The following is a 57,671-nucleotide window of genomic DNA, read 5'->3' on the forward strand; positions in this document are numbered from 1 at the left end:
TCATGACGGTCTGGTGCTCGCCTGCTTTGGCGCGCTTCAGATATTCGCCCCACTCGTAGGTGACGATTTTGGCTTTGACGCCAATCTTCGCCCAGTCGCTCTGGATCATCTCAGCCATGCGGCGCGCATTCGGGTTGTAAGGACGCTGAACCGGCATTGCCCACAGGTCGATTGAGAAGCCGTCTGCCATGCCCGCTTCTTTCAGCAACGCTTTGGCTTTCTCAGGATCGTAGGCGTAGTCTTTCACGTCGTCGTTATAGCCCCACATCGTTGGTGGGATCAGGTTTTTAGCAGGCTGACCTGCACCCTGATAAACGGCTTCGATAATCGCCTTTTTGTTGACCGCCATGGTCAGTGCCTGACGCACTTTCAGGTTATCCAGCGGTTTTTTCTCAACGTTGTACGACAGATAGCCGACGTTCAGGCCAGCCTGCTCATACAGATTGATGTTTTTGTCCTGCTTCATACGCGCGATGTCAGCCGGGTTTGGATAGGGCATGACCTGACATTCGCCCTTCTGCAGCTTGGCGTAACGCACTGAAGCATCCGGGGTAATGGAGAAGACTAAGCGATCGATTTTCGGCTTGGTGCCCCAGTAATCCGGGTTAGCTTTGTAAAGGATGCGCGAATCTTTCTGGTACTGCAGCAGCTGGAACGGACCGGTACCGACCGGATTCAGGTCGACATTTTGCGGGGTGCCCGCTTTCAGCATGTTGTCAGCGTACTCTTTCGACAGAATCGAGGCGAAGTCCATGCCAAGGTCAGCAAGGAACGGCGATTCAGGACGCGTCAGCACAAAGCGCACGGTGTTCTCGTCCACTTTTTCAATTTTGCTGATCAGCTTCGGCATGTCCATGCCTTCGAAATATTCGTAGCTGCCGCCGGAGACGCCGTGATAGGCGTTGTTTTTATCCAGCTGGCGCTCAAAGGTGAACACCACATCATCCGCATTGAAGTCGCGCGTCGGTTTGAAATCTTTGGTGGTCTGCCACTTCACGCCTTTGCGCAGGTGGAAGGTGTAAGTTTTACCGTCTTCACTGACATCCCACTTCTCTGCCAGCGCAGCGTGCAGTTCGGTGGTGCCGATAGTGAACTCAACCAGTCGGTTGTAGATCTGACGTGAGCTGGCATCGTAGGTGGTGCCCGAGGTGAACAACTGCGGGTTAAAGCCTTCCGGAGAACCTTCAGAACAGTAGACCAGGGTTTTTGCCTGAACACCGGCGGCGACAGTCATAGCAATCAGGCTCAGACCGACCTTCAGCATCCCGGATTTAGCCAGGGAGTTGATCATGCTTTTGCTCCATTGTGATGTGATGTTGTGTGTATTGCCCGACCTCTGATTTTTTTATGCGGTTCAGGCGTACCACCGAACAGGTGGTTAAAGCACGCTACGTTTTTTTTGTTTTTTCTTATGCAGATGGTGCATTCAGAAAATTCCGTAACTGTGCGTTTATTGACGCATCAATTTGTCAACAGTTGCAAAGAACGTCAATACAACGGTTACTTATTTACACAGAGTGTGAGGGATAGCATGCAACGGTAATAAAAACCCTTTCGGCCTAAAAGCCATACAATGCACAGCGCTGCTGGTCTGATTTCCGTGCATTGTGCTGGATGGCTGTTCTATCGCTAGTGATTCTCACCGCTAAAAAACTTAAAACTTTTACCGGCAAATGTTGAATAACTGAACGATTCACCGTGCGTTATGACGTTCATCCAGCGGAATATGCTGGTAAAGAAGCATAAGAAATCAGCATGTTGCCGCTTTCGGTCATAAGAAGAATGTGTCGCGAATTATGATCGCATCTCTTATATGGCAAGGCCTGCCAGCGGGTAAGTGATGATAACAACGGCTGGTAAACAGAATGCGCGGTGGATGGGGTTTACTGGAACTTTCTGGAAAATCATAGCCAGAGGCTGAAAGCGAGGGAAGGTTCAGGGAAGAGGATGTGGCATGAATGGCTGTCAGATCGAGACTGCTTCAGGAACACGGTCAGATCGGAAAGGCGCTTAAACCATCCATGGACGCTCGGCCCACGCCGTCCATGGCGTGGGACGCTTTCCTCCTCTGCCCCTGTTCCCTGCGCCTTGAGTTTATGCGCTGCGGTCAGATGTATCCGGGTTTAGATCTGTCAGCCGTCTGAGGCTCCCAGGTAAGTACCTGATGCGTCTGCCAGACGTGAAGCGAAGGGAGCATACGCCTGTAGCAAAGCATCGCGCCGCCCGGATAAAAACGCCGGGAGCGTTTTTGAACAACGCAAAGCGTTGGCCCGGCTACGGGCTCACCTCAGGGATGAGGTGCGTAATCGCCTGCGTTGAGCCTGCCAGGGATGGTGTTTTTGCGTCTTTGCGGAAGGCGTATGCTCCCTGAAGCCCACTCAGCGGTAATAATGTGAATGCTTAGCGGCCAGATCGAGACTGCTTCGGGAACACGGTCAGATCGGAAAGGCGCTTAAACCATCCATGGACGCTCGGCCCACGCCGTCCATGGCGTGGGACGCTTTCCTCCTCTGCCCCTGTTCCCTTCGCCTTGAGATTGTTCATTGCTGTCAGCGTCACTCGGGTTTGGATCTGTCAGTTGTCTGAGATGCTTCTGTAAGTACCTGATGCGTCTGCCAGACGTATGCTCCCTGAAGCCCGCTCAACGGTAAATCCGTACCTTTCATCCACTTTTATACAGACGAAAAAAAACCTGTCTTTTCAGACAGGTTTCTTAAATATGGTCGGCGAGAGAGGATGACTCTGCTCTGCGAGCAGCGCCCTTCGGGCCGTTGCTGAAGCAACGTTGTCTCGCTACGCTCGGCTCAAACCTCCTTCGGAGGTTCTCATCCTCTTTTCTTCAGACGAAAAAAAACCTGTCTTTTCAGACAGGTTTCTTAAATATGGTCGGCGAGAGAGGATTCGAACCTCCGACCCACTGGTCCCAAACCAGTTGCGCTACCAAGCTGCGCTACTCGCCGATGGGGGCGCATGTTACTGCTACCCCCGATCAGCGTCAACCGCTTTTTATGCTTTTGCCGCCAATCGCCTGGAAAGCACGCGGTTACCGGGAATCAGCCGCCTGCTTTACCCTTTTCGACCACTATTACAGCGGTTTAGCCTGACCATTACCCGGTGCCTGACACCAGTTGTTGGCCGGGTTAATGCCGCCATCTGGCGAGGTGTAACCCAGACAGCCCAGGATGGTATCGAACAACTCAACGTGGCGATGGGTCCGGCCCACACGCTGCTGCGCCTGCAGACGCTCAAAGTTGCTGCGGTTCTGACTGTCTTCCAGATACTTATCTGACGCCCAGACCATCATCGGCACCCGGAACTGCTCAGGCGGAGCCATCTCACGCGGCGTGCCGTGCAGATGCATATTCTCGCTAATCGACTCACCATGGTCGGCGGCATAGAAGACAATCGCCTTCTTATCACGCAGCTGATCCAGCACGCTATCCAGCATGCTATCGACATACAGCACCGAGTTGTCATAAGCGTTGATCAACTGCGCTTTGCTGCAGGTCTCATCCACGCCCATACACTCCGGCTGATATTTCGCGAAGCTGCGCGGATAACGCTGTGAATAGAGGTAGTGCGAACCTTTGGTGTGCAACACAATCAGATGCTTACCTTTCGGGAAACGATCCAGTGACGCTTTCATCTCCGGCACCAGCAGCATGTCATCCACCGCTTTGCCCTGATTACGCTTCTCTGAACCAATCTGCTCACGGAAGGCAAAATTGTTGGCATTGATGTTGTCGTAGAACCAGACTTCGCTCTGCATCGCAAACAGCTCAGAGGTGAAGCCCAGCTCTTTCATCACCGCAAACACATTCTGCTCTTTCAGCGTGCGGCCCGGATTATCCATAGTGCCGCCTTCGCGCACGAACATGCAGCGCAGTGACAGCTTGGTCGCGGTATCACAGGACTCGCCCCGGAATGCCACCAGGTTCTTCTCTTTCGACAGCTTCGGCGTAGTGTCACGCTCATAGCCCAGCATCCCCATGTGATCCCAGCGCGTGGTTTCGCCAATCACAAACACCACATAGGTATCATCAAGCCCGGCAGGCGCGACGTAGGTAAACTTCTTCGCCGGATCCAGCAGTTCCTGACTGTTCAGCGACTCATCCACGCGGGTCCAGGCAAACAGGCCCACAGCCGCCAGCCAGTTCGAAGGAAGATAAGAGTGCGCCACCACACCGCCGTAACTCGGCAGATCGATGTTAGTGATCTCTTCGTTATGCTTCTGCAGCTTGTCGAAAAAACGAATCGGCAGCCAGACCAGTGCCACGCAGAGCAGCATGATCAGGGTGGGTTTCAGGCGCTGTCCCGGCGTACGCAGCTGTTCATTCAGCGTCATGCTCAGCTTATTGCGCCAGATCATCAGCAGTGGCAGCGCGCTGACCAGCACCATCCACAGGATGAAATGGTAACCAATCACCTCTTTAGAGAGATCGGTGTCAGTCGTCATCACCGAAGCCACAATGCCGTAGCCGATCACCACGTTAAAAAACGCCATGTAATAGGCGGCGGCAACCGAAATCAGCACAATCAGCGTGGCCAGCACGCGATAAAACCACTTTCCTCCCAGCGACAGCAGACGCATCAGGAAGAAAGTCAGCACCACAATGGCCACTACCTCGGTGACGGCAGTCAGCCAGTTCGTAACCGTAGAGTGCCTGAGAAAACCGTCAAAACGACGATAGAAAATCGGCAAATTCAATAAGATACCGAGATAGAGCGCCAGCAAGAGCGATAACTTCTGCTGAGTCAGGGTTTTAATGTAATTCATGAAAAAAGGTGTTTCTCCGGTGTGAAGCGCTTGACCAAATCTTTTATGTGACTGCCGAAACGCGGCAGAGTTCGCTGAATAAGCGGACCGGACAAGATGAAGGAAAATTCTGAACGGATTTACAGGCTATAACGCGAGGTGGCTCAGTAAAACATGGTCGCGTTTGATAGACCAGAAAATAATCGTTGTCGACCTGATTAGCACATTTTTTGTACACATCGAACAGGAACGGCCGGGTGGGCTGTTGCAGACAGCAGCAGGAGAGTGAAAATGACAGAGGAAAAAAAGTGCGGGCCTGATAATTTCAGGCCCGCAGCACGCTTAGCGAATAATGTTCAGCGTGACATCGATGTTGTTGCGGGTGGCGTTTGAGTAAGGACAAACGATGTGTGCCGCATCAACCAGCTTCTGCGCTTCTGCTTCATCCATCTCTGGCAGATGAATGTTCAGGGTCGCTTCAATACCAAAACCATCAGGGATAGGGCCGATACCCACTTCACCTTCGATCCAGGCGTCTTTTGGCATGGTGATTTTGTCACGGCCTGCCACAAACTTCATCGCGCCCAGGAAGCAGGCAGAATAGCCCGCAGCAAACAGCTGCTCCGGGTTAGTCACTTCGCCGCCTGCACCGCCCATCTCTTTTGGCACACCCAGTTTCACGTCCAGTACACCGTCAGAAGAGGTTGCACGACCATCACGACCACCGGTTGCTTTGGCTTTGGCGCGGTAAACCACTTGTTCTAAAGACATGACATTTCTCCGTTACGCTATTTAATCGCCCACTACTTATACAGCCGTAATCAGGCGGTGAGGTTTAACGGGTGCCGCGCACCCGTCAGCAATATTTATCGTGACTTATTCAGGTTATCTCGCAACCCATCCAGCTGTAATTTCAGCGCCAGCAAAGCGTCATCATCACAGGCTGTGGCACACTTGACCGCTTCAGGAATGGCTTCAGCCCTGGCCCGTAACGCCTGCCCGGCTTCGGTCAGCGTCACCGCAACCTGGCGTTCATCCTGACGGGTTCGCTGCCGGTTAATCAGGCCTGCACTTTCCAGTCGCTTCAGAAGTGGCGTTAATGTTGCCGAGTCTAAAAAAAGCTGCTCGCCAATCTCTGACACCGTGACATCATCTTTCTGCCACAACACCAGCATGACCAGATATTGAGGATAGGTGATGTCGAGCTGGCTCAGCAACTGACGATAGACTTTATTCATCGCCAGGTTGGCAGAATAAAGCGCAAAGCAGAGGTGCTGATCGACCAACAGTGGCATCGTTTTCACTTTTTTGTCATCTTGATCACAGTTCATGGTTAATAATATAGATAGCGCGCTAGATAATTGCAAGCAAACTTTTTGTCAGGGGGAAAGGCATGCAGGATTCACTGGAAGAACAGGCGCGTCGCTTCGCCACCGAGGCACATGCCAGTGCCGGACAGCGCCGCAAATATACCGATGAGCCTTATATTGTTCATCCGGCAGCGGTGGTGGAACTGGTGCGCAGCGTCAGCCATGACGACGCGTTGTTAGCGGCAGCCTGGCTGCACGATACCGTGGAAGATACCGCAACCACACAGAGCGATATCGAAACCCACTTTGGTACGCGCGTGGCAAGCCTGGTAGAGATGCTGACCAACAGCGCACCCGCTGGGGCAAAAAATCGCACGGCCCGTAAACTGGCGCACTTCCGCCATACAGCCAGCGCCAGTCCTGAGGCACAAACCATCAAACTGGCTGACATCATCGATAACACCCGCGCGATTGTGCGTTTTGATCCCGACTTTGCGCGGGTCTACCTGGTTGAAAAGCAGATACAGATTGAGTTGCTGAAGCAGGGAGATGCGCAGTTATGGCAGCAGGCTTCAATGATTATTGAAAGCGGACTCGCACAGTTGCGGGAGCCGCCCTATAGCGTGCCGGAGAGCTGGTTTGCCAGACAGGCGGCTAAATACAGCGAATTGCGCTAATAAAAAACCCGCCAGCGGCGGGTTCTTTTCGTGATATCAGTTTATTCAAGCAACTGCCGTCCCAGATAGGGATTGGCATGTAATAACTTCATCAATTTCTGCGCCGTCGCGGAAGGACGGGTACGCCGGGCTTCCCAGCTTTTCACGGAAGAAACGCTCACGCCCATTACTTTTGCAAACTCATCAACCTGCATGCCGGTCATTTCACGCAGACGCTGCGGCTCTGGCTGGGCGGGTTGCTGACGCTGAATAAGTAACTCGGCGGCGCGATCATCACGTGTCAAAACAATCTGCTCAAGGCTGCTGAGCAATTCAAACATCGGGTCTTTTAATTCCATAGAGAACTCCTTAAAAACTCGCTATGAAGCACGTGAAAGTAGAGAGGTACGAGCCTGAAGTCAGGACTCTGAAACCGGGCCTGTTTCAGGCTGGATCCCGCAAGGGTTTATTTTTGTTATGAGAGAAACCATTACGGGACACAGCCTGCGGTGCACTGCTTTAAAGATGTCAGGTCAATGCAACAAATGCCGGGAGACTAAGTATGGATAGAGACCTGACTATTTGCCGCGCAATTTATAATTATTTTTTTAACTATGGTTTGCCGGAAAAGTTCCAGCACCTCTAACCTGCTGAGGCAGTTGAGTTTTGTGCCTTCGGTGTGGGCAGAAAAATCAAATGGTGTTTGCTATTTATGTGGATGCCATCAAGCTTTTTGCTGGCATATTCTCATTTCTGTGAGGCAATACACCTCTTCAGGTAGTGATTGCAAAATATACGCCAATGGTTTACTTCCTGAACACATATATTCACTGATCTTATTAAATTAAGAATAGTCCTGGTTGGGGTCTGAGGCCTGGCGCGCGGCGGCTCACAGTGCAGAGCGGGTAGATCTTTTATTCTTAACGGCGCTCTGTCGCCAGATTAATCAACAGTCATCTTAACGAAACGGCTGGCGCCTCATGCCGGTGCAGTTACCCGGCAACTATCGACCTGATGCGCGGTAAAAGTGCAGCCCCGTGATAACGCACTGACGACGGGCAAAACCCATACCTGACCTCTGTAAGGAAAAGCGATGCGAGAAACAGATTTTAACGTCGGATACCCTTCTCATCGTGTACCGATGATGGGTCGTAATGCCGTCGCAACCTCTCAACCGCTGGCGGCGCAGGCGGGTTTACGGATGCTGCAACAGGGTGGAAACGCCGTGGATGCGGCTATCGCCACCGCCATCGCCTTAACCGTGCTGGAGCCAACCGGAAACGGCATCGGCAGCGATGCGTTTGCCATTGTCTGGGATGGCAGCGAGCTGCATGGGTTAAATGCCTCAGGCCGATCGCCAGCCGCGTGGCATCCCGAACGCTTTGCCGATTTTAGTGCGATGCCTGAAACCGGCTGGGAATCCGTCACCGTGCCAGGGGCCGTCTCGGCATGGGTCACACTGGCACAGCGCTTTGGTACCTTACCGCTGACCACCCTCGCACAACCGGCAATTGACTATGCGCGCGACGGCTTTCCGGTTTCACCGCTGATTGGTCAGCTGTGGCAGCGCGGCTATGACAAGCTGCGGGATCAACCTGGCTTTAGCGACTGCTTTGCGCCGCAGGGTCGTCCGCCGCGTGCTGGCGAGCTGTTCCGCAATCCGGCTCAGGCCCGCACCTTGCAGGAAATCGCTGAGACTCAGGGCGAAAGCTTTTACCGCGGCGCACTGGCGCAAAAGATGACAGCCTTCGCCCGTGAGCATGGCGCAGCCCTGACGCTGGAGGATTTGAAAAACCATCGTGCCGACTGGGTTACCCTGCTGTCGCGTCCGTTTGCCGGAGGATCGGTGCAGGAGCTGCCGCCGAATGGTCAGGGCATTGCGACCTTAATTGCACTTGGCATTCTGGAAGAGTGGGAAATCAACCGCTATGCACCGGATTCGCCGCAGTGGCTGCATCTCTCCATCGAGGCGATGAAACTGGCGCTGGTTGATCTGGACCGTTATGTCACCGATGAAGATCACCTCGAATTTCCGGCGGAACACCTGCTCAGCAACGACTATATCCGCCAGCGGGCAGCGTTAATTGATCCTGACAAGGCGGGAGATTTCCGCTTTGGATCACCGCAGCAAAGCGGCACAGTGTATGTCGCCGCCGGTGATGCCAGCGGCATGATGGTCTCATTCATTCAGTCTAACTACATGGGATTTGGCTCCGGCGTGGTGGTACCCGATACCGGCATCAGCCTGCAGAACCGGGGCGCGGGCTTTTCACTCGATCCAGACCATCCCAACGTCGTGGCGGGCGGTAAGCGGCCGTTTCATACCATTATCCCGGCCTTTGCGCGGGATCAGCAGGGCCAGCCGCTGATGGCGTTTGGCGTGATGGGCGGCCCGATGCAGGCGCAGGGACACCTCCAGCTGGCGCTGCGCATTATGCTGCACCAGCAGAATCCGCAGGCCGCGATTGATGCGCCGCGCTGGCGCGTGGTGCAGGGACGCGAGGTGGTATTTGAATCAACCCTCGATCGCAATACCCTGAGCACACTGCGCCGCATGGGTCACAACGTGGTACTGGAAGATCCCCTGAGTAATTACAATTTTGGTGGCGCGCAGGCGATAGTGCGCGATCCGCAGGGCTTCTACATTGCGGCCAGTGAAAGTCGCAAAGATGGTCAGGCGGTGGTGTTTTAAGGTCGCGGCAGTGAGCGTCAGACTGCTCAGCCCCTCCTTCATCTCTGCGCGCTGAAGCCTGCGATGGCAGGGAATGCAGCACGCCCTGAGGCGCAGGCGGTCCAATTCTGTAACCGGCGTTTCAGAAAGCATCTGTTTCACAGGTGGTTTCACGTTGTGCCGTGGCTCGGGTTTGTTCTATTCTTTAGGCCATTCCTACCTGGACATCTGACAGTATCACCGACAGGAGTTGACCCTATGGCTTCAGGACTTACACGCCTTATGGCACGTGGCGGCATTATGCTCGCTGGCGCGCTGATCGTGCTGCAACTCACCGCATGCGGTGATAAAGAAGGCGAGCAGCGCAAAGCATTTATCGATTTTCTCCAGAACACTGTGATGCGCAGCGGCGAGCATCTGCCCAGCCTCAGCGAAAACCAGAAGCAGAGCTTTGGCAACTTCGCCAGTGATTACGCCATTATGTATGGCTTCTCGCAGCAGGCGAACAAAGCGGTTGAACAGGGTATGCGTCCGGTGGTGGATGAGCTTTCTGCTATTCGCGTTCCGCAGGATTATCTCAGCCGTCGTGATTCCCTGCGTCAGGCAACCAGCGCACTGGTGATCGTCACCCAGCAGATTGAAAGCGCCAAAATGCAGGCGGACAGCAGCAAGGCGACCCTGAAGCAGCCGGATGACCTGAAAAAAGTCTACGACACCGCCTATAACAAAGTGGTGACGGTGCCTGCCAATCAGCTGATTCCTCTGCTGCCAAAACTCCAGGCGCTGAGCCAGGGTGCAGTGCAGACCGGCGATTTCCTGCAAACGCAGGGAACCCGTGTCAGCTTCAATGATGGCGGCGTGCAGTTCCCGACTCAGGATCAGGCTTCGCAATATAACGCGCTGATGAGCACTTTATCCGCCAATTCGCAGGCGCTTCCTCAGGCACAGGCTGCCGTCCAGGGTGGTCTGCAGTAAACCCTCCTTACGGGCAGACGCTAATTGTCTGCCCGTTACACTTCCTTTTCTCTTCCCACCCAATCACCCGCTGAATGAAGTGTGATCTGGCGCGTTTTCGACCAAAAATAGTTTGTGATCTAAGTCACAGATATATAACAAATCAACGTCAAGCAAGTGTGATTCACCTCACAGATAACCGGCCACCCCGTCTAAAAATCAGCCAACTGAGCCTGAGTCACGCCTTAAAGTGTGATCAAAATCACGCTAATCACCCCTGCCCCCACCCTTAATCAGTGATGTAGATCACACTTACCCCGCATGCTACGCAGCGTCAAATTCGCGTGATAGAGTCCGCGTGCATACAGTAATACCACCGGCTTTGGGTCGGGGTGGCTAAACAAAAACAAGCGCGCTCTCCTATTGCAGCGCGTCTCAATAAGGGGTGGGTTTATGTCCTCATCAGTGAAGGTCAAAGTACAAAGCTTTGGTCGCTTTCTGAGTAATATGGTGATGCCAAACATCGGGGCGTTTATCGCCTGGGGTATCATCACCGCACTGTTTATTCCAACTGGCTGGATCCCTAACGAAACGCTGGCCAAACTGGTTGGCCCGATGATCACCTACCTGCTGCCACTGCTGATCGGTTTCACCGGTGGGCGTCTGGTGGGCGGCGATCGCGGCGGCGTGGTCGGTGCCATTACCACCATGGGTGTGATTGTCGGTGCTGATATGCCGATGTTCCTCGGTGCGATGATTGCCGGTCCGCTGGGCGGCTGGGCAATCAAGTCGTTTGACCGGGCGATTGACGGCAAAATCAAAAGCGGCTTCGAGATGCTGGTCAACAACTTCTCGGCCGGTATTATCGGGATGATACTGGCACTGCTGGCGTTCCTGGCGATCGGTCCGCTGGTAGAAGGTCTGTCACACATTCTCGCCGCGGGCGTGAATCTGATGGTGCAGAACAACCTGCTGCCACTGACCTCGATCTTCGTCGAACCCGCGAAAATCCTGTTCCTGAACAACGCCATTAACCACGGTATCTTCTCGCCGCTCGGTATCCAGCAGGCTAGTGAAGCCGGCAAATCCATTTTCTTCCTGATCGAAGCCAACCCGGGTCCGGGTATGGGCGTGCTGATGGCCTATATGTTCTTTGGTCGTGGCAGTGCTAAACAGTCTGCGGGCGGTGCGGCAATCATCCACTTCCTTGGCGGCATCCATGAGATCTACTTCCCGTATGTGCTGATGGCTCCTCGCCTGCTGCTGGCGGTTATCCTTGGCGGTATGACCGGCGTCTTCACGCTGACGGTGCTGAACGGTGGCCTGGTCTCTCCTGCCTCACCGGGTTCAATCCTGGCGGTGCTGGCAATGACGCCAAAAGGTGCCTACTTCGCGAACATCGCCGCTATCGCTGCCGCCTTCGCCGTCTCCTTCGTGGTGTCCGCTATCCTGCTGAAAACCAGCAAAGTCAAAGAAGATGACGATATCGAAGCCGCGACCCAGCGCATGCATGAGATGAAAGCGCAGTCTAAAGGCCAGAGCGGCGCGGGTGCGCCAGTCGCCAGCGATGCCATGAGCGTTGAACTGCATCACGTGCGTAAAATCATCGTCGCCTGTGATGCCGGTATGGGTTCCAGCGCGATGGGTGCAGGCGTACTGCGTAAGAAAGTGCAGGACGCCGGGCTGAGCAATGTATCGGTGACCAATACCGCGATCAATGCCCTGCCGGGTGATGTCGATCTGGTGATTACCCACCGTGACCTGACTGAACGCGCCATCCGTCAGGCTCCGCATGCGCAGCATATCTCGCTGAACAACTTCCTTGACAGCGCGCTCTACAGCACCCTGACCGAGCGTCTGGTGGCGGCTAACCGTAGCGACGTGCATCGTCAAACGGTGAATACCGCGCTCTCTGACAGCTACGATGAAGGCAACGCACACCTGTTTAAACTGGGTGCGGATAACGTCTTCCTCGGCCTGACCGCCAGTAACAAAGAGCAGGCGATCCGCTTTGCTGGCGAACAGCTGGTGAAAGGCGGTTACGTTGAGCCTGAATACGTTGAGGCGATGCTGGCGCGTGAAAAACTGACACCGACCTATCTCGGTGAGTCGATTGCCGTGCCGCACGGTACGGTCGAAGCGAAAGATCGCGTGCTGAAAACCGGCGTGGTGTTCTGTCAGTATCCGGCAGGCGTCCTGTTCGGTGAAGAGCCGGAGGATGTGGCGCGCCTGGTGATTGGTATTGCTGCCCGTAACAACGAGCACATCCAGGTGATCACCAGCCTGACCAATGCGCTGGATGATGACAGCGTGATTGAGAAGCTGGCGAACACCACCAGCGTGCAGGAAGTGCTGGATCTGCTGTCAGGTAAGCCTGCAATCGCGTAATTTATAGCAATTATTTTCCCTGGGGCGGTCATGCCCGTCCCGATTTCCTGGGGCGGGTTTGCCCGCCCCATCGTCATTTGATATGGGTCAAAAATTATGAAAGCGTTACATTTCGGAGCAGGAAACATTGGTCGCGGCTTTATCGGCAAGTTACTGGCTGATGCAGGTATCGAACTGGTTTTTGCTGATGTGAATCAGACGGTGCTGGATGCACTGAACGCGCGTCATGAGTATCCCGTTCATGTGGTTGGCGAGCAGGCCAAAACAGAAACCGTTAAAGGCGTCAGTGCGGTAAACAGCACCAGCGATGAGATCATCACCCTGGTTTCTGAAGTCGATCTCGTTACCACCGCCGTGGGCCCGCAGATTCTGGAGCGTATTGCCAGCAGTGTGGCTAAAGGGCTGGCAAAACGCAGTGACAACGGCAATACCCGCCCGCTAAATATTATCGCCTGTGAGAATATGGTGCGCGGCACCAGCCAGCTGAAACAGCATGTGCTGAAGGCGCTGCCGGAGCAGTATCACGCCTGGCTGGAGCAGCATGTCGGCTTTGTGGATTCCGCTGTCGATCGCATCGTTCCACCGTCAGAAGCGGGCAGCACCGATCCGCTGGAAGTGACCGTTGAAACCTTCAGCGAATGGATCGTCGATAAAACTCAGTTTAAAGGCGACCTGCCTGCGATTCCGGGTATGGAACTGACCGATAACCTGATGGCATTTGTTGAGCGTAAACTCTTTACCCTGAACACCGGTCACGCGATTACCGCCTATCTTGGCCAGCTGGCCGGTCACCAGACCATTCGTGACGCCATCCTCGATGAAAAAATCCGGGCCGTGGTGAAAGGGGCGATGGAAGAGAGCGGCGCGGTGCTGATTAAGCGCTACGGTTTTGAGGCGGATAAACATGCGGCCTACATCCAGAAAATACTGGGCCGTTTTGAAAACCCTTATCTGAAAGATGATGTTGAGCGTGTGGGTCGTCAGCCGCTGCGTAAACTCAGCGCGGGCGATCGCCTGATCAAGCCGACGCTGGGCACGCTGGAGTATGGTTTACCGCACGCCAGCCTGGTGCAGGGCATTGCCGCCGCGATGCACTATCGCAGCGACCAGGACCCACAGGCGCAGGAGCTGGCCACGCTGCTGGCAGAAAAAGGCCCACAGGCGACGCTGGCTGAGGTTTCAGGGCTGGATGCTGACAGCGAAGTGGTGGCTTCGGTGGTGAGCGCCTGGCACGCTATGGCATAATGCGCGCGTGTTAGTGACGCAAGCCGGGCGCAGTTCGCCTGCGCCCAACGGCGGTATTGAACCCATGCAGGCAATAATGGAAGAGAAGCAGGCTTTTGAAAACCGGGTGCTTGAGCGCCTGAACGCCGGTCGTTCGGTGAGAAGCTTTCTGATCGCCGCCGTTGAGCTATTGGCTGAAGCCGTCAATCTGCTGGTGCTGCAGGTGTTCCGTAAAGATGACTACGCGGTGAAATATGCCGTAGAACCGCTGCTACTGGGTGATGGTCCTTTGGGCGAACTCTCGGTTCGTCTGAAGCTGATTTACGGTCTTGGCGTTATCAGCCGGCACGAATATGAAGATGGTGAACTGCTGCTGGCGCTGCGCGAAGAGCTGAATCACGACAGCGGTGATTATCGTTTTACCGACGATGAGATCCTTGGCCCGTTTGGTGAACTGCACTGCGTCACCGCCTGGCCGCCCGCACCGGTGTTTCACACCGAAGATGCAGAGCTGCGCAGCATGCAGCAGCAGCGCTATCTGCAGATGGTGCGATCCACCATGGTCCTGTCGCTAACCGAGCTGATCGCCCGCATCAGTATGAAGCAGGCGTTTAAAAAGTCCGGCAGCTAATCCTGTCAGGCGCCATCACGGCGCCTTTTTCGTCTTAACCTGAGCGGGAATATGCGCCAGATTTGGTGTATCCTTGGCCTGTTTTCCTCAACGAGTTGTTGTCATGAAAGAGCAAGAAAAGAACGAAATCAAACTTCTCAGCGATAAGCTGGACGCATTGAACCGCAAAGAGCCGCAGTTACTGGAATCGGGTGATGTCGAGAAACTGGGCGCGTTGCTGAAAGAGAAAGAAGCGCTGGTCATTGAGATTGAGCGTCTGCGCGGTCAGCGGGTTGAAAAACTCAGTGCCGAGGCGCAGAAGCTGCAAAAAATGGGCTTCAGCCGCGAAATTACCAAGAAAGAGCAGGCAAATCTGGGCGCGCTGAAGAAAAGCGTGCGCGGCCTGGTCGTGGTGCATCCAATGACCGCGCTGGGACGTGAGATGGGGCTGACAGCAATGACCGGCTTCGCCAAAACCGCATTCTGACGGGTCGATCAGGCAGCAGCCTGATCGACATCGGCTTTGCGTTCGCCGGCGGCGGCATAGACCTGCTCCGCCAGCGCATCCAGCAGTTCATAGCGGCGACGATATTCAGCCCGCTTCTTACTGGCAATCTCCTCCAGCGTTTTGCGCGGCAGACTCAGCGGCAGGATAAACATCCCATCCCTGCGCGCCTCGCCACTCAGCGACAGCCAGAATTCACTGTAGCTGGCAAAGAACTTATCCCCTTTGCTGTGGCGATAGCGCAGGCTGCGGAAGACATGAGTCTCATCGCCTACCGCCAGAATATTCTCCACGCCGCACTGCTTCGCCACAATAAATACCGATTCCATTAACAGGCGTTTCGGAAAGAGACCCTGCGCCGCTTTGGTCGCCTCGCGGATCACCTCATTATTGATATGTTTTCGCGGACCCTGTAATCCGCCAATTAATAATGTGCGCTGGTTATTTTCATTGAGAATTGAAAATGAAAGTGAAGCAATAATTTCGTCGTTATAGCGTAATACCAGCGTCACTTCCCCTTCCCGATCGAAATAACCGGAACTGCAGGAAAGTAAAAAGGATTCGCCATTTTTACCGGTCAGCGTAGCCAGCGGATTATCCGTGGCGCTTTGCAGCAGCTGACGCAGCGCAGGGTTTTCCAGATTATTCATCAGACTGTAGTGATCAAGTATCGCCTGCGCGCGCGCAGCAATGCTCAACCCTGAGCGCAGATAGGGCCGGTGCAGCTTGGCTGGCAGCAATCCCTGAGTACTCATCAACAGAGGGAGTTGCGGTAAATGCGACAGCTCATCCAGATAACGCAGCGTAGTCAGCGGCGATATTAAGGTTCTTAACACAAATTTCAGCCGGAAACGTTTACTTATCCAGAGTTTATTCGGAACGTATTTTCCGCTAATTAACTGAAAAAAAAGCGATGCAGAAGAATCGGTCGTAGTTTCGTGAGTAGTTATAATTGACATAGTCATCGACACACAGTGAGCAGGAATGTCACTGAGCATAAGACAACGAGTATCAACGGCGTGTTAATGTGGCAGAAGGTTAAAAGCGCGGCGGTTAAAAAGCGAGATCCGTTTATTTTTGGTTTAATCTGGGACGACAGAATTTAAAGATAAAAAAAACCGGCGAAATAAATTCCACCGGTTTATCGTTATCACGTTAACACTGAGTTAACTTACTGGGCAGCTGCGAAGCGGGCTGCTGCTTCGTCCCAGTTGACCACGTTCCAGAATGCTTTGATGTAGTCAGGACGTTTGTTCTGATACTTCAGGTAGTAGGCGTGTTCCCACACGTCCAGACCGATGATTGGGAAGCCAGAAACGCCAGCAACCGCTTCACCCATCAGCGGGTTGTCCTGGTTTGCGGTCGATACCACAGCCAGTTTGTCGCCTTTTTTAACCAGCCACGCCCAGCCTGAGCCGAAACGGGTCGCAGCCGCTTTCTCGAACTCTTCCTGGAATTTTTCCACGCTACCGAAATCTTTCTCGATAGCCGCTTTCAGGTCGCCCTGCAGCGTGGTGCCGGTTTTCAGGCCTTTCCAGAACAGGCTGTGGTTAGCGTGGCCGCCTGCGTTGTTACGCAGTGGGCCTTTTTTGTCTGCTGGCAGCTGATCCAGTTTGGTGATCAGCTCTTCTACCGGCAGATTGGCAAATTCAGTGCCTTCCAGCGCCGCGTTAGCGTTGTTCACGTAGGTCTGGTGATGTTTGGTGTGATGGATTTCCATCGTCTGCTTGTCGAAATGCGGTTCCAGTGCGTCGTATGCGTAAGGCAGGGATGGCAGTGAATAACTCATGTTCTTCCTCTCCATTTAGTTTGAGCAGCACGACGAATTCGGGACGTGCCGCGTAAGCAGTCGAATCATTATAGTTAAATTCATGTAGCGTAAAAGGGTAATCAATGCCCTATTAACCATAAGGATTTGAGAAATCTGGCAAAAGCAACCCGTTGTTTTTACAGCATGCTGCTGCTGACTCCGCCTTTTCAGCTTTATCAGACAGGGAGAGCGAAGCACTCTGCCAGCATCACCAGCAGGCACTCATCCCGCCCGAACGCCGCATCTGCCCTGCCCTGCGCGTTACCTGCCCAGTTCGCGCAGCCCGCTGTCGAGCGCGCCGACCAGCCAGTCGATATCCCCTTCCTGGAACGCCAGTGGCGGACGCAGTTTCAGCACATTCCCATACGGGCCGGCGACCGAGGTCAGCACGCGATGTTCACGCAGCTTCTCGATTAAATCCAGCGCCAGCGTTTTGTCCGGCGTTTTGCTGTGACGATCGGTGACCAGCTCAAAACCGATAAACAGTCCGGCACCGCGCACATCCCCCACGCACCCATAGCGATCCATCAGGGTTCGCAGCTCCGCCAGCAGCTTCGCGCCGACCACGCGGCTGTGTTCCTGTAACCCCTCTTCGGTGATCACTTTCAGTACCGCCTGCGCCGCCGCCATCGCGACCGGATTACCACCAAAGGTATTGAAGTAGGGGATTGAGTCGCTGAAGGCGGCCAGCACTTCACTTTTTGCCAGCAGGCCGGAAACCGGAATGCCATTGCCCATTGGCTTACCGGTGGTAATGATGTCAGGCACCACATCGTGGCGGCCAAAGCCCCAGAACGCGTCGCCGGTACGGCCAAAACCAGGCTGCACTTCATCGGCAATAAAGATGCCGCCGTTGGCATGCACCACCTCGACCGCTTTTTTCAGGAAGCCGCGCGGATCGGGCAACACGCCGTCCGAGGAGAAGATTGAGTCCGCCAGGAATCCGGCAAATTTAATGCCGTGCGCCGCCATATCATCAATCTGCTGCTGAATCTGGTCAGCGAACCAGTCGCCCAGGTCAGGCGCGTCCACACGATACGCATCCGGTGGCATCACCAGCCGCGTGGTGGGCGCCAGCGGCTGTCCACTGCCCAGCGCCGGAGAAGCGCCGGATGTCAGTTCACTGGTGCCGTGATAGGCCTCTTTACTGACAATAATCCCGCTGCCGCCGCTAAAGGCGCGCGCCACGCGAATCGCCAGGTCGTTAGCTTCCGATCCGGTGCACATATACATCGCGCGATCGATCGCCGGGGGCGTGGTCGCCAGCAGCGCTTCGCTGTAGTCCAGAATATTTTCATGCAGGTAACGGGTGTGGGTATTCAGCATTTTCATCTGCTGCGTCACCGCCTCAGTCACGGCCGGATGGCAATGACCGATGCTCGCCACGTTGTTGTAGACGTCGAGATATTTATCGCCCGCCGCATCCCACAGATATTGCCCCTCACCCCGCACCAGATGCACTGGTTTGCGATAGAACAGGCGATAAGATTCGCCAAGCACTTTGCTGCGTTTATCGGTCAGTTTGCGCGTATCGCTGTCGAGCGCATCGGCATGTTCGGCACGGAAACTGTTGGTATCCATAATGGTGGAACGCGTGGCCATAATGACTCCCGTTACAAGGATGAAGGAGGAAGAGCTGACGCCTTTATCATGCCTGCCTGAATCTAAAATGCAACCAAATACACAAATGCAATAAAATACACATGACGCGGGCAGATCGCCACGCTAAGCTTGCTCCCTGATTCAGACGGAATCTTTCGCTTCACTGGCGTATCATCCGTGATCTTCGCGCTTTAAAAGGAAACCTCTATGCTGCAGGAAACGCGCCTTCATCGCATCCGTGCCTTACTGACCCGGCTTAACCAGGTGAGTACCGAGCGCATTATCAGGGAGCTGGGGGTCTCACGCGAAACCGCGCGCCGCGATATCATTGAGCTGGAAGCGCTGGGTCTGGCGCGCCGCGTTCACGGCGGGCTGGTGGCGATTGAAACGCGGGCTGAACCGCCGCTGACGGAACGCCGCAGTACCCAGACCCGGGAGAAGCGCGCCATCGCCCGTGCCGCTGCGCAGTTGCTGCAGCCCGGACAAACGCTGTTTCTGGATGCGGGCAGCACCACCACGCTGCTGGCAGAGGAGTTGCACGCCCTTTCCGGCCTGACGATTGTGACCAACAGCCTGCAGGCCGCGCTGGCGCTGAGCGCCGGAGAAGAAGATCAGCCGCTGAATAATCAGATTATTTTGCTGGGCGGGACCATGTCGGCGGGTGCGCAACAGACGCGTGGCGAAATCACTGTAGGTGAGATTATCCGCTATCGCGCCGATGTGGCGCTGCTGTCACCGGTCGGCATTGAGGCGGGTTGCGGTGCCAGCAGTTTTCATCCGCACGAAGCGGCCATCGCCAGGGCGATGGTGCAGCAATCCACTTCCTGCTATCTGCTGGCCGATCACACTAAACTGGGCGTAGTCAGCCGCACGGTTTACGCGCCGTCACCGGCGATTAACCTGCTGATTACGGATAGTGGCGGCGACAACAGTGCCGCCCTTGAGGCGTTGCAGCAGACGCTGCCAGAGGTGATGGTGGTTTAACGCAGCCGCTGAGGATGGCTGTAAACCGTAGCGCGTCCAGGTTTACTGAACCCGACCAGCGTCAGATTGCAGCGCTCAGCCACCTCAACCGCCAGGCGGGTCGCTGCCGAGACTGCGAACAGGATCTCAACCCCGCACATGGCGGACTTCTGCACCATTTCATAGCTGGCGCGGCTGGAGACCAGCACCGCGCCTGGCCCCCACTCAGCCTGGCTGCGATAGCCCAGCAGCTTATCCAGTGCCACATGGCGACCCACATCTTCACAGCCACCGGCCAGCTGACCATCGGGCTGGATCCACGCGGCAGCATGGGTGCAGCCGGTTTTCTGTCCGACCGGCTGATACGCTTTCAGCTGGCCCAGCGCCCGATCCAGCTGATCCAGCGCAAAGGTCTGGGTAAACGGCAGCGGAGAGAGCGGCTTGCCAATCTGGTCCAGCTGTTCAACGCCACACACGCCGCAGCCGGTACGGCCTGCCAGCGCACGACGCTGCTCTTTCAGCGCCATAAAACGACGGCTGGAAAGCTCAATCTGAACCTCAATGCCGTGACAGCCCGGCACGATGTCCATGCCGAAAATGTCGCCTGGCGCGTCGATAATGCCCTCTGACAGAGAAAAACCCAGCGCAAACGCCTCCAGATCTTTGGGCGTGGTCATCATCACCACGTGAGAGATGCCGTTGTAAACCAGCGCCACCGGCACCTCGTCCGCCAGCCAGTCAGACTCTGCTGCGGTCAAATCGGCACGCTGCCATACCTGCGTTCTGCTGACGCCGGCCTGAATTGTTAAATCTTCGCCTGAGTCAGGCTGGATAGCTTTCAAAAAGTACGACCTGTTGTTAATAAATAATGAAATGCGACAGTCAGTACGGCTGCACAGCGGTGATCAGACGCAGACTAATTTTGCCTTCTGGCCCGGTGCGGCGCAAATAAACAGCGGGGCAATTCATGCGGTTTTCTCATCGGGAAAGGCGCAGCCACGCCTGCTGGCGGGCAGAATGAGAATGGGTATCTTTCAGGCTTTAACATCGGTAAGCATAAAACAACAGTAATTATCTGCCGCTACGGGAAATCTGCTTGCGCCGGGGATTGGTTGCCGAGGATTTTTAACAAAATTTAGAAAAAGAATTACTAATGACTAACCTGTTGACCCTGGTCAACTTACAGGCAGATAGGGCTGCTATTTTGCAAGGCTTCGCAATGGAGCCAATAAAGAAGAACGATAAAATGCAAATTAACAGACGGAGTTTTTTCAAAATCTGTGCTGGCGGGTTGGCGGGCACCAGCGCGGCGTTACTCGGTTTTGCCCCCACCACAGCCTTAGCCAGCGTCAGAGAGTTCAAACTCATTCGCGCCAGAGAGACGCGTAATAACTGCACCTACTGCTCAGTCGGCTGCGGCATGCTGATTTACAGCCTGGGTGATGGCGCTAAAAATGCCCGCGCCTCGATTTACCATATTGAAGGCGATCCTGACCATCCGGTCAGTCGTGGATCGCTCTGCCCCAAAGGCGCGGGCGTGCTCGACTTTATTCACAGTGAACAGCGCCTGAAATACCCGGAATACCGCGCGCCAGGCTCGGATAAATGGCAGCGCATCAGATGGGATGAGGCATTTGACCGCATAGCCCGCCTGATGAAGCAGGATCGCGATGCCAATTTCCAGGCCACCAACGCCGCTGGCGTCACGGTAAACCGCTGGCCGACTACCGCCATGCTCTGCTCTTCCGCCGCCAGTAATGAAACCGGCCTGCTCGATCAGAAATTTGCCCGCTCGCTGGGTATTCTGGCGCTGGAAAATCAGGCGCGCCTGTGTCACGGCCCGACCGTGGCCGCGCTGGCCCCCAGCTTTGGTCGTGGTGCAATGACCAATAACTGGAACGACATCAAAAACGCCAATGTGGTGATGATCATGGGCGGCAACCCCGCCGAGGCGCATCCGGTTGGCTTTAAATGGGTGATTGAAGCCAAAACTCATAACAATGCGCAGGTCATCGTGGTCGATCCACGCTTTAACCGCTCTGCGGCGGTCGCCGATCTCTACGCGCCACTGCGTGCCGGCAGCGATGTGGTTTTCCTGATGGGGGTGATCAACTATCTGCTGCAACACAATCAGATTCAGCAGGAGTATGTTCGCGCCTTCACCAATGCCGCACTGATTGTCAGCGAAGGCTTCAGCTTCAGCGACGGGTTGTTCAGCGGTTACAATGCTGAAACCCGTCAGTACGATCGTCAGAGCTGGCACTATGAGCTGGATGAAAACGGCCATGCGAAACGCGATGAGAGCTTCACTCACCCACGCTGCGTGCTGAATCTGCTGAAAACCCATGCCAGCCGTTACACCCCGGAAATGGTGACGCGCCTGTGCGGGACCTCGCAGGAATCCTTTATTGCGGTGTGCAGGCAGCTGGCCTCCACCTGTGTGCCGAATCGCACCGCGACTATTCTCTATGCGCTGGGCTGGACTCACCACACCAACGGTTCGCAGATTATCCGCACGGCGGCGATGATTCAGCTGCTGCTGGGTAATATCGGGATGCCAGGCGGCGGTATTAACGCGCTGCGCGGCCACTCCAACGTGCAGGGCTACACCGATCTCGGCCTGCTGGCGCAGAGTCTGCCGGGCTATCTGCCATTGCCCTCAGAGAAAATGACCACCCTGGCAACCTACCTGCAGCAGGCCACGCCGGTTGCGACACTGCCGGATCAGGTCAACTACTGGCAGAACACCGACAAATTTTTCGTCAGCCTGATGAAGAGTTTCTATGGCGATAAAGCCACCGCAGAAAACCAGTGGGGCTACGACTGGCTGCCGAAGTGGGATAAGAGCTACGACTGCATGGCGCAGGCGGAGATGATGGAACAGGGCGCGCTCAATGGTTGCCTGATTCAGGGCTTCAACCTGCTGGCCGCCTTCCCGGACAAAAATAAAGCGGTCCGGGCGCTGTCCCGCCTCAAATATATGGTGGTGATCGATCCGCTTCGCACCGAAACCGCCAGCTTCTGGCAGCATCACGACGAGTTCAACGATGTCGATCCGTCGAAAATCCAGACCGAAGTATTCCGTCTGCCCTCTTCCTGCTTCGCTGAAGAGTCGGGATCGGTGGCGAACTCGTCGCGCTGGCTGCAGTGGCACTGGGCGGCCGCGGAGCCGCCCGCTGAAGCGCTGCACGACGGTAAAATCCTCGGCAATCTGTTCATGCGTCTGCGCGCGCTCTATCGCCTGGAAGGCGGAGCAAACCCTGAACCGCTGATGGCAATGCGCTGGGACTACCGCGATCCGTCTAATCCTGAGCCGGAAGAGGTGGCGCAGGAGAACAACGGTCAGGCGCTTGCCGACATTTACGACGCCAGCGGCAAGCTGTTGCTGAAAAAAGGCCAGCAGCTCAACGGCTTCTCAGAGCTGCGTAACGACGGCACCACCGCCAGCGCCTGCTGGATCTACAGCGGCAGCTGGACGCCGGAAGGCAACCAGATGGCACGACGCGACAACGCCGACCCATCGGGGCTGGGCGCGGTCTCCGGTTGGGCCTGGGCGTGGCCGGCTAACCGCCGCATTCTCTACAACCGCGCCTCCGCGGATGCGCAGGGTAAAGCCTGGGATCCGAATCGCCGCCTGATTGAGTGGGATGGCACTCGCTGGCACGGCATCGACGTGCCGGATTATCCGGTAACGCTGTCGCCGCAGCAGCAGGCCGGTCCGTTTATCATGCAGCCCGATGGTCTTGGCCATCTGTTTGCGCTCGATAAGATGGCCGACGGCCCCTTCCCGGAACATTACGAACCGATGGAAAGCCCGCTCGCCAACAATCCTATGAATCCGCAGCAGCGTCATAGTCCGGTCGTTCGACTGTTCAGCAGCGACGCCGCGCAACTGGGCGAGGCCGCTGACTATCCCTGCGTCGCCACCACCTATTCCATCACCGAACTGTTCCGGCACTGGACCAAACATGCCCTGCTGAACGCGATTGCGCAGCCGGAGCAGTTTGTTGAAATCGGCACCGAACTGGCAGAGGAGAAAGGCATCAAGGCCGGAGACAGCGTCAAAGTCTCGTCGCGCCGTGGCTATATCAAAGCCAAAGCGGTGGTAACACGTCGTCTGCAGCGTCTGATGATTGACGGCAAGCCGGTTGATACCGTGGGTATTCCCTGTCACTGGGGCTTTGAAGGCACCACGCGCAAAGGCTTCCTCGCCAATACGCTGACGCCGTCGGTTGGCGATGCCAACTCGCAGACCCCGGAATACAAGGGATTTTTAGTAAAAGTGGAAAAAGCGTAACGGTAGATGACAATGGCTTATCAATCACAAGATATTATCCGTCGCTCAGCGACCAACGGCTTCACCCCACCGCCACAGGCGCGCGATCACCAGCGTGAAGTCGCGAAGCTCATTGACGTCACCACCTGTATTGGCTGCAAAGGCTGTCAGGTCGCCTGCTCCGAATGGAACGACATCCGCGATGAAGTCGGTCATAACATCGGGGTCTATGACAACCCTACCGATTTGACCGCCAAATCCTGGACGGTGATGCGCTTCTCGGAAGTTGAAGAGAACGGCAAGCTGGCCTGGCTGATTCGCAAAGATGGTTGCATGCACTGCGCCGATCCCGGCTGCCTGAAAGCCTGTCCGTCGGCAGGTGCCATTATTCAGTACGCCAACGGCATCGTCGATTTCCAGTCTGAGCAGTGTATCGGCTGCGGCTACTGCATTGCGGGTTGCCCGTTCAACGTGCCGCGGCTCAACAAAGAGGATAACCGCGCCTACAAATGCACCCTGTGCGTGGATCGCGTCAGCGTCGGCCAGGAGCCTGCCTGTGTGAAGACCTGTCCGACCGGCGCCATTCATTTCGGCAGCAAAAGCGACATGCTGACGCTGGCGGAGGAACGCGTGGCGGAGCTGAAGTCGCGCGGGTTTGCGCAGGCTGGCCTCTACAACCCGGAAGGCGTGGGCGGCACCCACGTGATGTATGTGCTGCATCATGCCGACAAGCCTCAGCTCTATCACGGACTGCCTGCTAACCCGGGCATCAGCCCGACGGTGACCTTCTGGAAGGGGATCTGGAAACCGCTGGCGGCGGTGGGTTTTGCCGCTACGTTCGCCGCCTCTATTTTTCACTATGTTGGCGTTGGCCCGAATCGCGTCACTGAAGAGCACGACGACAACGACGATCACCCTGAGGAGCGCAAATAATGAAAAAGCCCGATCATCTGGTGCGTTACCGCGCACCCGAACGCATCAATCACTGGATTGTCGCGATTTGCTTTGTCATGGCCGCGTTAAGCGGATTAGGGTTTTTCTTTCCGTCGTTCAACTGGCTGATGCAGATATTTGGCACACCACAGCTGGCGCGTATTCTGCATCCTTTTGTCGGCGTGGTGATGTTCGTTGCTTTTATGCTGATGTTTTTGCGTTACTGGAAACACAACCTGATTAATCGCGATGACCTTTACTGGGCCAGAAACATTCACCGGATTGCGCTGAATGAAGAGGTGGGTGATACCGGTAAATATAACTTTGGTCAGAAGTGTGTGTTCTGGGCTGCTATTATCAGCTTAGTGTTGCTGCTTGCCAGTGGCATCGTGATCTGGCGACCTTACTTTGCCGATGCCTTCGCCATTCCGCTGATTCGTCTGGCGTTGGTGGTACATTCGGTGTCAGCGGTGGCGCTGATCATCGTCATTATGGTGCACATTTATGCTGCGTTGTGGGTCAAAGGCACACTGACCGCGATGGTGGAAGGCTGGGTCAGCGCCGAATGGGCCAGGCAGCACCATCCTCGCTGGTATCGCGAGCAGCGTAATCCGCCAATAAAACAGGAAAAAAGCCCCTGATGAGTATTCGCATAATCCCGCAAGATCAGCTGGAGAAAGGCGAAAAGACAACGGCGGAGATGATTCCGCCGTTACTTTTTCCACGGCTGAAAAATTTATACAGCCGTCGTGCTGCGCGACTGCGTGACCTGGCGGCGAAAAACCCACTCGGCGACTACCTGCGCTTTGCGGCGGTGATCGCTGAAGCGCAGGAGATTGTGCTGTATGACCATCCGCTGCACATCGACCTGCATGCCCGCCTGACGCAGAGCGCCAGCGAGGGCAAGCCGCCGCTGAATATTCATACCCTGCCGCGCGATCCCCACTGGCAGCGACTGCTGCATTCACTGATTGCCGAGCTGAAACCAGAGATGAGCGGTCAGGCACTGGCGGTGCTGGAGAATCTGGAGAAGGCGTCCGCCACCGAGCTGGAAACGCTGGCCAGCGCGCTCTTTACCGGCGAGTATGCGCTGGTCAGCAGCGACAAAGCACCCTTTATCTGGGCGGCGCTTTCGCTCTACTGGGCGCAGATGGCGGCCCTGATCCCAGGCAAAGCACGCGCTGAGATGGGTGATCAGCGTCAGTTCTGTCCGGTCTGCGCCAGTATGCCGGTCGCCAGCGTGGTGCATATGGGCAGTCATGAAGGCGCGCGCTATCTGCACTGTAATCTGTGCGAAAGTGAATGGCATGTGGTGCGCAGCAAATGTACCCAGTGCGAACAGTCCCGTGATCTGCACTACTGGTCGATCGACAGCGAACGGGCGGCGGTGAAAGCAGAGAGCTGTGGCGACTGCGGCACTTACCTGAAGATGCTCTATCAGGAGAAAGATCCGGCCATTGAACCGGTGGCAGATGACCTGGCATCGCTGATACTGGATGCCAGAATGGAGCAGGAAGGCTTCGCACGCAGCAGTCTCAATCCCTTTATGTTTCCTGGCGAATAGTCACTGACTCTGGAGAACCCGATGAAACTGATTGGCAGCTATACCAGCCCGTTTGTGCGTAAGATTTCGATTATCATGCTGGAAAAAGGCATTACTTTTGAATTCGTTAACGCATCGCCTTACAGCGATGACAGCCACGTGCCGCACTACAATCCGCTGGGCAAAGTTCCGGCGCTGGTCGCTGACGATAAGCAAATCTGGTTCGATTCCAGCATCATTGCGGAGTTTCTGGAACTGCGTGGTGTGGAGCCTGCTCTGCTGCCTGCCGATCCGCTTGAATCGCTTAACATCCGTCAGCTGGAGAAGCTGGCGGATGGCGTCAGCGATGCCGCGCTGGTAATCGTGCGCGAGCAGATGCGACCGGGTGATCAACAGTCGGAAGAGGTGCTGCTGCGCAATCGTGAAAAGATTCAGCGCAGCCTCGACATGCTGGAAGCGAAGGCGGCAGAGGGGAAATGGCTTAACAACGGACAGCTCAATCTGGCGGATATCGCCACCGGTTGCATGATCGGCTACCTCAATTTCCGTCGCGTAGTGCCGAACTGGTGTGTCGAACGACCGGCGCTGGTGAAACTGGCGGAAACACTGTTTCAGCGTGAGAGCTTTGCGCGGACGACGCCGCCTGCGGCGTGATGGGTGCTGAGCCAGAACCATTAAGAAGGACAATGGTGTCTGGCTCCATATCAAGGTAATGACTTCATTAAGAGCAGCAGAAATCTGGAGCCAGGCTATAGATCAGTAAAAGCCCACGAATATTAATTTTACTAGATTATCTTCATTCCTGCCTCTGGACTTTCCGCTCGGAAATTTTAACTATCACTCAGTTAACCCGGATTTATAAAAATAATAATTAATGCGTATAGTTGTTTTAAAACTAATCATAAATGAACTTATAATTTATAATGTAAGACCCTATTTTATTAGTATGAGCCGTCACCCATACTTTAGTCATACCTTGCTTCCTGTCATTGTATAAATTCGTACGATTTGTACAAAGTTGAAGCCATCTTTTTGTGTGAGCATCTTTAATCCACAAGCCAGCTTCACAATGGCTATATTTCCCAACTGCCGGACCTGGAAACGTAACCTCATATTCAGACTCATACTGAACAATGTTACCAGGAGCGATATAAACATAGACACTGTAACAATTTAGAATGCATATAAGACCAATAGAAAAGCCACATCCAAAAGCTTTCAGTACATAGATAGCTGATTCACCAACTGGTCTAAAATAAAAAACTCGCCCCGAAAAAACAAGACCTACTATTGATGCAACAGTAATGTATGTTGTCCACTCGGGAACACTCTTCATTAATACAACACGACTTGCGACGCCAGTTGACCACATCAGATACCATAGCCATGCTGCGAATATGATGAAAAAAACGGAGAGTAATAAATAGCGTTTAACATTGCCTTTTTCATAGCCAGAAACAAAACGGCTTCCATGCATTTTAATCTTTCCTTATATAACACTAAAACTTATTTTAACTTCTGGTTGTTAGTGAGCTATCTTCTCATAAATATACTTTCAAACAATTTAATTTGCTAATGGAATTAGCGAAAACTCACTTTCACTTTGCTAGTTGACTATAGGTTTTAGAGCGTATTTTTATTATACTTCGTCACTGACACCGTCCGGTACGCCTGTCAGCGCCGAGTTGCAAGAAGCATAAGAGGTTACCGTACCCAGCAACGCGCCCCTATCGCCTGTACTTCCGAATAGTCTTCCGTCAGCTTATTTATCTGTGTTGCCAAGCAAACTGCATCCGTATCGCTTACCACCTGCGCCAGGTTCTTACCCGTCAGCCCCTTCACCGACACCGTCTGGCGGAAACACTGTTTCAGCGTGAAAGCTTTGCAAGGACGACGCCGCCTGCGGCGTGATGGTGTGCTGTAGATGGCAGGTGAAAAATTAAAAGGTGCGGTTTGGGGGCTAATTGTCTAATTCAGCTCTGAAGCATGCCGTTCTGTCTGACGACGTCCTTATGCCTGACAATCTGATGCTGGATGAACAGGCTAACTATCTTTGATAGCGGCCTGATATTTTCCGGGATGTATGAAGTACCCGCAGGATGCGAACGCCATCTGTTTCGGCAACATAGACGATGATGAACGGAAAGCGTGGCACCACCAGTTTATATTGTTTTTCTGTGCCGACTTTTGTTCCGGCCCGCGGGTTTTCGCTAAGCAGACTGGCCATACGGGTAAACTTATCGTCTGTTGCACTGGCTACCAGCAGGCCAGCCTCACGATACAGATAACGAAATATCGTCTCCCTGTCTGCCTGCGCCTGTTTTTCCCATTGAACGGCTGATATCACAACGTTCCCCGCGCGGCCTGCGCTTTCAGTTCTTCCATGCGGGCATTCATTTCATCGTTACTGATGAACTCGCTATCACCGGCATCATAACGACTGAATGCCGTCACTATCTGCTCTTCCAGCCATGCATCATGTTGGCCATCCTGATATTGCCGCTCTTCAGCAGCCAGCTCTTCCGCTCGCTGACGCATAACCTCTGTCAGCGTCATCTTCTGGCGCTCTGCTGCCCGCATCGCCAGTCGTTTAACGTCGTCATCAATTCTGAAGTGGATAGTACTCATAACCTGCCTCTCGCGTGGTGTCATTTGTGGTGTCATGATGCCTGTCATCCTTTTCTCTGTCATCTTCATTTCACTCTTATGCGATGCCGGAAATCGCCACACCCATAGGAAAAAATGGCCGGCTGCAGATGCTGAAGAGAGTATTGGGAAGAGGATGTAAACGAAATAATAAACGGAAAAAACAATGGGTTTTTCAGAGGCGCCTCTCAGTTTATTACCTGGCTTTTTGGGATTAAAGGTTATTGTTTTCAGGCAAATTTTTACCTACGAGCATACCCACCACCGCATGCACAATCAGGTTTGCTTCAGTATTTCACCACATCTTTTCTGTCAGCCCCTTTCGTGATAGTCAGCGTATGTATCTGCTCTGCAGGATAGGGTGCCGCTGCGGCGTGAGAGCTTTCTAAGCCAGCCCACTTAAGAAGGACAATGGTGTCTGGCACGGCAGGACGCTTTATCTGCTGGTCAGCAGCAGAGCTGATCAGAGGAGGCGATACAGCAGTCGGGAGCATGATAACCGTGCGTACGAACAGGTTCTTTCAACTCGATCACCGATACGGATTCCTGAAATTTCATCTCACGCTTGCCCAATAAATTCCTTCGGATTATCTCTTTAAAAATACGCTCAGGGATATTCTGAGCATCGGATGTTTTATCATCATGAACAATGATGTGGCTTGCGTTTTCATAGCCTGGCGCCCACATATTATTATTAGGCGCATTTTTGTAAACGGCGATAAGAGGTTTTTTCCACGCAGCAGAGATATGTACAATTGATGTATCTGGCGTTATCACCATATCTGATTCTTTAATTAATGCCATCACATGATGCAAAGTATAAAAGGGATTTTTCACAACATTTCCAGGAAGCGGCACCGCTATTTCATTACGATGATCCAGGGTGATGATTTTCACCTCTCTGCTGTTATTATTAATCATATTAATAATTTCCAGCAATTGCTGTTGTGAGAAGTTCCTTTCCAGCGTGCCAGCAAAAGCATTAATAACAATTTTTTTCTTACTTTTCCAGGGACTAAGAAAGTGCCTCACCTCATTAAGCACAACATCAGGAAAATGAAGACTGTAAGTGAAATTGCCTGTCGCTTTAACGCCAATGCTTTTACTTATCAAAGAAAGTAACTCTGTAACATGCTGCTTTTCATTTTTATAGGGAACCGAAACTGTGTAATGGCTGATGTCAGATTGCTTATTTAGGCCAATAACGAATCTGGCATTGATATCCCGAAATAACTTCATTCGATGCACCGGCGTTTCGGATAAGCAAGGATCGATAATCAGATCATACTTATTTCTATTTAGCATTTTCATCGTTGCTTGTGAAACGGTATGATAAAAAGACTTCAGGTAATGGTTATAACTGCAATTTCCTGCCTTATAAATATGCCTGATAAAAGGGCTGTATTTTATTATGTCGTAACAGGCTTCAGTTACCAGCAAATCTACTGCATAGCCAGCCTGATGAAGTGACCTGATGAGTGGCATCGAAACGATGATATCACCCACTTTTCCTTCATTGCGAACAAGCAGTACAGTTTTCACGGAGTCAGGTTCAAAGGAGACTTTTTTCCGTTTATCCCACAGAAGCTTTGCAATAGAGATTCTTGCCTCGAGTTTCACCTCTTTAAGATAGTAGTTTTTTCTTCGATTCCATTCGCGAATTTTTTTGAATGGTCCCTTTGATACGGTGATCCTCACATCCTTATTCATTTCACCCTTCCTGCTTCCTGAGCAGATCATTCATTTGATACAAAAAAATCACTTGAACCAATCGTCTTTTATTTATATTAACCTTTTAATAAGCGTGTAATTCTACAACATCCTGAAACGCTTACGCTATACAATAATATTTAATCGTTCTGCAGGATCATCATTCAATTAACATCACTGATTGGATTTTTGCTAAAAACACCCAGCCATTATCGTTCCCATTAACTTTACTGCATCATACGCCGTGATATGACAACTCAGGTTGCTAAATATAAGTTATTCACTGAAATTTCACTAATGGTAAGCTCTGATAAATAATCCAGTCAAAGGTAATCATTGAATAGAATCAGCTATTTTTAACATTACTTCCCGAATACTTATTACGGACATAGCGCCAGGGTAAACGCTTTCAGGGATAATTTTGAAAGACCGAAAAAACAATCCATTTTTCAGAGATGCTTCGCAATTTATTACTTAGCTTTCAGCGAGTTTGAAGGGCAGAAGGTGTATATTTGAACAGGAGAAAACAGAAAAGGAAGAACGTAACGAGAGATTTTTAGCGCGAGCTGAAGGTGGTGGAACACCAACAGCCCGCTGACCACAACTAACTGAACTGGAGTTAATTATGGCTAGAGCTGATTCTACGTCAGAACCCGCTGTACCCCAAGCACAGAAAAGCATCGTTGGCTACCGCCCCAACGGTGGCAGACCGAATCCATTACCCCAACTGACCATCAAAGGACGATGGCTGGAACAGTGGGGATTTATTAAAGGCCAGCCCATCAGCATCATCGCCGAACAGGGTCAGCTGATTATCCGCATCGCGTCCGTCAGGGAGGATGATTTATGAATATCGCTCTTATGCAAGGGTTAGTCCCGTAGCAGAACATCGCGGGCACTCAGCTTGACGCGCTCGGATTTACCGGTGACGCGCCAGTCCGGCTGATCCACGCCTGCACCTGCGCCATAAGCTCCGGTGCGATCATCCGGCTGGCTAATAAAGAGTAAATGTCTGACTTATAATGTAAAATCCCGGCAATAAGGTCGGGATTCATTTAACTTTGATTATTTTTATTTTCTTTGTAATCTTGTAAATACTTTTCAATAGGATACGCCGTTCCGAGCTCATGTATTTCACCTGTATCCTTATCAACCAGAAATGGCGAATTACCTGCGAGTTGAGCAGAAAACTCTCCCGTTTCAAGATATTCTCGAGATTGAAAACAAAAAACCATCCTTTAGAAAAACGCCCCTGAAGGGTTATAACAACCGGAATATCAGTATCTTTTAGATATTCTGCCGATTTTTCTACAGCCTCTCCAAAAATTAATCATTAATTGTTCCTCAATAATTGAAATGGTCTAAACTGGCTGAGATCAGCAGGCTTACCTTTTTGCCCATCAAGGATTTGCGGCCCGGATCGCAATGTTCTCACCCTGCGTCCGGGCGATATCTCCCGCCTGGCTGCCGATTTCCCCGATGAGCTGCGCCGCCTTCAGCCGGTTTTGCTCCTTCTCCTTGTCGGAGATGATGTCCAGCCCCGCCAGCATGCCGTTGTTCGCCATGTTCACGGCTGGCTGAGGTGTGATTGGTGGGTAAAAGGATCCCGGCTTGGTGGCCGGGATTTATGATTAACGCCTGGCTAGTTTGTTGCTAATAAAAACACCAAAGCTGAGCATTATTCCAAGTATTGAGCCAGTTGTCGCTGACCTCTTAACATCTTCTAATGAGAAGAGTAGATTACCACCAACAAATAAATAAGCACTCAGGCGGAGAATGAATGTCGCCGAGATGCAAAATAAAATCATAACAACAACACTAATTAATAAACTTATCAGTAATTTCATTAGTTGGCGTCTCCATTCGATTTTATTTGATCCTGTAGGATATTCCCTGACTTCTCAGAAACGTAAGAAGCCCCAACGTTACCTGCTGCACTTGGATATTTGCTCGGAAGCATTTCCTTCGATATCCCCAGTTGTCCTTTGACTTCGGTATATTTCAGCAGGTCAGGATTGAACTTTGGATCCCAGCCACCAGTGATCCATTTACCAGCGGCATTTGTCCCTGAAGAGATCAATTTACCGGCTCCATAACCTAATGCCGATCCTGCACCATTAGTTATCGCACCAGTTAGCGGATCATCGCCATTGATTTGATTCGTTAAGGCTCCTCCAACAGCGTTCCAGATCACTGTACCGGTCAGGCCATTTCCGATGGTGATAACGTTTGTCCAGCCAGCGACAACAGAGTTAACCGGGTTCACCGTGCCATCTTCAGCGTACTGAGCGCCTGCATTAACCCCTGCACCCAGTGCCCACATTGCCTGCGCTGGAGCTGTTAAAGATGCCACGCCGCCAGTTGCCAGCGCTCCCGCAATCGCTTTATTTACCGCCTCGCCGCGCTGGCAGCTAACTGAAGAAGGATCGTCTGCACAGGACATCACGTCTTTACCCTGCTTCTGCACGAACTTTTTCTGTCCCGCTTCGGTTCCACCAAATAAGTTGTTATTAACCGCGTTCTGTCCCGCCTGCGCACCCGCCACCGCACCCGCGGCGCTGTCACCTACAACGCCGCCCGCAAGACCCGCCGCCAGCGTCCCCAGCGCGCTGATGGTCTGCTTCTCCGTTTCTGTCAGGCCGCTGACCGCATTACCCGGATACAGCTTATTCATCACCAGCTTCGCCATCACCTCACCGCTGACCGCTCCGGCTGCACCAGCCAGCGCTGAGTTGCCGGATGCGTAAGACGCTACCGCCCCAACAACCGCGTGGGCCATCGCCTGCGCTTCCGGGTTGCCTTCCGTCAGCTTATGTATCTGCTCAGCAAGATACGGACTTGCCGCGCCGCTCAACGCCTGAGCCATGTTCCCACCCGACAGGCCCTGCACCGCAGCTGTCACCGCGCTGATGGCCTGCTGCACCTTACCGCCGGTGCCGAACCCGCTCTCCGCGAACGCCTGATTATAGTAGTTGCTGTAAACCTGTTTATTGACGTCGCTTGCGCTGTACTGCTTCGTCGGATCCTTTGCTTTCAGCTCAGCCAGCGCTCTGTCGCGGTCGGTCTGCGTGGCGCCGGACATTTTCTCGTTTGCGGCCCGCGTCGCAATGATATCGCCCTGCGTCCGTGCGATATCCCCCGCCTGAGCCCCGATTTCCCCGATAAGCTGCGCCGCCTTCAGCCGGTTCTGCTCCTTCTCCTTGTCGAAGATGACGTCCAGCCCCGGATTCGCGTTCGCCACGTCGCGGCTGAGGTCCGCCACGTCCTGCGTCTGCTGTTCCTTATCGCGGATAACGATGGTGCCCTCACTCACCGCCGCCTTCGTGGTGGAGTCCGCGCTGCCGCTGTCGTTCAGCCCCGCCAGCATGCCGTTCGCCATGTTCCCGGCGAACTGACCGCCCACGCTGCCGCCCGTGCTCATGCCCGCACTCTGATGCTCCACCTCATATTCCGCGTGGTTCTCAATATTGCCGAAGCCCAGCGTGCCGGTGTCGAGCCGGTTCTTATCGGCGGAGGCCGTCGAGCTGATGACCGCCCCGTTCAGCTGCGTGTGCTCATCCACCGTGACGTCAAAGCCGCCCTTCCCGGCAAATATCCCGGTCTGCTCCGCCACGCTCTGCCAGGTGCTGTGCATCTTATCCCGGCTCACGTTCACGTTCGCCGACCCGGTCATTGAGCCGAACGTGAAGCTGCCGCCCGCGCTGGCGCTCTGCTGTTTGCTGTCGTAGCGGTCGCTGTCCTGCTCCGAGGTCAGCGTCAGGTTGCGGCCCGCGTCCACCTTCACGCTCTCACCGCTGGCCTGCGCGCCCGTGAGCGTCGTGTCGCGCCCGCTGGTCAGGCTGAGCCGGTTGCCCGCGTCCAGCGTGGTCTCGCTGTGCGTCAGCCCGTTGCCTTTTTCGCTGCCCTTCGCCGCGTTGACGCTCGCCGACACGCTGATGCCGTAGCCGCCTGACCCGACGCCGATGCCTACGCCGACGCTGCCGCCCTTGCTGCTGTTTTTCCCATCGGTGCTCTGCGTGTTCTGCGCCGACTGCAGCAGGATGTCCCGCGACGCATCCAGGCTCAGGTCGCCGCCCGCCTTCAGCTGGCTGCCGGTGATGCTGATGTCGCCGCTCTGCGCCGTACCGTTTTTGCCGGTTGCCGTGACGGTCAGATTCCGGCCCGCCGTCAGCGTGCTGCCCTTCGACTGACTGCTCTCAGTACGCGCTTCGCTTTTCGACGACTGACTGCCGTACGAGGCGCTGACGCCGATGGTGTTGGTCGAGCCCGCCTGATAGCCGTCCTGCCCCGGCTTCAGGTCGCCGGCGGCATTGTGTGCGTCCGCGGCGGCGGTGTTAAGCCCGTCCATCTGAGCTGCCTGCGCCGCCTGCACCCCGTTCAGCGCCGCCTGGGTGTTCTGCAGTGCGCTGACACGCCCGCCACCCGACTTCCTCGCCTGCTGCGCGCTGCTCACTGCCGTGTTGAGCGCGCTGCCTGCCGTGCCTGACAGGGCGATGCGCAGACCGCTCTGTTTCTGCTCGAAGGTTTCCTTACGGCTGCGTGAATCAAAGCCCGGGTCGATAGTTACGCTGTCGCCCGTCAGGTTCATGTCCTGACCTGCCACCAGGTCTGCGCCGCCGACGTGCAGCCGGTTGCCCGCCGTGATATCCACGCTGCCCTGGCTGCTGCCGATGGTGCTGACGCTCTGACTCTGGGTGGTGCCTTTCTCATCAATTTCGTGCCGCGTGGACTGCTTGCCGACGGTGAAGCCGATGCCGCCGCTGCTCATCAGCCCGCTTTTTTTCTTTTCTTTCAGCTGGTAGTGGCTGTCGGTCTCGGTTGCCGCGCCAATCTCCACGTCGCGCCCGGCCCGCAGACTGACGTCCTGGTCGGCAGCCACCGCCGAGCCGGTCACCGTCAGGTCGCGTCCGGCGATGACCGCGACGCTTTCGCCGCTCAGCAGGCTGCCGTTCTCACGGGTGGTAACGTCCCGCGTCACGCTGTGACTGCTACTTTTGTTCAGCAGGCCTTTATTCTCTGAGCGTTCTTCACTATAGAGTGACTCACGTTCGGTGGCGGTGTTGAGCACCACGTCCTGTTTCGCCTGAAGCCCGACCGCGCCCTGTTCGCTGTGAAGCGTACTGCCGGTCACGGTGACGTCGCCCTCGCGCCCAATCACTGTTACGCCCTGCTGCCCGCTGAAGGTGCTACCGGTGCTGCTCTCGCGCACGCTTTCTTCTTCACGATGGGTGCGGGTATTACCCTCACGCTTGTTTTCGCTGTCCTGATCGAGCAGGCTGGCGCGCGCATCTTTAATGGTGACGTTCTGCGCGCTGACGCCGATGCGGCCCTGGGTACTGTCAACCTGCGCGCCTTCGGCCAGCAGGTTATTACCCGCCACCAGCGTCACACCCTGAGCGCCGCTCAGGGTGCTGAGCAAAAGACGATCTTCCGGGCGACTGTTGCTGACCGACGAGGTCCGGCTGTCGGCCTCAAGATGGGTGGTATTGGTGGTGGTTTCAGCGCCGATGCGGATGTCGCCGCCAGCCTGAACCCGGGCGGAGCCGGAGGCGCTGGCCTGGCTACCGGTCAGCGTCAGGTCACGACCGGCCGAGAGCAGAAGATTGCCACCGGCGTTAAGCTCGCTGCCCTTTGCCTGCTGCCACTCGCCGCTGACCTGCGCCATGCGCCTGCCCGCTTCTTCTATGCCGCTGCTGGTGCGGTTACCCATCGCCCCGGAGATCACGTTCAGGCTGCCGCTGTGACTGCTTTTCGCGGCACCGATCTCAAGGTTGTTGTGCGCGCTCAGACTGAGGTTATTGGTGGCATTGAGTTTCGCGCCCTGCAGCCGGATATCGGTGCCGCTGAGGCTGATATCCTCAGCACTCATCGTCGCCTGACGCAGGGCATTCTGCAGATCGGTGCTGATCGTCAGCGTCTCCGCCTTCACATCAATGCTGCCCGCCGTGATGTCGCCACCCAGGTGCTGAAACTGCCCGCTGTCGATGGAGAGCGCCTGGTCCGCAAAGAGGTTACCGGCATTAGTCACGCTGTCTGCCGAGAGCTGCAGATTACCGCCGCCAATCACCGCGCCCGCGCCAGTCAGGCGCAGCGTGGTCTGTGCCAGATAAACTTTCGGCACCCACACCGTCTGAGGGCCGTCTGCCGTATCAACCGTTTCGCTGACCAGCCAGACGATATCCTGTTGCAGCGCCGCAATCTGCTGCGGCGTCAACGCCACGCCCGGCACCAGATGGAAATCCTGCGCCACTTTAGAGCCGTTGTTCATTAGCTCCTGATACTGCGCCATCGCATCCCAGCCGTTAACGGAAGGCCTGCCGGTCAGTTTCAGGACCTGCTCGCGAACCAGACGCTGCTCATAAAAACCGTCGCCCAGGCGTTTATGCACCTGTGACGGGTCGTAACCCACCCGTTCAAGCAGATAGTCGCTGCTGATAAATTTGCTCTTGCTGGTAAAACGCTCGTCAGTCACGATCAGATACGGGCTGCCCGCCGCGGTATGCTGGCTGAACAGACCATTATTGGGGATGGTTGTGGCGACTTTCTCCAGCTGTTGTAGCGCCGTCAGGGCCAGTTCAGCCGGTAACAGTGGGCGACCCGTTGTGTTATTACCCGTCGTAAGTTCTGTGTCGCCGTCATGGCGGGCGACCCCGTCCACGGCAAATGCCAGTGGGTTACGTTCATACTCAGCGCGCTCAGCGTCCACTGCTTGCAGCGCCGCTTCAAGCTGGCTGATCTGCGCCTGATTAACGGTGGTATTACTGATGCTGGCCCCGTTAATGCTGACGTTGCCGTTGCCGGTAATGATGCCGTCAACGGTTGCCAGGGCGGTGGTCTCATCGGAATTGAAGGTCGGATACCAGTGATGGGTATCCTTGTCATAGTGGTCGACAATCACTTCCTGCCGTCGCTCATTAACCGAGTAGCCCCGGTTATCAATGCTGCCACCGCCATCCAGTGTCAGATTGCCGTTAGCCGTGATCACGCTGGCATCGTTGAGTAACGCTCCGGTGATGCGTAGGATCATGTTGCCGTCCGCCAGAATACGGGCACCCATGCCTTCGCTGACCAGCCGATCACGCGTTATGGTGCCAGTTGCAGTTCGTTCACGGAAATTGTTGTAATCAGTAACGAACGGCGCATTGTCGATGTCGATATGTTTTTCGGGATCCCATTGCTCCAGACGTCCACGATCATGTTCACGCCACACCGTATTTTGATAGGGAGTCGGTACGTTATTTTGCCGGAATCCGCGGGTTTCATAGAACGTCATGGCATACGTGCCATCGGCGCTGGGGTTCAGCGCCAGATAGTTAACCCAAAGATCGGTCAATACGCCCTGATTGTTCATGACACGAACCTGGGCGCGTTTGCCCGCAGCGTCAATTGCCAGCAGGGTGCCGTAAGGATTGCTCTGCGCCGCTGACTCATCCTGGAAAGTCAGTTGCTGGGTCGTTGACGCCATGGTGCTGAGATCGGTGCTCACTGCTGAGCCATAAGATCGCCAGTAGTAGTTATAACGATGCCACTTGTAGTCGCTGGTCTCAGCCTCACGCTCTATCACCAGCCCTTCGCGCAGGTTATTGAGCCGCCGCGCCTCCAGCGTCATATAACCATCCGCTTCAACAAAGCTCGCCCGGTTCTCGATCAGGTCATCGCTCTGCAATGACAGGCGATTGCCGCTATAGAGCAGCGCGCCATCTGTGTTGCTCAGCCGCTCACGGGCCTGCAGGGTCAGGTTTTGAGTTGCCGCGATAACCGCAGGCTGTCCATGGTTGTCGATTACCCGACCACGCACGGTGACTTCATCACCCATCAACGCGGCACGGTTATCCAGCGAGTCGACACTCAGCGTCAGGTCGTCGGCTTCAAGACGTCCGCTGTTCAGCAGCGCACCGGTCGTGAGCTGAACTGTTTTGCCCACCAGCATCGCCGGGTTGGTTATGCCTGCCGCATTCAGCACCAGATTACCCGGCAGCAGCCAGTCCACCAGGTTAGTAAACGCCCCGCTCAGAGAGACAGTCACCGTGCCGTTACTGCTGATGGTTTCGTCCGCCTGGCGGGTGTAGTCCTGTTGCGCGCTCAGCGTCAGAGCTTGCAGGCCCAGCAGCGTGCCGCCCTGATTATCGAAAGAGTGTGCATGGATGTTTAATGCGCCAGCACTCTCCAGCCGTCCGCTCTGATTGAGCAGCACCAGCGGTGAATCAGTCGGTGAGAGATCACCATTGAGGGTGAGATCGCCATTCGCCAGCACCCGTCCCTGACGGTTGTCCAGCTGTGCAACACCGCGCAGCCTGAGCGTTCCGGCGCTCTGCAGCCGTCCGGCGCTGTTATCGATATCTCGGGCAGAAATGTCGGTATGGGTGGTGCCGAGTAACAGGCCGCCGTCGCGGTTGATAAGGCGATCGGCCTGCAGTGAGAGCCCCGCCTGACTGCTGATCACACCCTGTGTACTGTTATCGATCGCCGTGGCGTTCAGCACTAAATCCTGCGTGGCGACAAACTGGCCGCCCTGATTGTTCAGTTGTGCGGCTTCAAGGGTCAGCGCCGCGCCGCTGTGGACTTTGCCCTGCTGATTATTGAGCGTGCCGACGTGATAACTTCCCGCGCCCTGGCTGATTAGTGTGCCGCTGGCATTCTCCAGCTGCCCGGTGGCCAGATTAATCGCTTCACGGCTGCTGAACACGCCCTGACGGTTGTTGATCGTTGCGGCATTGATCTGCTGTCCGCCATTGCTGCGTACCGCGCCGCCATTGTTATCAAACTGCCCTGACAGCTGAAGTGTCAGCTGTTGCTGGCTGTCGATGTTGCCGCCTGCGTTGTTCAGCGTCTGCGCATCCAGTTGGAACGCTTCGCCGCTCTGCATCTTACCGGCCTGGTTATGCAGATCCCCGGCCAGATTCAGCTTCAACTGCCGCTGACTGAAGAGCAGACCGCCCTGGGTGTTATCGAGTCGCGCAGCGGTAATAGTCAGCCCCTCACCAGCCAGCCATTGGCCACCCGCATTGTTAATGTTACCGGTGCGGCTGCCTTCGGTCTGACCCTGAACGGTAAGCTGCTGCTGAGCAGAGACTTTACCGGCCAGGTTGTTGATATCCTGCTCAATGCGTAACGCCATGCCAGCAGCCGATTGCAACACGCCGCTGGCGTTACTAAGCCAGTTCGCCGAGAGTTCAGCCTGCTGCTGACTTTGTACGCTGCCCGCCGTGTTATCGAAACCGGCAGTCGTGGCAGTCCAGCTTCCCTGGCTGCCCATCCAGCCCTGCGCATTGCGCATCTCCTGCGCCTGAAGCGCCTGGTTTAACCGGCTGAAGATGCGGCCATTGCTGTTATCCAGATGACCAGCAACCTGCATATCCAGCGTATCCAGCGCATTGATCGCGCCCTGAGCATTGAACAGATTTGCGGCGCTGGCCTGCGTGCGGCCATTACCGGTCAGGGTGCCACCCTGATTGTCCCAGTCGCCCGCCAGGTTCAGCGTCAGCGCCTGCTGGCTGAGAATCTGCCCTGACTGGCGATTGTTCAGTGCGCCGCCCTGCAGCAGCAGATCGCCGCCGCTTTGCAGCGATCCGCCATCGTTATCAAATAGCGTCGCTGCGGTGCCATGGACCGCGAGGGCATTTTTCGCCGTGAGTTTGCCGCTCTGGTTGAGGATATCGCCACGGCTGGTCAGCTCCAGATCACCGCCAGACTGCAACCGGCCGCTGGCGTTATTGAGCTGATCTGTCGTCGCCGTGACTCGCTCACCGCCCTGTGCCGTTCCGTCGCGGTTCTGCCAGAGTCCGCCGCTGTTGAGTGAGAGATGATGACCCGCTTCGATCCAGCCATCGCTGTTATCCAGGCCCTGTAGTGTCGTCAGATCGAGATCGCGCTGGCTGACGATCTCGCCCTGCACATTATTCAGATGCTGCGCGGTCAGCGACAGCTGACCGCCGTTCAGGGTGCCAGCGTGATTATCGAGATCACCGCCCGCGCTGAGCGTCAGCGCATCACCGGCCAGCAGCTTACCCTGACTGTTGTTAACTGCGTCGCGGGCATTAATAGCCAGCGCGGCCTGGGTTTTAACGGTGCCACCCTGGTTAGTCAGGCTGCCTGTCTCAAGCGTCAGATCGCCGTTGTTACCCAGCTCACCCGCGGTATTGTCGAGCAGACCGTCAATCCGCCATTTTTGGGCGGCGTTGTCGAGTGCGACTATACGTCCACGCTGGTTATTCAGCGAGGCGGCCCGGAAGCTGAGCTGCCTGCTCTCAATCGCTCCGTCGCTGTTATCCAGCCCACCACTCAACGTGAAGCGGCTTTCGCCACTTCCGGTCTGCGACCATCCGGCCTGCTGGCTGAACAGGCTGCGTCCATCGACCTGCCAGCGCCCGGCGCTAATCTGCGCCTGCTGCGCCTCGATATCACCTGCCGTGTTAATCACCAGCTCCGTGCCATTAATCACCGCCTGCCGCACGGCAACACCACCCTCCTGAGCCGTCAGCGTTGCGCGGCTGGCCGCGATCTGAGCGCCACTGAGATCGACCCGGCGTCCGCGCGCGCTGACATCTTTTTGGCTCAGCAGGCTGCCGCTGGCGCGAATGGTATCCTGGCTCTCCAGCTGCAGATTAGCTTCCTGCACAACCTGGCTACTGGCATCGCTGCCTGCCAGCAGGTGTCCGCTGCTCTGGATGCTGCGGGCCGCCGTCAGCCGCACATCACCTGCCGCCGCCAGGGTGCCGGACTGAGTGATTCCGCCTTCGCGGCTCCGGACCGTCAGCTGACCACCACTGTGAAGTTTGCCCTGGTAGTCAATATCCTCTCTGGCCGCCAGACTGATGTCGCCTCCGGCCTGCGTCACGCCATCCTGCGCCGCCGACTGCCAGACAAGCTTACCTTCGCTGCTCACCACCAGCGTTTTGCCCGCCTGCACCTGAGCGTTCTGATTTCGCACGCCGACGCCCGCTTCGGTGCCTATCATGCGGATCTGGCCGCTGTACATGCCGCCCATCTGCCCCATGTCGATCGCCAGTTCAGGTCTGGCGCTGCCGTCATCAGCCAGCGGTGTGACCGTCTGTGCGTCTGCGCTTACGCGATTGCGACCGGCCACCACCGCCAGCTCTTTTTTGGCCCAGACGCCCGCATTGATCTCCACCGCGCGGGCCAGTACGTCAACATACTCATTATCATGACGTGCATCGCCGTTGAGTCCGCCGCCTTCAATGCGCACCACGCCGCGTTCGACCTGATAACCCGCCAGACTACCGTCAGCGTTGAGCTGTGGTTTGCCGGTGGTCAGCGTCATGCGCCCGGCGTTGATAGTGCCGCATCCGTTACAGACAATCCCGGCCGGGTTGGCAACGATCACCTGCGCCCGTCCGCCCGCCACTTCCATATAACCGCGCAGCTGGCTGGGATTATTGCTGTTTACTTCGTTGATGATCACCCGCGCCGCTGGGGTCTTTGGGTTGAGATTCGGGTTGCCCTGAATCATTCCGGCCAGTTGTGTTGAGGTCATCACTGCGGAGTTATTCAGGATGGCGCCGTTCTGCGCGACATCGAATTGCTGATACTGGTTATGCGAGATACCCGCCTGATTGGGGGCGGTGATATTAACCTGCGGAAGCCCATTCTGGGTGGCGATGACGTCCGGCCGCTGTCCTGGCGTAGCATTGCTATCCGCCACAATGCCGTTCGCCATTGCAGGCCCGGCAAACAGGGCCATTCCCAGCAGCCACGCCGCGCGGCGTAAAGTGACCCAGAGACGCGGCGTGCCGTTGCCACGGCTCTGACCGGGCTCCGTGCTGCAACTGCGGGCAAGTTCTGACACCACCCGGAGTTCCCCATGGGTGCGGCTGAAGATAATGCGATAGCAATGTTTATTCATGGGTCACATCCATGTGAAAGTCACTCAGTTCAGATAGCGGGATCGCCCGCTTTGGTGGTCAGATTTCCAGGTTAACGCTGAAACCCGCCGTCGCGCCTGATGTATGAAATCCCGCGGGTTTATAGAGCGGAATGCCCGCAAACAGGTCGTAGCTGAAGCGCCCCCAGAGCGCGCCGCGTACGCCTATTGCACTGCCTGCCAGCTGATGCCCGACAAGATCGCGAGTCGCAGGTCCGCTTACCCGGCCATAATCGGCAGCCAGATAGAGCTCATGTCCGCGCGAGAAAAGATTCCAGCCAATTTCGTTGCGCCACAGCAGTCCTTTTTCCCCCGACAACATCTGTTCACCGTCGAAGCCGCGTACCGTATAACGGCCGGCAATCGCCATGCGCTCCTGTGGCGTCAGGGCATTCGGACTCCATTGGCCCCGCACACTGCTGTAGACCCGCCAGGGCTGCTCGCCCACGGCGAAAGGATGGTTGATGCCGAGGTCGCCCAGCAATATGCCGGTACGCGCGCTGCCCTGATGACGCGACTCTTCTGGTGCAGGAAGCGCATTAAACGCACCAGTACCGCGCCGCCAGGCGATACTGGCGTCCAGCGTGCTGCTGCCCAGATAGCTATGCTGATTCAGGCCCAGTTCCCAGCCCGCGGTGCGCCGCTTTTGCTGCACAATGTCGATATCGTTGACGGCGTTGGTGGAATGTTTGCGGTAGCCACGCAGATTAAGCGTGGTTTTGTTCGACTGATCGCGGTAGAGCACCCGGGAGACCGTGAGCTGGAAATTATCGCTCTTGCCGCTGTAGCGCAGCACCTCATTGGCATTGGGGATGTTCTGGTGATAGGTGTAGTCGTTGTAGTTGGCGGAAACGGCCCAGTAGCCTATCGGGAAAAAGTAATTCAGGGTGTGCGAGCGGTTACCGAACGGCCCATGCTCAAACAGATTTTTGCCAATATTGGCGTAAAACAGATCGTTCTGCGCAAAGGGCGCATCCACTGCGAGGGTGGCGGAACCGAGGTAGCGCCCGGTACTTCTGGAGCCGCTGTCATCCAGTCCCAGACTGAGCCGCACCGGTCTGCCTTCGCGCCAGTTGACCTGCAGATCGCTGGTGGCTTCCTGCTCGCCCGGCACGATTTTAATGTCGGCACTGGCACTGGGCACCCGCTTGAAGTTTTCCAGCCCCTGCTCAATATCCCGCAGATTTAATATCTCGCCCGATGACGCCGGAATCGCATTCCACAGCCGTCCACGCCAGGAAACCGGTTCATCAAAACGGATCCTGCTGATACGGCCCGGCTGTAACGTCAGCGTTAACACGCCTTTGGTCAGATCCTGCTCCTGTGCCATGACGCGGGTGGTGACATAGCCTTTGGCGAGAATTGCATTCTGCACTTTGTTAATGACCAGCACGATGCCCTGTCCGCCCATGCAGCGGCCGGTGGCGTCCGCGGCGGCGTGGAGCGCCCACTGAAAACGGCTGGCTTCGTCGCCAGTCAGGGCGATCTGATTGATGGTAAAGCAGGGTTGCTCACCGGCAGGATAACCGGGCAGACGACTATCAGGACGGGGAAGATGTTCATTCGCCTGCGGCGCATTCTGCTGTTGCAGCACGCGCTCGCGCGTCTGCTGACGCAGTTGCTCGCGGGCATCAATTGCCTGGCCTTCTTCGCGGGGATTATCGGCTGGCGGGGCTGCCATCACCGGGAAAGCAGAGCAGAGCAGCGCGCCTGCCACCATGGCGAGCAGACGCACTGGCGGATGACAGAGCGATAAACAAATCCTTTTCATGAAAATTCCATTTCACTAAATGTAACCGGGTGTAAATTCTGGCGAATTATCCATCAGGAAAGGGGAAAAACAAGAGGGCTGGCTATTTTTAGGGCGGTTTCTTAACCACCGGATTGATGAAAAACTTTAGAGTATTACAGGAGAAAAATTAACAAGTAACCATTTGATATATATGAAACATTTATAATCTTGCGCATCACAACAGCCGATTCCTGATGACCGGCAATGGCAGTTTAAGCACTTTAGCGTATTCATTTGCACCCTAAAAAATGGCCGCTATAGCAGTCACACTCAGGTATGAGTCGAAGACATCAGGCCAAAAAATCCCATAAAAAAAGGGACGATTGCTCGTCCCTTTTTCGCACAACAAATAGCATTACTGCAGCAGCGAGATATCCGCGACCTGCAGGAACAGCTCACGCAGTTTTGACAGCAGCGTCAGGCGATTAACCCGCACCGCCTGATCGTCGGCGTTAACCATCACTTTATCGAAGAAGTTGTCTACCGCAGTACGCAGCTGTGCCAGTTCGACCAGCGCATCCTGATAACGACCTTCAGCGAAGTAAGGCTGCAGCTTGCTGCTCAGCGCAGTGACAAAGGTCGCCAGCTGGATCTCTTCGTTCTCTTTCAGCAGCGACGCCTGCACGCTCTCATTCAGCGTTTCAGTCGATTTTGCCAGAATGTTAGAGACGCGCTTGTTCGCCGCCGCCAGTGCTGCGGCTGCTTCCAGCGTACGGAAGTGCGACACCGCTTTCATGCGTGCATCAAAGTCAGCCGGACGGGTCGGACGACGCGCCAGAACCGCCTGCAGCGTGTCGATGCTGTGACCCTCTTCCTGATACCAGGCGCGGAAGCGACCCAGCATAAAGTCGATCACATCATCCACCACGCGGGCGTTGCTCAGCTTGCTGCCATACAGGCGCACCGCTTCTTCGGTCAGAGTCTGCAGGTCAAGCGGCAGGTTTTTCTCGACTATGATACGCAGCACGCCCAGCGCCGCACGACGCAGTGCGAACGGGTCTTTGTCGCCTTTTGGATGCTGACCAATGCCGAAAATACCGGCCAGCGTATCCATTTTATCGGCAATCGCCAGTGCACAGGCGACAGGGCTGGACGGCAGATCGTCACCGGCAAAGCGCGGCTGATACTGCTCATTCAGCGCCACCGCCACATCTTCGGCTTCGCCGTCGTGACGCGCGTAGTGCATGCCCATCACGCCCTGGGTGTCGGTGAACTCGAAGACCATGTTGGTCATCAGGTCACACTTCGACAGCAGGCCCGCGCGGGTGGCGTGATTCACATCTGCGCCAATTTCACCGGCAATCCAGCCCGCCAGGGCCTGAATGCGATCGGTTTTATCGCGCAGCGTGCCCAGCTCTTTCTGGAACAGCACCGTCTCCAGACGCGGCAGGTGATCTTCCAGACGCTTTTTGCGGTCGGTATTAAAGAAGAACTCTGCATCGGCCAGGCGTGGACGTACCACCTTCTCGTTGCCGGAGATAATCTGGCGCGGATCGCTGGATTCGATGTTGGTGACGAAAATGAAGTTCGGCATCAGGTTGCCGTCATTGTCATACACCGGGAAATACTTCTGATCGCCTTTCATGGTGTAGACCAGCGCTTCCGCAGGTACCTTGAGGAATTTCTCTTCAAAGGTCGCGGTCAGGACCACCGGCCACTCCACCAGCGATGTCACCTCTTCCAGCAGGCTGTCGCTGATATCAGCGTTGCCGCCTAAACGGCGTGCTGCTGCTTCAGCATCGGCTTTAATCATCGCTTTGCGGACCTGATAGTCGGCAATGACCTGGCCGCGTTTTTCCAGCACATCAGGGTACTGATCGGCGTTGTCGAGCGTGATTTCGCTTTCACCCATAAAGCGGTGACCACGAATAACCCGATCTGACTTAATGCCCAGAATGGTGCCTGGGATCAGCTCATCGCCCAGCAGCATCGTCACGGTGTGAACCGGACGAACGAACTGCACATCGCTGTTGCCCCAGCGCATCAGTTTTGGCACCGGCAGCTTGCTGAGCGCGGTAGCGATCATTGCGGGCAGCAGCGCCTGGGCCGCTTCGCCTTTGACCTGAGCGCGATAAACCAGCCATTCGCCTTTATCGGTGGCGAGACGTTCAGCCTGATCGACGGTAATGCCGTTGCCACGCGCCCAGCCTTCAGCGGCTTTGGTCGCATTGCCGTCAGCGTCAAACGCAGCAGAGATCGCCGGTCCACGCTTCTCTACTTCCCGATCGGGTTGTGAGGCGCTCAGGGTGGCGACTTTCAGCGCCAGACGACGCGGCGCAGCAAACCAGCTGACCTCGCCGTGGCTCAGGTTAGCGGCATCCAGTTCAGCCGTTACCTGCGCGGCAAAGGCTTCTGCCAGGCTGCGCAGGGCTTTTGGTGGCAGCTCTTCGGTGCCGATCTCCACCAGGAAGGTTTGTTCAGTCATGGCTGCCTCTTACTTTTTGTTATTGCACATCGGGAAGCCCATTGCCTCGCGAGAGGCGTAGTAAGCTTCAGCCACGGCTTTGGTCAGGGTACGAATGCGCAGAATATAGCGCTGACGCTCTGTTACCGAGATCGCTTTGCGGGCATCCAGCAGGTTGAAGCTGTGTGCCGCTTTAAGAATGCGTTCGTAGGCGGGCAGTGGCAGCGGTTTTTCCAGCGCCAGCAGATGCTGCGCCTCTTTCTCATACTGCTCGAAGCAGGTAAAGAGGAAATCAACGTCGGCGTATTCGAAGTTATAGGTGGATTGCTCCACTTCGTTCTGATGGAACACGTCGCCGTAGGTGGTTTTGCCCAGCGGACCGTCGCTCCACACCAGATCGTAAACGCTGTCGACGCCCTGGATGTACATCGCCAGACGCTCCAGACCGTAGGTGATCTCGCCGGTCACCGGCTTACACTCCATGCCGCCAACCTGCTGGAAGTAGGTGAACTGCGTCACTTCCATGCCGTTGAGCCACACTTCCCAGCCGAGTCCCCAGGCACCCAGCGTCGGGTTTTCCCAGTTATCTTCCACGAAGCGAATGTCATGCACCGTCGGGTCCATACCCAGCTCTTTCAGCGAGCCAAGATAGAGCTCCTGAATGTTGTCCGGTGAGGGTTTGATGATCACCTGGAACTGGTAATAGTGTTGCAGGCGGTTCGGGTTTTCACCGTAGCGGCCATCGGTAGGACGGCGTGATGGCTGCACGTAAGCGGCGGCGATCGGCTCCGGGCCGAGTGCGCGCAGGCAGGTCATCGGGTGTGAAGTGCCAGCGCCCACTTCCATGTCCAGCGGTTGGACAATGGTGCAGCCCTGACGCGCCCAGTAATCCTGCAAGGTCAGGATCAGCCCCTGAAAGGTTTTGGTATCAAACTTTTGCATGTTGAGTGTGCACGCGCTTCGGTTAGATTAAAAAAAGAGGCCGACAGTATACCCTTTGACCGCGCGATGTGCAGCCGTAAATCCCAGGCGCTACCGGCGCGTTTTCGCGGTGATTCAGGGCGCTGGCATACAGATGGCTCCGAATCCTGCTGGCAGCAGTTGTTGCTCTGGTCGCATTTGGCTACCCTTTTGCGCATGGACGCGATGCGCAAGAGGATGCCATGCCGCAGAAGATTTACTGGATCGATAATTTACGCGCGGTTGCCTGCCTGATGGTGATCGTGATTCACACCACCACCTGGTATATCACCGGGCCGATGGCGGTGACTGGCATCACCTGGGATGCGGCTAATCTGCTGAACTCAGCATCACGCGTCTGTGTTCCGCTGTTCTTTATGATCTCCGGCTATCTGTTTTTCGGCGAACGCAGCGCCCAGCCGCGCCATATGCTCCGGCTGGTGCTCTGTCTGCTGTTCTACAGCGCGGTATCGCTGGCCTATATCACCTGGCTGACCCCCATCAGCGAAGGGCGATCAATCCTGAAGATGCTGCAGAAGCCGGTGTTTTATCACCTGTGGTTCTTCTTTGCGCTGATCGGCATCTATCTGCTGTCGCCCCTGATCCAGGTAAAAACCGTGCAGGCGCGCTACGTGGCGCTGCTGGTGCTGGTGCTGGCGGTGCTCGCCAACCCCAATACGGTCAGCCAGTCGCTGGGGCCGTTTCACTTTCTGCCGGTTAATCTCTATGTCAGCGGTGACAGTATCTACTACCTGCTCTATGCGCTGCTGGGACGGGCTATCGGCACGATGGAAACGACCCGGCGCGGCCTGACGCCGCTGGCTGCCGGGCTGTTTATCGCCTGTGTGATTGGCATTACGTTAGGGACGAAACAGGCGCTGATCGTCAACGGGGCGTTTAATGACACCTGGTATCTCTACTGCGGACCGCTGGTGTTTATCGCCGCGATCAGCCTGCTCATCGTGTTTAAAAACAGCCTGAACCAGCGCACGCTGCCCGGTTTAACGGTGATTGCACGTTATTCACTGCCGATCTACGGCTTTCATGCGCTGTTCATTCACTACCTGCGAACGCATCATTACGATGATATGTCGCGTCCGTGGCTCGACCTGCCCTGGGTGTTCGGGCTGACGCTGGGCGGCAGCCTGCTGCTGGGTATGGCATTGAAACGCGTCGATACCCGTCACTTTGTCAGCTGATCGGCTTCGCGCTGGCGGGCGCGCCGTAGCTGGCGCGCCGATGAAAATCCCGCCGCCAGCGCCGCTTTTTCGGCAGATTCACCCTGCTGCTGACGCTGGCGTGCCACGCCAACCCGCAGCTGCTCATGGTATTCACGCACGCTAATCCCCAGATGCTGGCGAAACAGCCGCGCCAGATGGCGGCTGCTGACATGCGTGCGTCCGGCCAGCTCGGTCAGGGTCCAGCCGTGCTCAGGATGGGCAATCATCAGATCCTGCGCCCGGTGAATGGCCGGATGCATGTGGTTGCGGTAACGCAGCCACGGCGAAAGTTGCGGATCGTCACCGGCACGGCGGAACCAGACCACCATCTCCCGCGCTACCGCCAGCGCGGTTTGCGTATCACAGAGCTGATTAATCAGATGCAGCGCCAGATCGATTCCCGCCGTGATGCCTGCGCTGGTCCAGATATTCTCATGCCCGACAAACACCCGGTTCTCCTGCACCCGTGCGCGCGGGGCCGCGGCTTTCAGACGGGCAATCACATCATGATGGGTGGTGCAGACCACGTCATCCAGCATGCCTGCCTGCGCCGCCAGCAGCGCACCCGAGCAGACGCAGACCAGCATAAAGGTCTGCGCGCGCAGCGCGCCGTGCTGGCGCATCAGCCACTCGCGTGCCTCTCCGGCCTGTGGCGTGGCGTAACAGACCTGCGAGTCATAGACGCCAGGCACCACCAGCAGACTCCCGGCGGGCAACTGCTCAGGTAACGGTTCGATGCCGCCAATGGTCATGCCGGTGGAGCAGACCACCTCCGGCTGCGGGCCGATGTAGCGCAGCGTAAAGTGATCGCCCGCCAGCTTCAACGTCTCGGCCGGTCCGGTGAGATCCAGCGCCATCACGCCGGGCAGGGTTAAAAACCAGACGGTGTGTGTCATGCTGGCCCGCGCTACACCAGATCCCAGCCACGGGCGCGCCACAGCGCAGGCAGTTGCGCCATATCGTCGAAGCGCGTCACCAGCGGATGATCCAGTTCAGGGTTGTGCGGGTCGGCGCAGTAGTAATAGACCGGAATGCCGGCGGCGATACCGGCGCGGGCGCCCGCTTCGGAGTCATCCACCAGAATGCAGCGCTCAATCGGTACCTGCATCTGTTCCGCAGCGTGGTACATCAGTTCCGGATCGGGCTTCCAGTGCAGAATGTCATAGCCGCTGTAGAGGTGCTCCGCAAACAGCGGCAGCATGCCGGTTAAGCCCAGCGAGTGCTGCATCTTTTTTACCGTCCCGTTTGAAACCACGCACATCGGCACCTTGATCTGCTCAACCAGCGCTTTCGCGCCCGGGATGGGCTGCAGTTGCTGATCAAACAGCCGCGCGACCTCTGCGCGATAAGCAGTCTCCACCTCTTCCATCGGCAGCGTCACCTGATGCGCGTCGCCGACGTCACGAATAATGTCGTAGAGTTTGACGCCCTTATACTTCTCAAACATCTGCTGCAGCGACAGTTCCAGGCCGTAACGGGCAAAGGTGTTGACGTAGGCCTGGGTACAGAGCAACTCACTGTCCACCAGCGTGCCATCGCAATCAAAAAAGACGCATTCTACTGACATCAGACTCTATCCTTCGATTCAGGGGTGTGCTCCACACTCTACCGCACTCAGCGCAGATTGCGAGACTGGCAATCGGTTGCGAAAAATCATTGTATTGCCCCGGTAAAATCGCCAGGATACGCGCCGATGATTTTTTCTTCTGGATGGATGGCATGAGCAAGCAAGGCGTTTTGCAGCGCATCTTCAGGCTGCAGGAACATGGCACCACGGTGCGCACCGAAGTGATCGCGGGTATCACCACCTTTCTGACGATGGTTTACATCGTCTTCGTCAATCCGCAGATCCTCGGCGTCGCCGGCATGGATACCCAGGCGGTGTTTGTGACCACCTGTCTGATTGCTGCCTTTGGCAGCATTCTGATGGGACTGTTTGCCAATCTGCCGGTGGCGCTGGCGCCTGCAATGGGGCTGAACGCCTTTTTAGCCTTTGTGGTGGTTGGCGCGATGGGCTATTCGTGGCAGGTGGGTATGGGCGCGATCTTCTGGGGTGCGGTCGGCCTGCTGATCCTGACGCTGCTGCGGGTTCGCTACTGGATGATTGCCAATATCCCGCTGAGCCTGCGCGTCGGCATTACCGCCGGTATCGGCCTGTTTATCGCCATGATGGGGCTGAAGAATGCCGGTATTATCGTGCCGAATCCCGATACCCTGGTGGCCGTGGGGAACCTGACCTCGCACAGCGTACTGCTGGGCGCGCTGGGCTTCTTTATCATCGCTATTCTGGCATCACGCAATATCCACGCGGCAGTGCTGATCTCGATGGTGGTTACCACTGCTATCGGCTGGATGCTGGGTGACGTGAAGTTTGTCGGCCTGTTTTCTGCGCCGCCTTCCATTACTTCTGTGGTCGGCCAGGTGGATATTAAAGGCGCGTTCAACATCGGCATGGCGGGCGTGATCTTCTCCTTTATGCTGGTCAATCTGTTCGACTCCTCCGGCACGCTGATCGGCGTCACCGACAAAGCGGGACTGACCGATGAAACCGGCACTTTCCCGCGCATGCAGCAGGCGCTCTATGTCGACAGCATCAGTTCAGTGAGTGGCGCGCTGGCAGGCACCTCATCCGTGACCGCCTATATCGAAAGCACCTCGGGCGTGGCGATTGGTGGCCGTACCGGCCTGATGGCCGTGGTCACCGGCCTGCTGTTCCTGCTGGTGACCTTCCTGTCACCGCTGGCCGCGATGGTGCCGTCCTACGCCGCTGCGGGCGCGCTGATTTACGTTGGGGTGTTAATGACCGCCAGCCTGTCGCGCGTTCGCTGGGATGATTTGACCGAAGCCGTTCCGGCGTTTGTGACCGCCGCCATGATGCCCTTCAGCTTTTCCATCACCGAAGGCATTGCGCTGGGATTCATCGCTTACTGCGTCATGAAGCTGGGTACGGGCCGCTGGCGTGAAATCAGCCCCTGCGTAGTGATTGTTGCTCTGCTGTTTGTGCTGAAGATTGTCTTTGTAGACGCGCACTAAGCGCATTCAGGGCCGCAACCGCCGGGTTGCGGCTTTTTACATTTCAGGATGCAGGCTGCGCTCGCTGGGCAGGCTGGTCAGCCGCAGAGCATGAGGCCCGATGTTGGGCTTACCCATCTCTATTTCGCGTAATGCGTGCCACTGAAAGGCGTTATCCATCTCCCACAGATGCAGACGCTGAGTCGCAGACGACAGCGCACACGACCAGACCAGCATGGGCTCCGCATCACACACCACCTGAATATCGGGATAGAGTGAAGATCGCAGCCGACCCGCACCGGGCAACAGGCGCAGCGAATCCAGTCCCCGATCGCCCTCTCCCGTCAGCTTGAGAATGCTCTGGCGTAATGTCCAGATCTGCGTCACCGCCTCCATGGCATCCTGCTGGGCATTGATCCAGGCGATCTCGCCCGAGGTTAATCCCTGAATCAGCTGCTCCTGAGTCTGACGGCTTCTGGCATGCACAATCTCCATATCCAGACCGGCACGTCCGCCCTCTTCGGCCAGCAGCACACCCACCGTATTGCCCGCATAGGCGATGCTGAAATCGGGCAGATCGCTGTCAGCAAAAACGGGGCGTCCGTTGCTCTGGATAAGCAGGCGCGGCAGCTCACCAATGCCATAAACCCGTAGCATCAGTTGTGCCAGCAGGGTACGGGCGGCAAGAAATCGCCCACGGCGTTTGTCAGCAAACTGCTGTGCCGTGTCGGTGATAGCCTGGGGAATGCGTAAATCATTAGCCGGGAAGCCGGGATCGCCCGTCCAGCGTACAAAATGACCAGCCATCTGTCGCTCCGTGAAAATGGTCAGATAATCATCAGAAGCATTGTAGGAATTTTCTTACCTTAATGCACCTGGCAACGCACAGATTGGGGTAAATTCGGAATAGGATGAGCAGAGTGAGCTGAGTTGCGGGGATCGACCAGAGATAAGCGTCGCGATTCGACTCGCGACGCGGGCAGCATCAGGCGAAACGACTCGCCTGCTCAAAGCTCAGTCGCGGCAGGCGCGGATGCAGTTTTGACGCATCACCGTAGCCGAGGTTAATCAGCAGGTTAACCTGATACTGACCGTCGGGGAAAAAGGCGTCATTGATTTTGGCCGGATCAAACCCGGACATCGGACCGGCATCCAGACCCAGCGAACGCGCCGCCAGAATCAGGTAGCCCGCCTGCAGGCTGCTGTTACGGAAAGCGGTCTCTTTTGCCGCCTCGGGACTGCCGGTAAACCAGCTGCGCGCATCAGCATGGGGGAACAGGGCGGGCAGCTGCTCATAGAACTCGCGGTCCCAGGCCACAATCACCGTGACCGGCGCGCTCATGGTTTTTTCCAGATTGCCGGAAGAGAGTGCCGGTTTCAGCTTCTCTTTGCCTTCCGCCGAGGTCACGAAAACAAATCGCGCAGGCGAGCAGTTCGCCGAGGTCGGGCCCAGTGCCGTTAAAGCATAGAGCTGCTCCAGCAGGGCGTTATCGACGGGCTTAGCCTGCCAGTAACTGTGGGTGCGGGCGTCATTAAACAGCGTGTCCAGTGCGGCAGTGTCGAGCGGTGTACTCATGCAACTCTCCTGTTTCAGGCGAAAAAGTTCGCCCAACGGTGTTCACGTAGTGGGTTTGCGTCCGGTCCGGCGCGGCGGGATGAGGCGGGGATCACTCACCGCAATCCGTCGCCGCACGTCAGATCGGCGCTTCAACCGTTATACGGCAATGCCGTGCCGCCGCAAAATAACATATCAGCAAGAATCAACGCAGAGGCGGGAATAACAGGGAGGCAGCGTGGCAGGAAATCTGGCCTGACAGCAGGACGCTATCAGGCCAGCACGGTTATTTACCGATACAGAAGCTGGAGAAGATGCGACCCAGCAGATCGTCAGAAGTGAACTCGCCGGTGATCTCGCTTAACGCCTGCTGGGCAAGACGTAACTCTTCCGCCAGTAGCTCACCGGCCCAGGCACCGAGCAGCTGCGCTTTACCCTGCTGTAAGTGCGTTGCCGCCAGCTCCAGCGCCTGCAGATGACGGCGACGCGCCAGGAAGCCGCCTTCCATATTGCCGGCGAAGCCCATGCTCTGCTTCAGGTGATCGCGCAGCTCGTCCACGCCCGCGCTGGTGCGTGCCGACAGGCGAATCAGTGAGTGACCATTTACTTCTGTCAGACCGAGAGACTCACCGGTGACATCCGCCTTGTTGCGGACCACGGTAATCGGCAGTTCGGGCGGCAGACGGGAGACGAAATCGGGCCAGATCGCCGCCGCTTCGGTGGCATCGGTCGTCGTGCCGTCCACCATAAACAGCACGCGATCAGCCTGTTCGATCTCCTGCCAGGCGCGCTCAATCCCGATGCGCTCCACTTCGTCGCTGGCTTCACGCAGACCGGCGGTGTCGATGATATGCAGCGGCATGCCATCAATATGAATATGCTCACGCAGTACGTCACGGGTGGTGCCTGCGATATCCGTGACGATGGCGGCGTCACGGCCCGCCAGCGCATTCAGCAGGCTCGATTTGCCCGCATTAGGCCGGCCCGCAATCACCACTTTCATCCCTTCACGCAGCAGGCTGCCCTGACGCGCTTCGGCACGGACGGCATCCAGGTCGCCGATCACCGTATTCAGCTGCGCTTCGATTCTGCCGTCAGAGAGGAAATCGATCTCCTCATCCGGGAAGTCGATAGCGGCTTCGACATAGATCCGCAGGTGAGTGAGTGCTTCCACAAGATGATTGATACGGGTGGAGAAGACGCCCTGCAGGGAGTTCACGGCCGAACGCGCCGCCTGCTCAGAGCTGGCATCAATCAGGTCAGCAATCGCTTCGGCCTGCGCCAGATCGAGCTTGTCATTCAGAAACGCACGCTCTGAAAACTCACCCGGCTGAGCGATACGCACGCCAGGCAGCGCCACGATGCGCTTCAGCAGCAGGTCGAGGATCACCGGGCCGCCGTGGCCCTGCAGCTCCAGCACATCTTCACCGGTAAAGGAGTTAGGACCAGGAAACCACAGCGCAATGCCCTGATCCAGCACGCGGCCATCGCTATCGGTGAACGACAGATAATCGGCGTAACGCGGCTTAGGCAGTTTGCCCAGCAGCTGGCGGGCGACCTCTGCCGCCTGGGCGCCAGAGACGCGCAGAATGCCTACGCCGCCGCGTCCGGGTGGCGTCGCCTGGGCAACAATGGTATCGCTGTGGCTCATAAATTTTCTCTCGCTACAAAAAACACAGGCGGTCGCTTTGACCGCCTGAGAATAGACTATTTTAGGGCGGGATTACTCCCGCTCTGGATCGCTTACGCTTTCTTCTTGTCGCGGCTATGCAGACCACGTTTTTCCAGGCCGCGATAAATCAGCTGCTGCTGGAGAATGGTGACCAGGTTGCTGACGATGTAGTACAGCACCAGACCTGACGGGAACCACAGGAAGAACACGGTGAAAATCACCGGCATGTACGTCATGATCTTCTGCTGCATCGGATCGGTCACGGTGGTCGGTGACATCTTCTGAATGAAGAACATGGTGATGCCCATCAGAATCGGCAGGATGTAGTACGGGTCCTGCGCTGACAGGTCATGGATCCACAGAATAAATGGCGCATGACGCAGTTCAACCGAGCCTGACAGCATGTAGTAAAGCGCCAGGAAGATTGGCATCTGAATCACCAGCGGCAGACAGCCACCCAGCGGATTCACTTTCTCTGCTTTATACAGCGCCATCATTTCCTGGCTCTGCTTCTGCTTGTCATCACCCAGACGCTCACGCATCGCCTGAATTTTCGGCTGCAGCATGCGCATCTTCGCCATCGAGGTGTACTGCGCTTTGGTCAGCGGGTACATAATGCCGCGCACGATGAAGGTGATCACGATAATGGAGAAGCCCCAGTTACCGATGAAGCTGTGGATAAATTTCAGCAGTTTGAACAGCGGCTGAGAGATAAACCACAACCAGCCGTAATCTACGGTCAGATCAAGGTGCGGCGCAATCGCTGCCATCTTGTCCTGAATTTCCGGGCCGACCCACAGCGTTGCACCCAGATTCTGCTGTGCGCCCGCGGCAATGGTGACCGGTGCAGATTTATAGCCAATCGCCGCCACGCCATTACCCAGGTTGCTGGTGTAAAGGGTGTTGGTGCCTTCGGTACGCGGAACCCATGCCGTTGCAAAGTACTGCTGCAGCATCGCAACCCAGCCATTGCTGGTGGTGGCGTTCAGGTTCTCGTTATCCGCGATGGTGTCGAATTTATACTTCTCATATTTCGACTCGCTGGTGGAGTAGGCCGCGCCACGGAAGGTGTGCAGAGCAAAGTTGTTGCTGCCGGTATCACGATGCTTAGGCAGATCGATGGTCTGCTTCAGCTGGCCAAACAGCGACACTTCCAGCGGCTGCTGGGTGGTGTTGTTGACATGATAATCGACATTAACGGCATATTCGCCACGCTTGAAGATGAAGGTTTTGGTGTAAACCACGCCATTTTCAGCGGTGTAGGTCATCGGCACACGCAGTTCGGACTGGCCATCAGCCATCTCGAAGTGATCCTGCGCAGCGTTGAACAGCGGACGCGCGCCGTTGTTCGGGTTATCCGGGCCATTACGACCGGTCAAACCACTCTGTGCCTGATAAAGGAACGCTGGCGTTGTTTCAAGCAGCTGGAACGGCTGGTTAGAACCCAGTTTGTCCGGGAAAGTCAGCAGCTGTGCTTGTTCAACATCACCGCCTCGGGTGTTGATATTCAATGACAGGACATCAGTCTTAACGGTGATCGTCTGGCCCTGACCGCTGGCCGGTACACCCTGACTGGCGGTATCACCCGCTACGCTGTTTGTGCCTTGTGTGGTCTGCGTCTGCTGTGGCTGCGGAGCGTGGTCCGTCTGCCAGGCTTGCCAGATCATAAAGGTCACGAACAGAAAAGCGATGAGAAAGAGATTGCGTTGCGAATCCATCGTTAATGTTCTCTGGTATCAAAGGTTTTTGGCGGCACAGGATCGTCACCACCCGGGTTCAAGGGGTGGCATTTTAATACGCGTTTTAATGTCAACCAACTGCCTTTTATCAGGCCGAACCTGCGTAATGCCTCAATTCCGTAATGAGAGCAGGTCGGGTGAAACCGACAGTGTGGTCCCAGTAATGGACTGATGCCGCGTTGATAGACGCGTATCAGGACGATCAGGAGCCGCGCGCCAGGCGACAGTGACGACGCCATAATTTCTCCAACGCTTCCGCCAGCATACGGTTATCCAGATCGGCAACCCCCTTCTTCGCGACCACCACGAAGTCCATCGACGGCAGTTCATGTTGACGCAGACGAAAGCTTTCGCGGGTCAATCGTTTGATCCGGTTGCGTTCATGAGCGCGTTTCACATGTTTTTTAGCGACGGTGAGACCGATGCGGGGATGCCCCAGCGCGTTAAGGCGGCCGAGAATAGTAATTTGCGGCGTGCCAGCCCGTTGTGGCTGCTGGAAGACGAAAGTGAAATGAGTGGGAGTTAACAAACGTAACTCCCTGGGAAATGCGAGCTTACCCATCAGGGCTTGCTTTATTACTTAGAAACGGTCAGACGAGAACGGCCTTTAGCACGACGACGTGCCAGAACCTGACGACCATTTTTTGTTGCCATACGAGCACGGAAACCGTGTGAACGGTTGCGCTTCAGTACGGACGGTTGAAAAGTGCGTTTCATGGCGGTTTCTACCTAAACTTGAAAATTTTCACTGGGTGACGCGTTTCGGGCCAGAAAATCGACCTACGCCTCAATGTGTCTTTAATAAAGAGGCGGGATTGTAATAATTGTACAGTCCCGAGTCAATTTACTTCGCGTGTCATAGTGCCTGAAAACCCGCAT

44 protein-coding genes, 1 tRNA gene, 1 other RNA gene and 1 pseudogene (1 of these 47 only partly in view) are annotated in these 57,671 nt (G+C 55.8%); 16 read left to right on the forward strand and 31 right to left on the reverse strand.

The window, feature by feature from the left end:
- The 6 genes from dppA to NR195_RS12740 form a co-directional block, all read right to left on the reverse strand.
- Window positions 1-1,291 carry the 5' portion of a dipeptide ABC transporter periplasmic-binding protein DppA gene (gene dppA, locus NR195_RS12715; protein ID WP_010671642.1) on the reverse strand. The gene continues 320 nt to the left of window position 1, outside the view, so the window shows 1,291 of its 1,611 coding nt (coding positions 1-1,291); the start codon lies at window positions 1,289-1,291; its stop codon lies beyond the left edge, outside the window.
- Window positions 1,292-2,720: 1,429 nt separating this feature from the next.
- A non-coding RNA gene (locus NR195_RS12720) (RtT sRNA) lies at window positions 2,721-2,850 on the reverse strand.
- Between the two features lie 33 nt (window positions 2,851-2,883).
- Window positions 2,884-2,960: transfer RNA gene (locus NR195_RS12725), tRNA-Pro, on the reverse strand.
- Window positions 2,961-3,085: 125 nt separating this feature from the next.
- Window positions 3,086-4,777, reverse strand: coding sequence for a kdo(2)-lipid A phosphoethanolamine 7''-transferase (eptB, locus tag NR195_RS12730; protein WP_010257429.1), 1,692 nt, complete (start codon window positions 4,775-4,777; stop codon window positions 3,086-3,088).
- 321 nt (window positions 4,778-5,098) lie between these two features.
- Complete coding sequence (locus NR195_RS12735) at window positions 5,099-5,527, reverse strand: organic hydroperoxide resistance protein (protein WP_010257431.1); 429 nt, start codon at window positions 5,525-5,527, stop codon at window positions 5,099-5,101.
- A 95-nt stretch (window positions 5,528-5,622) separates the two neighbouring features.
- Entirely contained in the window at window positions 5,623-6,087 is a 465-nt protein-coding gene (locus tag NR195_RS12740; protein WP_010671641.1) for a MarR family winged helix-turn-helix transcriptional regulator, read from the reverse strand.
- A 62-nt stretch (window positions 6,088-6,149) separates the two neighbouring features.
- Between NR195_RS12740 and NR195_RS12745 the strand changes: the two genes are divergently transcribed.
- The gene (locus NR195_RS12745) at window positions 6,150-6,743 is read left to right on the forward strand and encodes an HD domain-containing protein (RefSeq protein ID WP_010257434.1); all 594 of its coding nucleotides are present in this window, start codon (window positions 6,150-6,152) and stop codon (window positions 6,741-6,743) included.
- A 41-nt stretch (window positions 6,744-6,784) separates the two neighbouring features.
- On the opposite strand, the gene NR195_RS12750 is transcribed toward NR195_RS12745, so the two are convergent.
- Entirely contained in the window at window positions 6,785-7,081 is a 297-nt protein-coding gene (locus NR195_RS12750) for an HTH-type transcriptional regulator (RefSeq protein WP_010257438.1), read from the reverse strand.
- Window positions 7,082-7,815: 734 nt separating this feature from the next.
- Here NR195_RS12750 and NR195_RS12755 point away from each other — a divergent pair.
- From NR195_RS12755 to NR195_RS12780, 6 genes are all read left to right on the forward strand, one after another.
- A complete protein-coding gene (locus NR195_RS12755; protein ID WP_010671640.1) occupies window positions 7,816-9,414 on the forward strand; it encodes a gamma-glutamyltransferase family protein in 1,599 nt (532 codons plus the stop codon).
- A 237-nt stretch (window positions 9,415-9,651) separates the two neighbouring features.
- On the forward strand, window positions 9,652-10,368 hold the full coding sequence (locus NR195_RS12760; RefSeq protein ID WP_010671639.1) for a DUF3053 domain-containing protein: 717 nt from the start codon (window positions 9,652-9,654) through the stop codon (window positions 10,366-10,368).
- Window positions 10,369-10,800: 432 nt separating this feature from the next.
- On the forward strand, window positions 10,801-12,735 hold the full coding sequence (locus NR195_RS12765) for a PTS mannitol transporter subunit IICBA (RefSeq protein WP_010671638.1): 1,935 nt from the start codon (window positions 10,801-10,803) through the stop codon (window positions 12,733-12,735).
- 96 nt (window positions 12,736-12,831) lie between these two features.
- A complete protein-coding gene (gene mtlD / locus NR195_RS12770; protein WP_064690457.1) occupies window positions 12,832-13,980 on the forward strand; it encodes a mannitol-1-phosphate 5-dehydrogenase in 1,149 nt (382 codons plus the stop codon).
- 64 nt (window positions 13,981-14,044) lie between these two features.
- The gene (mtlR, locus tag NR195_RS12775) at window positions 14,045-14,590 is read left to right on the forward strand and encodes a mannitol operon repressor MtlR (RefSeq protein WP_171820345.1); all 546 of its coding nucleotides are present in this window, start codon (window positions 14,045-14,047) and stop codon (window positions 14,588-14,590) included.
- A 103-nt stretch (window positions 14,591-14,693) separates the two neighbouring features.
- Entirely contained in the window at window positions 14,694-15,056 is a 363-nt protein-coding gene (locus NR195_RS12780) for a YibL family ribosome-associated protein (RefSeq protein ID WP_003848030.1), read from the forward strand.
- A gap of 8 nt (window positions 15,057-15,064) precedes the next feature.
- On the opposite strand, the gene NR195_RS12785 is transcribed toward NR195_RS12780, so the two are convergent.
- From NR195_RS12785 to NR195_RS12795, 3 genes are all read right to left on the reverse strand, one after another.
- On the reverse strand, window positions 15,065-16,033 hold the full coding sequence (locus NR195_RS12785; RefSeq protein WP_033780832.1) for a VirK/YbjX family protein: 969 nt from the start codon (window positions 16,031-16,033) through the stop codon (window positions 15,065-15,067).
- A gap of 212 nt (window positions 16,034-16,245) precedes the next feature.
- Window positions 16,246-16,863, reverse strand: coding sequence for a superoxide dismutase [Mn] (gene sodA, locus NR195_RS12790; protein WP_008926407.1), 618 nt, complete (start codon window positions 16,861-16,863; stop codon window positions 16,246-16,248).
- Window positions 16,864-17,145: 282 nt separating this feature from the next.
- Window positions 17,146-18,486 (reverse strand): aspartate aminotransferase family protein, encoded by a 1,341-nt coding sequence (locus NR195_RS12795; RefSeq protein WP_256844584.1) that lies wholly within the window; start codon window positions 18,484-18,486, stop codon window positions 17,146-17,148.
- A 207-nt stretch (window positions 18,487-18,693) separates the two neighbouring features.
- Between NR195_RS12795 and NR195_RS12800 the strand changes: the two genes are divergently transcribed.
- Complete coding sequence (locus tag NR195_RS12800) at window positions 18,694-19,470, forward strand: DeoR/GlpR family DNA-binding transcription regulator (protein ID WP_010257462.1); 777 nt, start codon at window positions 18,694-18,696, stop codon at window positions 19,468-19,470.
- Here the strand turns inward: NR195_RS12800 and fdhD are convergent.
- Window positions 19,467-20,291 carry a formate dehydrogenase accessory sulfurtransferase FdhD gene (gene fdhD, locus NR195_RS12805; protein ID WP_010257467.1) on the reverse strand — a complete coding sequence of 275 codons (825 nt, stop codon included), beginning with the start codon at window positions 20,289-20,291 and terminating at the stop codon, window positions 19,467-19,469. The genes NR195_RS12800 and fdhD overlap by 4 nt on opposite strands.
- A 404-nt stretch (window positions 20,292-20,695) precedes the next feature.
- On the opposite strand from fdhD, the gene fdnG reads away from it, so the two are divergent.
- From fdnG to NR195_RS12830, 5 genes are read left to right on the forward strand one after another with little or no spacing between them, the layout of a single operon-like run.
- A complete protein-coding gene (fdnG, locus tag NR195_RS12810; RefSeq protein ID WP_256844585.1) occupies window positions 20,696-23,746 on the forward strand; it encodes a formate dehydrogenase-N subunit alpha in 3,051 nt (1,016 codons plus the stop codon).
- A 12-nt stretch (window positions 23,747-23,758) separates the two neighbouring features.
- Entirely contained in the window at window positions 23,759-24,658 is a 900-nt protein-coding gene (fdxH, locus tag NR195_RS12815; protein WP_010257476.1) for a formate dehydrogenase subunit beta, read from the forward strand.
- Complete coding sequence (fdoI, locus tag NR195_RS12820; protein WP_256844586.1) at window positions 24,658-25,299, forward strand: formate dehydrogenase cytochrome b556 subunit; 642 nt, start codon at window positions 24,658-24,660, stop codon at window positions 25,297-25,299. The genes fdxH and fdoI overlap by 1 nt, the downstream gene beginning before the upstream one ends.
- On the forward strand, window positions 25,299-26,222 hold the full coding sequence (fdhE, locus tag NR195_RS12825; RefSeq protein WP_010257482.1) for a formate dehydrogenase accessory protein FdhE: 924 nt from the start codon (window positions 25,299-25,301) through the stop codon (window positions 26,220-26,222). Before fdoI ends, fdhE begins: the two co-directional genes overlap by 1 nt.
- A 21-nt stretch (window positions 26,223-26,243) precedes the next feature.
- Window positions 26,244-26,855: a glutathione S-transferase gene (locus tag NR195_RS12830; RefSeq protein ID WP_033767621.1), complete on the forward strand. Its 612-nt coding sequence runs from the start codon at window positions 26,244-26,246 to the stop codon at window positions 26,853-26,855.
- A 241-nt stretch (window positions 26,856-27,096) separates the two neighbouring features.
- On the opposite strand, the gene NR195_RS12835 is transcribed toward NR195_RS12830, so the two are convergent.
- From NR195_RS12835 to NR195_RS12850, 4 genes are all read right to left on the reverse strand, one after another.
- On the reverse strand, window positions 27,097-27,678 hold the full coding sequence (locus NR195_RS12835; RefSeq protein WP_256844587.1) for a hypothetical protein: 582 nt from the start codon (window positions 27,676-27,678) through the stop codon (window positions 27,097-27,099).
- Window positions 27,679-28,248: 570 nt separating this feature from the next.
- Complete coding sequence (locus NR195_RS12840) at window positions 28,249-28,548, reverse strand: type II toxin-antitoxin system RelE/ParE family toxin (protein ID WP_010257487.1); 300 nt, start codon at window positions 28,546-28,548, stop codon at window positions 28,249-28,251.
- Window positions 28,545-28,829: a DNA-damage-inducible protein J gene (locus NR195_RS12845; RefSeq protein WP_010257488.1), complete on the reverse strand. Its 285-nt coding sequence runs from the start codon at window positions 28,827-28,829 to the stop codon at window positions 28,545-28,547. Before NR195_RS12845 ends, NR195_RS12840 begins: the two co-directional genes overlap by 4 nt.
- A gap of 465 nt (window positions 28,830-29,294) precedes the next feature.
- Complete coding sequence (locus tag NR195_RS12850) at window positions 29,295-30,557, reverse strand: glycosyltransferase family 9 protein (RefSeq protein ID WP_256844588.1); 1,263 nt, start codon at window positions 30,555-30,557, stop codon at window positions 29,295-29,297.
- A gap of 625 nt (window positions 30,558-31,182) precedes the next feature.
- Here NR195_RS12850 and NR195_RS12855 point away from each other — a divergent pair.
- Window positions 31,183-31,407 carry a SymE family type I addiction module toxin gene (locus NR195_RS12855; RefSeq protein WP_172608399.1) on the forward strand — a complete coding sequence of 75 codons (225 nt, stop codon included), beginning with the start codon at window positions 31,183-31,185 and terminating at the stop codon, window positions 31,405-31,407.
- A gap of 205 nt (window positions 31,408-31,612) precedes the next feature.
- On the opposite strand, the pseudogene NR195_RS12860 reads toward NR195_RS12855, so the two are convergent.
- The 7 genes and pseudogenes from NR195_RS12860 to glyQ form a co-directional block, all read right to left on the reverse strand.
- Window positions 31,613-31,884: pseudogene (locus NR195_RS12860) on the reverse strand (YrhB domain-containing protein).
- A gap of 73 nt (window positions 31,885-31,957) precedes the next feature.
- Window positions 31,958-32,122 carry a hypothetical protein gene (locus NR195_RS12865; RefSeq protein WP_228312350.1) on the reverse strand — a complete coding sequence of 55 codons (165 nt, stop codon included), beginning with the start codon at window positions 32,120-32,122 and terminating at the stop codon, window positions 31,958-31,960.
- Window positions 32,123-32,188: 66 nt separating this feature from the next.
- The gene (locus NR195_RS12870; RefSeq protein WP_050679964.1) at window positions 32,189-32,404 is read right to left on the reverse strand and encodes a hypothetical protein; all 216 of its coding nucleotides are present in this window, start codon (window positions 32,402-32,404) and stop codon (window positions 32,189-32,191) included.
- A complete protein-coding gene (locus tag NR195_RS12875; protein WP_256844589.1) occupies window positions 32,404-42,420 on the reverse strand; it encodes a hemagglutinin repeat-containing protein in 10,017 nt (3,338 codons plus the stop codon). The genes NR195_RS12870 and NR195_RS12875 overlap by 1 nt, the downstream gene beginning before the upstream one ends.
- A gap of 58 nt (window positions 42,421-42,478) precedes the next feature.
- Window positions 42,479-44,209 carry a ShlB/FhaC/HecB family hemolysin secretion/activation protein gene (locus NR195_RS12880; RefSeq protein WP_089415188.1) on the reverse strand — a complete coding sequence of 577 codons (1,731 nt, stop codon included), beginning with the start codon at window positions 44,207-44,209 and terminating at the stop codon, window positions 42,479-42,481.
- 376 nt (window positions 44,210-44,585) lie between these two features.
- Window positions 44,586-46,655, reverse strand: coding sequence for a glycine--tRNA ligase subunit beta (gene glyS, locus NR195_RS12885; RefSeq protein ID WP_172608396.1), 2,070 nt, complete (start codon window positions 46,653-46,655; stop codon window positions 44,586-44,588).
- 9 nt (window positions 46,656-46,664) lie between these two features.
- Entirely contained in the window at window positions 46,665-47,576 is a 912-nt protein-coding gene (glyQ, locus tag NR195_RS12890) for a glycine--tRNA ligase subunit alpha (protein ID WP_010258942.1), read from the reverse strand.
- Window positions 47,577-47,797: 221 nt separating this feature from the next.
- Between glyQ and NR195_RS12895 the strand changes: the two genes are divergently transcribed.
- A complete protein-coding gene (locus tag NR195_RS12895; protein ID WP_010671618.1) occupies window positions 47,798-48,793 on the forward strand; it encodes an acyltransferase in 996 nt (331 codons plus the stop codon).
- Here the strand turns inward: NR195_RS12895 and NR195_RS12900 are convergent.
- A complete protein-coding gene (locus NR195_RS12900; RefSeq protein ID WP_256844590.1) occupies window positions 48,778-49,710 on the reverse strand; it encodes a GlxA family transcriptional regulator in 933 nt (310 codons plus the stop codon). The genes NR195_RS12895 and NR195_RS12900 overlap by 16 nt on opposite strands.
- 11 nt (window positions 49,711-49,721) lie before the next feature.
- Window positions 49,722-50,381 carry a 6-phosphogluconate phosphatase gene (gene yieH / locus NR195_RS12905; RefSeq protein WP_010258939.1) on the reverse strand — a complete coding sequence of 220 codons (660 nt, stop codon included), beginning with the start codon at window positions 50,379-50,381 and terminating at the stop codon, window positions 49,722-49,724.
- A gap of 152 nt (window positions 50,382-50,533) precedes the next feature.
- Here yieH and NR195_RS12910 point away from each other — a divergent pair, with 152 nt between their 5' ends.
- On the forward strand, window positions 50,534-51,847 hold the full coding sequence (locus NR195_RS12910; protein ID WP_256844591.1) for an NCS2 family permease: 1,314 nt from the start codon (window positions 50,534-50,536) through the stop codon (window positions 51,845-51,847).
- A 36-nt stretch (window positions 51,848-51,883) separates the two neighbouring features.
- On the opposite strand, the gene NR195_RS12915 is transcribed toward NR195_RS12910, so the two are convergent.
- The 7 genes from NR195_RS12915 to rpmH all read right to left on the reverse strand — a co-directional run bounded on the left by NR195_RS12915 (window position 51,884) and on the right by rpmH (window position 57,509).
- Window positions 51,884-52,633, reverse strand: a complete 750-nt coding sequence (locus NR195_RS12915; protein ID WP_010258937.1) for a 4'-phosphopantetheinyl transferase superfamily protein — start codon at window positions 52,631-52,633, stop codon at window positions 51,884-51,886.
- Between the two features lie 178 nt (window positions 52,634-52,811).
- Entirely contained in the window at window positions 52,812-53,402 is a 591-nt protein-coding gene (locus NR195_RS12920; protein WP_031591047.1) for a malonic semialdehyde reductase, read from the reverse strand.
- Between the two features lie 265 nt (window positions 53,403-53,667).
- On the reverse strand, window positions 53,668-55,032 hold the full coding sequence (mnmE, locus tag NR195_RS12925; protein WP_256844592.1) for a tRNA uridine-5-carboxymethylaminomethyl(34) synthesis GTPase MnmE: 1,365 nt from the start codon (window positions 55,030-55,032) through the stop codon (window positions 53,668-53,670).
- 92 nt (window positions 55,033-55,124) lie between these two features.
- Window positions 55,125-56,771, reverse strand: a complete 1,647-nt coding sequence (gene yidC, locus NR195_RS12930) for a membrane protein insertase YidC (protein ID WP_010258933.1) — start codon at window positions 56,769-56,771, stop codon at window positions 55,125-55,127.
- A 2-nt stretch (window positions 56,772-56,773) separates the two neighbouring features.
- The gene (gene yidD / locus NR195_RS12935; RefSeq protein WP_008926397.1) at window positions 56,774-57,031 is read right to left on the reverse strand and encodes a membrane protein insertion efficiency factor YidD; all 258 of its coding nucleotides are present in this window, start codon (window positions 57,029-57,031) and stop codon (window positions 56,774-56,776) included.
- Window positions 56,995-57,354, reverse strand: a complete 360-nt coding sequence (gene rnpA / locus NR195_RS12940; RefSeq protein ID WP_008926396.1) for a ribonuclease P protein component — start codon at window positions 57,352-57,354, stop codon at window positions 56,995-56,997. Before rnpA ends, yidD begins: the two co-directional genes overlap by 37 nt.
- Window positions 57,355-57,368: 14 nt before the next feature.
- Entirely contained in the window at window positions 57,369-57,509 is a 141-nt protein-coding gene (rpmH, locus tag NR195_RS12945) for a 50S ribosomal protein L34 (RefSeq protein ID WP_003849659.1), read from the reverse strand.
- Between the last annotated feature and the right edge of the window lie 162 nt (window positions 57,510-57,671).

Source organism: Pantoea sp. Ft-CA_14, from assembly GCF_024520875.1.
GTDB classification, from domain to species: domain Bacteria; phylum Pseudomonadota; class Gammaproteobacteria; order Enterobacterales; family Enterobacteriaceae; genus Pantoea; species Pantoea agglomerans.

Bases quoted from the DNA above. Each gene is read 5' to 3' on its own strand.
- yidC (WP_010258933.1), bottom strand. From the start codon at position 56,771: ATGGATTCGCAACGCAATCTCTTTCTCATCGCTTTTCTGTTCGTGACC.
- fdhE (WP_010257482.1), top strand. From the start codon at position 25,299: ATGAGTATTCGCATAATCCCGCAAGATCAGCTGGAGAAAGGCGAAAAG.
- NR195_RS12855 (WP_172608399.1), top strand. From the start codon at position 31,183: ATGGCTAGAGCTGATTCTACGTCAGAACCCGCTGTACCCCAAGCACAG.
- NR195_RS12875 (WP_256844589.1), bottom strand. From the start codon at position 42,420: ATGAATAAACATTGCTATCGCATTATCTTCAGCCGCACCCATGGGGAA.
- NR195_RS12745 (WP_010257434.1), top strand. From the start codon at position 6,150: ATGCAGGATTCACTGGAAGAACAGGCGCGTCGCTTCGCCACCGAGGCA.
- NR195_RS12850 (WP_256844588.1), bottom strand. From the start codon at position 30,557: ATGAATAAGGATGTGAGGATCACCGTATCAAAGGGACCATTCAAAAAA.
- NR195_RS12830 (WP_033767621.1), top strand. From the start codon at position 26,244: ATGAAACTGATTGGCAGCTATACCAGCCCGTTTGTGCGTAAGATTTCG.
- eptB (WP_010257429.1), bottom strand. From the start codon at position 4,777: ATGAATTACATTAAAACCCTGACTCAGCAGAAGTTATCGCTCTTGCTG.
- sodA (WP_008926407.1), bottom strand. From the start codon at position 16,863: ATGAGTTATTCACTGCCATCCCTGCCTTACGCATACGACGCACTGGAA.
- rnpA (WP_008926396.1), bottom strand. From the start codon at position 57,354: ATGGGTAAGCTCGCATTTCCCAGGGAGTTACGTTTGTTAACTCCCACT.
- NR195_RS12910 (WP_256844591.1), top strand. From the start codon at position 50,534: ATGAGCAAGCAAGGCGTTTTGCAGCGCATCTTCAGGCTGCAGGAACAT.
- NR195_RS12750 (WP_010257438.1), bottom strand. From the start codon at position 7,081: ATGGAATTAAAAGACCCGATGTTTGAATTGCTCAGCAGCCTTGAGCAG.
- NR195_RS12835 (WP_256844587.1), bottom strand. From the start codon at position 27,678: ATGCATGGAAGCCGTTTTGTTTCTGGCTATGAAAAAGGCAATGTTAAA.
- mtlR (WP_171820345.1), top strand. From the start codon at position 14,045: ATGCAGGCAATAATGGAAGAGAAGCAGGCTTTTGAAAACCGGGTGCTT.
- yidD (WP_008926397.1), bottom strand. From the start codon at position 57,031: ATGGCGTCGTCACTGTCGCCTGGCGCGCGGCTCCTGATCGTCCTGATA.
- fdoI (WP_256844586.1), top strand. From the start codon at position 24,658: ATGAAAAAGCCCGATCATCTGGTGCGTTACCGCGCACCCGAACGCATC.
- NR195_RS12765 (WP_010671638.1), top strand. From the start codon at position 10,801: ATGTCCTCATCAGTGAAGGTCAAAGTACAAAGCTTTGGTCGCTTTCTG.
- NR195_RS12795 (WP_256844584.1), bottom strand. From the start codon at position 18,486: ATGGCCACGCGTTCCACCATTATGGATACCAACAGTTTCCGTGCCGAA.
- NR195_RS12845 (WP_010257488.1), bottom strand. From the start codon at position 28,829: ATGAGTACTATCCACTTCAGAATTGATGACGACGTTAAACGACTGGCG.
- mnmE (WP_256844592.1), bottom strand. From the start codon at position 55,032: ATGAGCCACAGCGATACCATTGTTGCCCAGGCGACGCCACCCGGACGC.
- NR195_RS12735 (WP_010257431.1), bottom strand. From the start codon at position 5,527: ATGTCTTTAGAACAAGTGGTTTACCGCGCCAAAGCCAAAGCAACCGGT.
- NR195_RS12900 (WP_256844590.1), bottom strand. From the start codon at position 49,710: ATGACACACACCGTCTGGTTTTTAACCCTGCCCGGCGTGATGGCGCTG.
- NR195_RS12895 (WP_010671618.1), top strand. From the start codon at position 47,798: ATGCCGCAGAAGATTTACTGGATCGATAATTTACGCGCGGTTGCCTGC.
- glyS (WP_172608396.1), bottom strand. From the start codon at position 46,655: ATGACTGAACAAACCTTCCTGGTGGAGATCGGCACCGAAGAGCTGCCA.
- NR195_RS12800 (WP_010257462.1), top strand. From the start codon at position 18,694: ATGCTGCAGGAAACGCGCCTTCATCGCATCCGTGCCTTACTGACCCGG.
- NR195_RS12740 (WP_010671641.1), bottom strand. From the start codon at position 6,087: ATGAACTGTGATCAAGATGACAAAAAAGTGAAAACGATGCCACTGTTG.
- NR195_RS12915 (WP_010258937.1), bottom strand. From the start codon at position 52,633: ATGGCTGGTCATTTTGTACGCTGGACGGGCGATCCCGGCTTCCCGGCT.
- NR195_RS12865 (WP_228312350.1), bottom strand. From the start codon at position 32,122: ATGGCGAACAACGGCATGCTGGCGGGGCTGGACATCATCTCCGACAAG.
- NR195_RS12785 (WP_033780832.1), bottom strand. From the start codon at position 16,033: ATGTCAATTATAACTACTCACGAAACTACGACCGATTCTTCTGCATCG.
- yieH (WP_010258939.1), bottom strand. From the start codon at position 50,381: ATGTCAGTAGAATGCGTCTTTTTTGATTGCGATGGCACGCTGGTGGAC.
- fdxH (WP_010257476.1), top strand. From the start codon at position 23,759: ATGGCTTATCAATCACAAGATATTATCCGTCGCTCAGCGACCAACGGC.
- NR195_RS12880 (WP_089415188.1), bottom strand. From the start codon at position 44,209: ATGAAAAGGATTTGTTTATCGCTCTGTCATCCGCCAGTGCGTCTGCTC.
- NR195_RS12780 (WP_003848030.1), top strand. From the start codon at position 14,694: ATGAAAGAGCAAGAAAAGAACGAAATCAAACTTCTCAGCGATAAGCTG.
- NR195_RS12920 (WP_031591047.1), bottom strand. From the start codon at position 53,402: ATGAGTACACCGCTCGACACTGCCGCACTGGACACGCTGTTTAATGAC.
- NR195_RS12760 (WP_010671639.1), top strand. From the start codon at position 9,652: ATGGCTTCAGGACTTACACGCCTTATGGCACGTGGCGGCATTATGCTC.
- rpmH (WP_003849659.1), bottom strand. From the start codon at position 57,509: ATGAAACGCACTTTTCAACCGTCCGTACTGAAGCGCAACCGTTCACAC.
- fdnG (WP_256844585.1), top strand. From the start codon at position 20,696: ATGCAAATTAACAGACGGAGTTTTTTCAAAATCTGTGCTGGCGGGTTG.
- NR195_RS12870 (WP_050679964.1), bottom strand. From the start codon at position 32,404: ATGAAATTACTGATAAGTTTATTAATTAGTGTTGTTGTTATGATTTTA.
- glyQ (WP_010258942.1), bottom strand. From the start codon at position 47,576: ATGCAAAAGTTTGATACCAAAACCTTTCAGGGGCTGATCCTGACCTTG.
- mtlD (WP_064690457.1), top strand. From the start codon at position 12,832: ATGAAAGCGTTACATTTCGGAGCAGGAAACATTGGTCGCGGCTTTATC.
- NR195_RS12755 (WP_010671640.1), top strand. From the start codon at position 7,816: ATGCGAGAAACAGATTTTAACGTCGGATACCCTTCTCATCGTGTACCG.